Here is a 57,671-nt window from a genome sequence, read left to right as displayed (position 1 = left end):
CCAAGCTCTCATGGAGAGCCAAGACCAATTCCGAAAAACCCAGGCACAGGTTTATCACGACGACAGGAGGCGCGCTTTTGCCTGATTCATACACCACACGGCAGGGCGACATGTGGGATGCCATCGCCCTGACCCGCATGGGAAGCGAGATGCACATGGCCCGACTGATTGCGGCCAACCCGGAGCACCGGGAGACCGTGGTCTTCAGCGCCGGGATTGAGCTGGTGATCCCGGACACGGAAAAGAAAGCCGAAACCGTTTTACCCCCCTGGAAATTATGATGAGACAAGCACGACTGAACCTGACCTTTGAAGGCAAGGACATCTCGAAAGAGATCTCACCTTATTTAAAGAGCATGACCTACACCGATTTTGCATCGGGAAAGGCCGATGATCTTCAGATCACCCTGGAGGACACCGGCGGGCTTTGGTCCGGAGACTGGTTTCCGGAGAAGGGCTCCCGGGTAAAGGCGGAGATTGAGTGCTCGGCATGGGGCGACCTGGGGGATCTTTCTCTTTCCTGCGGATCCTTTCAGGTGGATGACATCACATCAAGCGGGCCTCCTGCCATCGTGACCATGAAGGCCATCAGCTCCATGACTTCCACGGCCATCAAGAACGAGTTGAAGGAACGGGTGTGGGAAGCCATCACCCTGGAGCAGCTGGCAGGGGGCATCGCGGCAGAGCACGGGCTCTCCCTTTTTTTCAGCGCCGACCAGGACGCACCGTATGAGCGGGTGACCCAGAGCAAGGAGAGTGATCTTGCTCTTTTGGCAAGGCTCTGCCGGGCGCGTGGGCTCAATCTGAAGATGGCCGAGGAGAAGCTGGTTCTCTATGAGGGGAAAACCTTTGAAGCCAAGGCTCCGGTGTTCACCTTGAAAAAGGGGGCCTCCGAGATTCTGACCTGGTCGTTCAATACCAAGTCCCACAACATCTATCGGGCATGCACGGTGCAGTTTTTTGACCCGACAAAAAAGAGGTTGGTGGAGCACACCTTCACCCCGGAGAACAGCCCGAAGACCGGTCAGACCCTGGTGGTGAACAGCCGGGTGGAGTCCATCGCCGAAGCCCAGACCCAGGCCGTGGCCGAACTCCGGAGCGCGAACAAGGAGGAGGTGAAGGCAAGCTTCTCCCTGGTGGGCAATCCCCGGGCCCTGGCCGGGCTCAATGTGCGGGTGGAGGGGTTCGGCATTTTTGACGGGATCTATTTTATCGACGAGGCCAAGCACTCCCTGGGATCCGGATACAAGACAAACGCAACCCTGAGAAAGGTGCTGGGGTACTGATGATCGAGATCGAAAAACGCTTGAAGGCCCTGGAGGAGAAGGTGAACAGCATGGTCCAGGTGGGCACGGTGACCGAAGTGGTGGGCGGATCCGTGAAGGTGGAGGTCCATGGCCACCCCACCCACAAGCTGCCGGTTCTCTTTCCAAGGACCCAGACGGATAAGTTCTTTGCCATGCCCGACGTGGGGGAAGAGGTGGCTTGTATCTTCCTTCCCATTGGCCTGGAACAGGGCTTTGTCCTGGGGGCGATCTACTCCGACGTGGACGCGCCACCTGCAGACGGATCCCACCTGACCCATGTGACCTTTGGGGATGGCTCCGTCATGGCCTACGACAGAAAAACGCACAGCCTGGACATCACGGTGAAGGGCGGGGAAGTGACGGTAAAAGCCGATAAAGTGACCCTGGATTGCGGCGGGGAGCTGGGCGGGGTGATCACGGACAAGTCCATTTGCAAGTTCGACGGCAAGCCCCATGTGGACGCATCAACAACAGTTATTGCGAGCAAATAATCATGGCAACAAGCGCAGCAGCCCTCGTGGCAGACATTATCAAGGAACTCAAAGTGGAAGGGTTCGCAACGGGCAACGAGTTTGCCCAGACAGAAAAAATGGCAGCGGCCCTGGGCCGGGCCGTCTACAAACACATGACCCTTCTGGACGACACCTCCGGAAGCCCGGCATCCAAAGGACACAGATAAATGGACGTGGGGACTTTCGGAGAGATTGTTTTTGAAACCAACCGCACGCGGATCCGCACCTTCGACGAGTTCAAGCGCTCATCCAAGGCGCGGTTTGCCGAACATGCCGTCACCGGGAAAAAGCCTGTCCTGGAGTTTCTTGGCCCGGGCCTGGACGAGGTGTCGCTTCAGATGATGTTTGCCGAAAGCCTGGGTGTCTCGCCTTCAGGTGAGATCGATGCCGTTCGCAAGGTGCTGGCCTCCGGAGAGGCAAAGAACCTGGTTGTGGGCGGGTACAACTTCGGGCGGTTTGCCACCACCTCCATGGAAGAGGATTGGCAGAAATTCGACGGCAAAGGGCGGCTCCTGGTTGCGGCGGTCTCTATCAAGCTAAAGGAGTTTGCGTAAATGGAATTGAATGTGACGGGGCAGCTGGACCGTGTGGTGATCGGAGCAACGGGCATCGATGCCATAGTGCAGCAGGTGCAGATTGTGTGCGCCACCCGGGTGGGGACTCTTCCCCTGGACAGGGCCTTCGGAGCACAGGCGGATTACCTGGACACGCCGCTTCCGGTGGCCAAGGCCAAAGCATCGGCAGCCGTGATCCAGGGGATTGAGACCTATGTTCCCGGGGTGGATGTTCTCTCCGTCTCCTGGGTGGCCGATGCCGAAAAGGCCCGGGCCGGGACACTGATCCCCGTGGTGAGGATTAAAATCAATGAGCCTTAAGAACCTTCCGGACATCCAATTTGTGGAAGCTGATGCCGAGAAAACCATCAGCAATATTTTAACCGTGCACGAGGGCATCACAGGCAAATCCCTGGCCCCTGCGGATCCGGAGCGCCTCTTCCTCATGGGCCTGGCCTCCATCATCGTGCAGCAGCGGGAGCTTATCAACCACGCGGGGAAGATGAACCTCCTGGCTTACAGCGAAGGCGATCACCTGGATCACCTGGGGGCCTTTACGGAGACGGAGCGGCTGGACTCCTCTGCCGCCGGAACCCTATGCCGGTTTTCCATTGCCGAGGCCCTGGGGTTTGTGGTGGCCATCAACAAAGGGACCCGCGTCTCTCCGGACGGCACGCTCTTTTTCAAGACGGAGAGCTATGCCGAGGTGGCCATGGGAGACACCTTTGTTGACGTGCCCGTAACCTGCATGGCCACGGGCACTGTGGGCAACGGCTACGTGCCGGGGCAGATCAACCAGGTTGTGGATCCGGTCCCCTATGTGGTGAGCGTTTCCAACACCATCACATCCACGGGCGGTGCCGACAAAGAAGGCAACGAGCCTTACAGGGAACGGATCCACAACGCCCCGGACAAGTACTCGGTTGCAGGTCCCGAAGGGGCCTACATCTACTGGGCCAAGTCGGCCCACCAGGAGATCGCCGACGTGGCCGTGGTCTCACCTGCAGACGCCACCGTCCAGGTGGTGGTGCTCCTCTCCGGAGGCAGGCTTCCGGATGAAACCATTTTGCAAACCGTGGCCGATGCCGTGACGCCGAAGAACCGAAGGCCCTTGACGGATAGGGTGTCCGTCATTGCTCCGGTGCCGGTGGGCTTCGACATCGATGCCGACTATTTTATTTCCGGAGAGAACCAGGAGGCCATTTCAGAAATTCAAAGCCGGGTGAGCAAGGCCATTGCCGACTACACAGCCTGGCAATGCGAAAAGCTGGGCCGTGACATCAACCCCGACGAACTGGTTTTCCGCTTAAAGAGTGCCGGCGCAAAACGCGTGGTGCTGCGGTCTCCCTCATTTCAAAAGCTGGCCACCACCCAGGTGGCCCAGGCAGGCACTCAAACCCTGAACTACGCGGGGGTGGAAGATGAGTAAGCGCCTGCCCGACATTACCTTTGCGGACATCCTCCCCGCGTCTATCTCCGGAGACGAAAGCATCCGGGCAGCCGCCAGCGCCATCGATGACGACCTGAAACAGATCAACCAGGCCATCGACTCCTTATATATATACAGCCGGTGGGACGAGCTGGAGGAGCCCCTCCTCACCCACCTGGCCTGGCAGTTCAAGGTGGACTTCTGGGACGACAGCCTGACCCTTGAAAAAAAGAGGGCCCTTGTCCGGAACTCCGTTGCCCGGCATCGACAAAAAGGAACCCCGGCCGCCATCGAGGGCGCCATCGCCGACGTGCTCGGCGGCGGCACCGTGGAAGAGTGGTGGACCTACGACGGCCAGCCTTACCACTTCCGGGTACGCGTGGAAGTCACCGACCAGGGCGTCACCGATCAGGCCTACGCCTGGGCAGATCAGCTCATCGAAGCCTACAAGAACGTCCGCTCCAAGCTCGATGCCGTGATCACATACCTGACAGGGCAGGGCACAATCCACATGGCCATGGCCGGACAATACGCCGAAACCGTCTCTGTCTTCCCCTGGCAACCCGAAAGCCTGGAAGAGTCCGGGCCCGTCTACTTTGGCCTGGGAACCCAGATGATCGAAACCACCTGTATCTATCCTTAAGAAAAGGAAACACCAATGGCAGAATCCTACTTCACAACCTTAACCAACACCGGCAAGGCGATGTTCGCCAACTCGCCGGTCCTGGGTACGCCCGTGAGCTTCTCCACCCTGGCCGTGGGTGATGGCAATGGATCCTATGCGGGCCTAGAGCTGGCAGCCATGCTTCAGCGGACCACGTTGATCAACGAAGTGTGGCGCGGAAGTATCAACCATATCTCTGTGGATGAAACCAACAGCAACTGGCTGGTGGTGGAGGCCTTCATTCCATCCGATGTGGGAGACTTCGACATCCGGGAGGTGGGCCTCTTCGACCCGGACGGCAACCTGATTGCCATCGGCAAGTATCCCCACACGTACAAACCCAAGATTATCCAGGGGGCGTCCAAGGATCTTTACGTGAAAATGATCCTGGAGGTTTCGGATAGTGCTGCTGTGGAGCTGAAGGTGGATCCGGCGGTGGTGCTGGCGACCAGGCAACATGTGGCGGATGAGTTGGAGGCGTATCCGGAGATGGTAAGGAAGGACGAAGATGGTAACGTCACTATTTCAGGACAGGGCTGCATGGGGTCGAAGCATATTCTTACCGAAGTTGGGGATATTGTCGTTCTTCCATTTGAAGCCACTGAGGCACAGTTGGTCGACAGAAGGCTTATGGAGTGCAACGGAGCCTCCGTTTCTCGAACGACTTACTCAAATCTTTTCGCTGCTATTGGATTGATGTATGGGACTGTCGATGATTCTCATTTTAATCTTCCGGATTTTAGGGGCGTATTTTTGAGGGGCTGGGATAATGGTGCCGGTATAGATCCCGATTCGGCGGCAAGGACTAATCGGGGAGATGGGAAGACAGGTGCTGTGCTCGGCACACAGCAAATGGACCAAAATAAAAGTCATGTGCATGGCAACAAAGGCGGCTATTCTAATGCTTCAGGGTATGCAAATTTTAATCTACTATATGTAGGTGGAGAAAACGAAAGAGGCAGTAATGATTCAACCCTCCCTGATGGTGGAAATGAAGCAAGGCCGAAAAACATTTCTGTTATGTATTGCATACGATATTAAAGGATGAATCAATGAAAATATACAGCTATAGTCCCATAACAGGAGAATACCTCAGATCCCTTGACGCTCGAAAATCACCACTTGATGATAGTTTCTTGATTCCAGCTCATACTACGATACACTCGCCGCCTGATTTCGATGAGAATGAGGTTGCCGTTTTCGGTGGGGATACATGGATATTGAAGCCAGATTATCGAAATAAGGCTTATTACGATACAGTAACACGGGCTTGTTATGAAATAACTGAGATAGGTGTAAAACCAGATGCTACTTGGACCGATAAGGACCCCGTTGCGTATTCTTCATGGAATGGCAACGAGTGGGAAGTGGATTTAAGTATTTGGCTGGATACTGTGGTAAGGGCGCAACGGGACGAAAAGCTATTAGCATGCGACTATACCATGATGCCGGATTATCCGATTGATCAAAACAAGCGGGGGGAGTGGGAAACATACAGAATGCAGTTGAGGGATCTTCCTGCGACGTTGACCGCAGTGACCGATTCGATTCCGTGGCCTCCAGCTCCTGATTAAAGTTGGGGAGGGGCGTCATTTAAGAAGTGAGTGGTGTGTAATTACAAGGTACAAGGAACGAATCCAGAAAGCCCTGTTAATCAGGGCTTTTTTAATATTTTGTTTTTAAAGTTAAATCCGTGTAGAAACAATGATAGTACTTCAAAAGTAGTCAAGGCATTCTTTGCTTGCACCGATAAGAATTGGTGTTGTTTGATTAAGGAATTATTTCTGATGATAAAAGTAGATGCATGAATTCTGATGTTTGGAGGTTTGCAGTGTTTCGAAATGTTATAGGTGTGTTGGTTCTAATCTTTTGTGCTGCTTGTGTTTCTTCGGCTCCGGCACCACTCAACTTGGCTTCATATGAAGGAGAAAAACCATTATATCCGGCAGTGCTTAAAGCCTTCTATTCGAATAAAGCTCCATTAGAGGAGATCGATGTCTATAACGACTATTTCAGGTCTGGCTATATTTATAGGTATGATTTATTGATAAAAAATCGTTTTAAACTAAAAGTTGAGTTGGTTAATAATACTGTTGATGTTCAAATCATCGGGCTTCAGTTCCTGAAGTCAGGAACAGAAAAATGGAAAGACCATACGGTAACTCTTGGGTTTGATCAGGAAGGATTTTGCAATACCATTTCACATGCAATTACAACGACGTTGAATGATCCTAATGAATACAACTCAGTTAAACGAGAGCTGTTAGAATATTTGCCATTTAACTATTGCGTACTTAAAGATCTTACTGATGCTGGAAGGGTAAAGTGGCTTAAGGAAAATATGGAAGGGCGTATTTATGATTTGGATTTTAATATGGTAAATGTCACTGACAATACCGCTCCGGAGAATATGAGATACTATACGGAGGGTGATCCAAGGTATACAGCCTATCTTGATTGGAACTCAGATAACGTTTTGTCTGGGTTTTCAATATCTATGCAAACTAATGATGAAAAATTTGCACTTATGAAAAAAGGAAGTTCCGTGAAAACGAAGGCTGTTTTGTTATCTGGACGGAATAGTCAATTTACGGATCGGATTTTGTTACGCTTGAAAGAAATTACTCCATAAAGCTTGAAAGGCACAATTTGAATTGTGGAAGTTTTTGTGGAAGTTCTTGCAAAAGGAGAGCCTATTTACAGGGCTCTCCGACGCTATGAAATGATACAGATGAAAGACGGTATTTTAAGTATGATTCTGATTTTACAGGAGGATTGGTTTAACTCGGGATCTGGGTTCGATTCCCGCCGCCTCCACCAATTTCTCTTATAAAAAAATCAAATGTTTGAAGAATTAAACTTCCGAAATTGTTGATCAGTTTCGGGGATGTTGATCAACGTTGATCAACCGGTTTCAAAGGGATCACCTTCCCCTCTTTCCCACGCTTCTCTTCGATGATTTTCGTCATCTCAAACGCCGAATTATTCTGTATCTGGCAGTAGCGATCAAAGGCTTTGCTCGTGGTATGGCCAGGGGCCTTTCGTATGCCGTGTCCCGCCGTACAGGTCAACCCCTTCCACCCCGATAGCCTCGTACGCCTTCCCCCACCACTTGGATAAATCCTCTGCCCGAATACATCTTCTGCGTTTGATAAATGCGGCCTCCGATAACCGCCAGCACTTCCCTTTCGGGCATGGTACATAGAGGGCGAACGTTAATGAGACCTGAACGAAAAGAAGGGAAACAAACCATGACCACCATATTTGCACCAGGCTGCGCACTGGCCATTGAAAATCCTTGGGCGGCGGAACGCATCGTGGCCCTGCTGGATGAGCACATGGGGCCCATCCAACGGCTTGATACCTGCTGCAGGAATTCTACGGAACTGCAGCCCGGCACCACCGTGATAAATGTCTGTGCGGGATGCGACAAACGCTACAGGGAAAATTACCCTGACTGCACCACGGTGTCTCTTTGGGAGATCCTTGATAAGGAGGAGTTCTGGGATTTCCCGGACCACAAGGGCGCATCCATGTCTGTGCTGGATCCGTGTCCCGTGCGGACCGAAAGCAGGGTGCATGATGCCGTTCGATCCCTGCTTGTGAAGATGAACATAGAGGTCAGGGAAGCAGAGAAGATCAGGAACAAAAGCATCTGCTGCGGGGACAGTGCCTGGGGCGTGTTGCCAACAGATAAGATTATCCGGAAAATGAAACAGAGGGCGGATCAGATGCCTGAAGAAGAGGTCGTGGTCTACTGTGTCTCGTGCATCAAATCCATACACAATGGCGGAAAGATACCGCGCCATTTGGTGGATTTGCTTTTCGGCAACCCCACAACCATAGGCACGTGCGATCCCGATCTGTGGCACGGTGAGCTGGAAGCCTATGTGAACGCCCACTGAGTAGGTACGTTCCCTGCATAGGACTTTTTCCAACACAACAAAGCCCATGACGCCGAGCGCCTATGGGCTTTTTGTTTTTTGATTGTCTGGCCGTTGATTGGTTGCGGTATCGGATAACGTCCAGAAAGAAGACGTCTATTGGCGGTTCACCCTGTTTGGCGTGCATGGCTTTCACAGGCGCGGAAGACGGTGGCCCGAATGCATGGCGGAGGAGTCCTGTGATCATGCCAGCATCAGCGTAGCTACCCACCGCTTGCTCATGGCTGAGGCAGGTGCGGGGTGCTTTTTTGTTTGTTTAATTTCAGTTTTGGGTGCTGGTTCGTATTAAGCCGCAGGCTCAGCTTCAGCCGCGGGCTCAGCTTCAGCGGCGGGCTCAGCGTCAGCCGCGGGCTCTGCATCAGCTGCGGGCTCTGCATCAGCTGCGGGCTCAGCATCAGCCGCAGGCTCAGCTTCAGCCGCAGGCTCTGCTTCAGCTGCAGGCGCTGCTTCAGTCGCTGGTTCCATTTTAGGTGCTGGGGCTGGTTCTGCCATGCCTGCTTCGTAGGCATCTTTGTCAACTTCGATCACCTCAGAGTTCTGTATGATGATCTCTTTTCCACTGGCCGTGTCTTTGAACTCGATGGCACCGTTGCTTTTCTTGTTGATTTTTTCAGTGTAGTAGACTTTGTCGCTTGAAGGATCTGTTACTTGGTAATAGGTGCCGCAGGCCGCCAGTGAAACCATCATAATCAAGGTCAGGATTAAAGCAGAAACGTTGATCTTCATGTTAGCTCTCCTTTTTTAGATTCGAGATTACTTCAAATTTGTAAAGGACCATGGGTTTGAGTTTCGGCCATACGGCATAACGTCTTCCCAATGTTGCCGGGACGATTTTTTTGTTCATTTTTTTGTGAATTACGAGAGCGCTTTTCATCAGAAGAGGCAGTAAGTCTCTATTTGCCCGGGATGGTCTGATTTTCATAACACGAGAAAGCCATACTGGAATTGGGAAACGATCATACCGCATTGCATTGGCATGGCTTCATACGTTCAGGCAGCGATGATCTGTCTTGAATGGTCGAAGCAGATGAAAGGCGCATGGATGGTGAAAGCTTCGGAAGAAGAGGGCGATGAGCTTAAAAATTATAACCGTTCAAGTTCACGGTGCGGCCGATCTGAAATGGATTTTTCAGGATACGCGATCTGACGTTCTAACAGGGGCTCAATCTATGGTGGTGCCAGGCGTTAAGCCCTTCGCTCGGTATTCATAATGGGAAACCCTAAAGCCCATAAAAAAGAGATGTTATCGTTAATAATCAGCCCAATTGGATGCAAAGTCAATCATTTTAATTTGTCATACGTGGCATACGAAAAATGACGAAAGGAAAAACACATTTGGTATTGAGGGCGGGCCTCAGCAACCCCGTGAGCCACCCTGACAAACGGGCCCTCTTCATCATCCAGACGCATTCCAGATAAGAATAAAGGCAACCTCTCTTTTGGTCGATGATATCAATCAAGGGCTGGCGCATGCATTGGCGGTTGCCGCCCCTTTGAAATTTAACTATTGAGTGGTCTGTTGAGATGTTGCGCCCTGAACCGGATTGATGGATGCGTTGTGGATAATATACTGGATTATTGCGCCCGGCTGCTGAGCGGTTTGATGACGCTGCTTGCTGCCCCCAATTATACCGCCATCTTCAAGGGTGGCCTCGCCGTCCTGTCTGATGCAGGGCCGTGGCAGCTCCTGGGGCTGTTTCTGCTTGCTTCCATCGTGATGGTATGGCGGCTCAATGCCTTTGAGAAGCGCGGCTTTGAGGGCACTGCCATCGGGACCATGGTGATGCCGTACTGCTCGGGGTTTTCCAACCTCGCCTTTGCCTATGTGATGGGAACCACGGGCGGAGATGCGGCCATGGTCCTTGAAAACTGCATCGTGAACAACGTCACCAACCTGACGGTGCTGTTGGGCATTCCCGCCCTGCTGTGGGGCCTGACCCTTACGGGGACAAAGGAAGACCGCTCCGCAGAAAAGCTTGATTACCTCTCCTTGCTCCTTACCCTCATTGCCATGGTGTTTTTTACGTGCGTGACCTGGGCCCTGGGCCGGGACGGGGTCCTGAACCAGGGGGACGGCCTGGTGCTCATGGGTCTGTTCCTCTTCTGGCAGGTGTTTCAGGTCTTTGATGTGATGAAGACCAACGTCCAGAAACACAGGGCCGTGAGCCTCTGGGTCGTGGTGGATATCCTGCTGGTAGGCGGGGCGGCCTGGGGCACCTATGTCAGCATCGAAGGGCTGGTGGCCTGGGTTTCGGCCGGGGGCGGGGGGATTATTTCCACAAGCCAGATCGGTATTTTAAGCGGCCTGCTCATGGTGGTCCCCAACGGGATTCTTGCCTTTTATTATGCGGCAGTGGATCGCTCCGACATCGCCTACTCGTCCCAGATCGGGGACGGCCATATCTGCATTCCCATGTGCATAGGCATTTTCGCGTTTTTCTCTCCCATCCGAATCCCCGATTCCTTTGAAACCGGGGCCTTCACCATCATGGCGGCGGGTGCCGTCCATTTCTTTTTTGTCGGGGTCATGAAGCGTCTTCCCCGGGGCGCAGGGGCCCTGCTTGCCGCAAGCTACGGCTATTTTATTTATAAGGGTATCCTGGGCTGAGTGAACACGGCATGCCTCCGGCGGGTCGCTTTTTTGAAAAAAAGCTCCGCAAAAAACTTTCCAAATGAACAAATCAAACTGTCCAAATTGATTCTGCGAAGCCCGGAAGAATTGACTTGAAACCTGTTTGTCAAACTTTTCAGTAACTATTCAGCTTATGCCTCCGGCGGCCCTGCCGCGACCTTCAAAACAACCGCAAAAGATCGACCGGAACGGAGCGCCGCACTCCGGTGCGGCTTTTTGGTCCATCGTTACCCGTGCCGCACTGGAGTGCGGCGCTCCAGGGGACAAGGGTATTCGGGGGGGGGGGGGGGGACGTAAATACGCCGATGCTCTAAACGATGATCAGGGCCGCGTTTGTTTGAAGGGCGAATGTGATTTTCCCTGAGGAATCCGCCTACGCCCATGTCAATGCGTCACCATTCGACCAACGTCAATGGGCTACGGCGCGACAAGCGAAGGGGAAAGTGCATTCGCAACCTGCTTTCAAGGTGGCACACCTTGCCGCCGGAGGCTTCTTTTTGGTTTTTCTCTGAGCCCACTTGACCCATGTGAATGCAACCCTACGCGGTTTCCACGCACGCTTCGTCCAGGGCATGACTCCAGAGGGTGGCTCTGTTTCTGCCATCGTGTTTGGAGCGATAGAGGGCACGGTCGGCCCGGCTGATCCATTCCAGGGCATCGCAGGGGGAGTCGTCCGCCCGGTTTTCTGCCACGCCGAAGGAGAGGGTGATGTGAAGGGAGTCGCCGGGGATGGGTTTTCCGGCCTGGTCCACCTTGGGGAAGGCGTGGGTTTCGATTTTTTTCCGGATGCGTTCGATCATGGAGAGGGCTTCGGGGCCCGTGGTTTCATCCAGGACCAGCAGGAACTCTTCCCCACCGTAGCGCCCTGCCACGTCAAAGTGTTTTCTCATGGAGGTGGAGAGGAGCTCGCCGACCTCCTTGATGACCATGTCTCCCTGGATGTGGCCGTGGGTGTCGTTCACGGCCTTGAAGTGGTCGATGTCGCAGAGGGCCACGGAGGCAATGGCCTTTGGCTTTCGGGCAAAGCGGTTGCGGATGCGGGTGGCTTCCTCTTTGATGCGACGGCTGTTGCAAAGGCCAGTGAGGCTGTCGTAGACGGCGAGTTTTTCAAGCTGGGCCTTGATGAGGATGGTGCTCAGGAAGTTGCACATGATCTCGCAGACGCTGGCCTCGTAATCCCTCACCCTGGACTCCTGGCCGCAGTAATCGCCGCCGAAGAGGTAGCCGCCGCCTAAGCTCTCCGGGAGGTAGACAAACCCCATCATGTCGCACCCTTCGTTGGGCACGTTGATGCAGGAGACCTTGCGGGAGGAGAAGGCCTTGATCTCGTTGATGTAGATCCCATCCGTTCGAGTCAGATCCAGGATGAGCTTTTTCCCTTCCTTCAGGTCCTCACGGTAGCCCTGGGGATCGAACACGCGTGCCACTTCCAGAATCAGCCAGTTGTCCACCACGTTGCAGACTTCGTAAAGGACACTCACGTCAAAGGACATGGCCTTTTTCATGATCGTCAGGGGCATGGTGAAGCAGGCGTCCCCTTCGGTGCCCGGGTCCATGCCGGTGAGAAAGGAGCTCAAGGAGCCCAGCTGGTTGAGAATGTGTTTGGCGTCTGTTTCGGCCTTGTCCATATCGCTGCGGGTCATTGCGCCCTCCTTTGCCCGTTGGTCAAGTATGATCAGAAGGGTCACTATCGCAAGTTTAGGCCCAACACGCCAGATTTATGTGCTGTCTGTTTCTGGTGGCATGGAAGAATGGGAGGTGCCGGTTTACCCGGGCGTTGGCATGGGCAGAGGAAAGCCGGGCCCTGGGGCCCGGCTCGGGTGAGGCCATGGCAATCGGTTAGTTGTCGTACCAGATGGTCTTGGTGGCCATGTACTGCTCAAGGGCTTCAAAGCCTTTGTCGCGGCCGCCGAAGCCGGACATTTTGTAGCCGCCGAAGGGGGTGCCGATGTCTCCTTCGGAGAAGCAGTTCACGGAGACGGTGCCCGCCTTGATACGCTGGGATACGCGGTGGGCGCGGCGAATGTCCGAGGTGTAGATGGAGGAGGCCAGGCCGTATTGGGTGGCGTTGGCCAGCTCGATGGCTTCTTCTTCGGTTTTAAAGGTGGTGACGGCAAGGACCGGGCCGAACACCTCGTCGTTAAAGAGGGACATCTCCGGGGTGACGTTGTCGAAGATGGTGGGTTCGATGCACTTGCCCGCACCGGCATCCACGGCCTTGCCGCCGTAGATGAGGGTGGCTCCCTCTTTTTTGGAGGCCTCGATGTGGGCCAGCACCTTACGGAAGTGTCCCTCTTCGATCATGGGGCCCATGAACACGGACATGTCCGCGGGGTCGCCGATTTTCCATTCGGGCAGCTTGGCGACGATGGCTTTGATCACCTCGTCTTTGATGCTCTCCTGCACCAGAAGGCGGGAGCCGCAGCTGCAGTTTTCGCCCATGTTGTAGAAGGCGGCGTCCAGGATCTGGTCCACCATCTCGTCCACGGGGTAGGTGTCTTCGAAGATCACCTGGGGGCTTTTGCCGCCGCACTCCAGGACGATCTCCTTGAGGTTGCTGTCCGCGGAGTAGTGGAGGAAGTAGCGTCCCACCTCGGTGGAGCCGGTGAAGGAGACCACGTCCACCTCGTTGTGGAGGCCCAGGGGCTTGCCCGTGGCTTCGCCGAGGCCGGTGACCAGCAGCAGGGCGCCTTCGGGGATCCCGGCCTGGTGGGCCAGCTGCACCATGCGATAGGTGCTCAGGGACGTCTGCTCAGCGGGCTTGACGATGATGGAGTTGCCTGCGGCAAGGGCCGGGGCCACTTTCCAGGCAAAGATGGTGGCAGGAAAGTTCCAGGGCAGCACCGCGCCCACAACGCCCATGGGCTCTTTAACAACCATGCCGAGGTTGTTGCCGGGGGAGGGGGATACCTTGCCGAAGACCTTGTCGGCTGCTTCGGCAAACCAGGAGATGGTGTAGCTGGTGTCGGGCAGGTCAAAGCCGATGCACTCCTTGAGGGGCTTGCCCACGTCTTTGCACTCCAGGGCGGCCAGCTCTTCGGCGTGCTCGTCGATGAGCCGCGCCCACTTCTGGATCACCAGCTTGCGGTCGTAGGGGGACATGCGGGACCAGGTGCCCTTTTCAAAGGTGTCCCGGGCCACGGTCACGGCTTCGTTGACCACTTCAGCGTCGCAGAATTCCACATGGCCGATGACGCTGTTGTCAAAGGGGTTCAAGGTGGGCGTCATGGTTCCCTGGGCGCTTTTCCTGTTGGGGATGATGGCCCTGGCTTCAAGGGTTCCGTTTTTTGCCTGTGCAAAGATATCCTCTTTGGATAACGGTTTGGCGTAGGTCATATTTTTTTCTCCGTTTAACTGCATGTGTGTCAATAGACATGATTCAAGTGCCTCCGGCGGGTCGCTTTTTGAAAACCTTCCGCCTACGCGCCAATCTGACGACTATTAAGTTTGGCTTCGCTAATCCAGCCGTCATAATCATCGGAAAGGCAAGGGCGCTACGGCGCGACAAGCCGCAAAAACTTTCCGGTTGCATTCCCTTCTGGGACCCAGAAGGGAATGGCGATTCGTTTCGTAAAAAAACTTTCATTATGGCAACGGATCGCGAATAGTTCGAAATCGCCCGGAAAACCTGTTTGTCAAACTTTTCAAAAGTTTGGCCCCCGGCAGGGCCGCCGGAGGCAGAACATGCCTTAATTATTTAAGTAAATATTACGACTGGCACGGGGGCGTGACGCCCCCTGCGCAGGACTGCTTTCCGCGATAGACCATGGCCAGGCCGCCCACCGAGGTCTCCCGGTAGAGGGCGGGCAGGTCGTGGCCCGTGAGTTTCATGACGGAGAGCACCTCGTCAAAGGAGATGAGGTGGGAGCCGTCGGACAAAATGGACATATGGGCAACGGACAGGGCCCGTGTGGCCGCGCAGGCGTTGCGCTCGATGCAGGGGATCTGCACCAGGCCGTCCACGGGGTCGCAGGTGAGCCCCAGGTGATGCTCAAGGCCCATCTCTGCTGCGTACTCGATCTGGCGCAGGGAGCCTCCCAAAAGCTGGCAGGCCGCCGCAGCCGCCATGGCACAGGCCGAGCCTACCTCGCCCTGGCAGCCAACCTCCGCGCCGGAGATGGAGGCGTTGCCCTTGATGACGTTTCCGAACACCCCGGCCGTGGCCAGGGCCTGGACCATGTCTGCATCGGAGTGTCCCTGCTTTTGCTGCAGGTAATAGAGAACACCGGGCATCACCCCGCAGGAGCCGCAGGTGGGGGCGGTGACCACGGTGCCGCCGCCTGCGTTTTCTTCTGATACGGCCAGGGCATAGGCGGTGATGAGGCCGGTCTCCTGCATGGCATCCCCGGCAGAGCGGGTGCGCTGGTACACGGTCCAGGATTTGCGGCCCAGGCCGATGGAGCCGGGCAGCACGCCCCGGGCGGTGAGCCCTTTTTCCACGGCGGCTTTCATGGCCTGCCACACCGCGGCCAGGTGATCAAAGGCGGCGGCGTCTTCGTGGCTCTGAACGTATTCCCAATAGGTGATGCCCCGCCCATGGCAATGGTCCATGATCTCCCCGAGGGTTTTGTGGGGATACACGGGCTCTTCTTTCAGCGTCATCTCGCCGGGGGTTCGGATGCTGCCCCCGCCCACACTGAAGAAGATTTGCTCACCAAGCAGCTCCTTCCCGTGGGACAAGGCTTCAAACTTCATCCCGTTGGGGTGCTGGGGCAGGCTGTGGTCCGGCTGCCAGGAGACGTCCAGGCGGTCCCGGCCGAACACCTCGTAGAGGGCCTGGTCGGTGAGGTGACCTTTGCCGGTGGCGGCCAGGCTGCCGTACAGGGTGACCCGGAAGCGGCTGGCCGAAGGATACCGGGAGGCAAACTGCTCAGCGGCAAACCTGGGGCCCATGGTGTGGCTCGACGACGGGCCGAGGCCGATGCGGTACAGTGCGCTTAAGCTCTCCATTCATCCTCACCGAAAAGACCGGGCAAAGGCCACGATGTCGTTGATCAGCACGTCGGGTTCCTCCAGGGAGGCAAAATGGCCGCCGTGGGAAAAGGCGGTCCAGCGCTGAATGTTGTAGAGGCGCTCGGCGTAGGAGCGGGGGGGCCAGGGAAAGCTCTCGGCCGGGAACATGGCCGCGGCCGTGGGAACCTCCACCCTGGGTCGCTCTTTGGTGCCCAGGATGCGTCCTCCCTCTTCCCTTCGTCCGTAGTAGATCCAGGTGGAGGTGTTGAAGGTCTTGGTCACAAGGTAGACCATGATGTTGGTGAGCATGCCGTCTTTGGTGTGTGCGCTCTCCACGTTGTCGCCGTCGATGTCCGACCAGGCGTGGAATTTTTCCACGATCCAGGCGGCCACGCCCACGGGGCTGTCCATCATGGCATAGCTCAGGGTCTGGGGCTTGGTGGCCTGCTGGGTCCGGTAGCCGTTTTGCAGGACCACCCTGGGCAGGGTCTCGCAGGATCTGGCCCAGGCTTCCTCTTCCGGGGTCTGGGGGCCGTCAATGTGCCTCATGGTGGGGAAGTTGATGTGGATGGCCCGGCAGTGATCCGCGTGATCGTAGCCCAGCCAGCTGGAGATGGCGCTGCCCCAGTCCGCGCCGTGGGCGTAGTAAGAGTCGTAGCCCAGCACATCGGTGACCAGGCTGTTGAGGACCCCGGCCATGGCGCGGGGACCAAAGGGGCGGGGAGGGCGGCCGGAAAACCCGAACCCGGGCAGGGAGGGCACGATGACGTCAAAGGCGTCTTCCACGCGTCCGCCGAACCGCTCGGGGTGGGCCAGCTTTTCAATGATGTCCAGGCTCTCCACAAAGGAGCCCGGCCATCCGTGGCTGATGAGCAGGGGCATGGGGTTGTCCCCGCTTCCCTTTTCAAAGATGTAGTGCATCTCGATGCCGTCGACCTCGGCCTTGAAGTGGTCGAAGGCGTTCATCTTCTGCTCATGGGCTCGCCAGTCGTAGCTCTCAAGCCAGTAGGCGCAAAGCTCTTTCATGTAGTCCAGGTTGGTTCCATGGTCCCACCCTTCGTCCTGGGTCATGTCCTGCCATGGAAAGTCGGCGACCCGTCGGCGAATCTGTTCAAGGGTTTGTTCCGGAATATCAATTGTAAAAGGCGTAACCATAAAACATGTCCTTTGCAGCCATGTTGGCCTTGGGAAAAAAAGACGGACCAACATGGTGTTTACTATTTATATATATTGGGTTGTGTGAGCGCGCAGGCCGACGGGTGGCCGGCCCGTCACCATGCGCAACACAAGGCGGTATGCCGAAACCAGGGCACGCCGCCTGGAACGTGCGGTAAGAAAGCTGCTACCACGCGCGTTTTTGCACAAACTTGAAGAAGAACAGGGCAATGGGCATCATCACAATGTAGGCAATGAAAATGGGCAGCATGATGGACCCTTCCGTGGGAATAAAGGGCAGGTTCAGGTACACCAGCTGGATCAGGGGCAGGATGAACACGTTCATCACGGCCAGCTCCACGGCGGCGGGGGATTTGAAATCCGGGTCCACGATGCGGAGCAGCAGGATGCCGGAGGCCACGGTTCCGGTGTAGCACCCCAGGATGGCCAGGCCCCGCTCAAATCCGTACTCGGGCATGCGGCGGGCAAACCAGAGGATGAGGATGTAGGTCACAAGGGCGGCCACGGCAACGGTGGTAAGGAACGGCACGATGATGGCCTGGATGTCGCTCATGGAGATGCCCATGAACACGGCACAGATCATGTAGTCGATGGTGCTGCTGGTGACGCCGCGGACCGTGGCGTTGTCCAGGACATGGAGGCGGTCGATCTTTTCAAGCACCTTGCGGGTGACAAGACCCGCGATCATCCCCCAGGTATACAGGAGGCCGAAGCCCAGGCCGTTCACGCCCTTGGGCATGTTGATGGACCAGGTCAGGGCAAACACGTAGCCCACGCCGTAAAGGGCCGCCATGACGGCAAGGTGGAAGGCCAGGTTGTCGATGTTGGCCGGGTGGGTGGTGGTTCGGGTGCACTCGGTGGCCTCGCCTTTGCCCATCATGCCGGTAAGAAGGCTCGCGGGAAGGGTTTTGGAGCTTTTGTCCGCAACCCATCCGTTTTTGATGCCCCGGTTGGCCAGGGGAATGCCGAGGCAGATGGCACAGAGGAATCCCATGGCACCGAAGGCAAGGCCAACGCTGCTGGCACCCTGAACCCCGTAGGTGCTCTCCCAGATGGTGCCGAAGGCCTGGGCCGCGCCCGGAGACTGGGAAAAACCGGAGCCCACCAGGTAGCCGAAGCCGGTGAAGAACTCGCCGCCGGTGATCATCCTGGCGAACTCAAAGATCGATTTGCCGGTGACGCCCTGTACGGCATAAACCAGGCAATACATAAAGGCCATCCAGAGGGCCCCGTTCTGCAGCCACGTGGACTTGCCGCGGGCCACTTTTTTGTCCTGCTGCAGCAGGCCGATTCCCACAAAGCCAAAGGCAAACAGGTGGAAGACCATTACCCCGAAGACCTTGGGTGGAATGGTCATCCAGCCTTCGGGCGTGGGCATCCCGATGAGCCCGGTGTTCAAAAGGACAAATCCGATGACGCCGCCGATAAGGGACGACGGGATCAATCGATTTTGTAAAAACGGAATGTTGTTACGTAAAAAAGCACCACCAACAAGCAGAATACTGATCCAGATAAAGGCGCCCACGTACGGGTAGAATGTCGCTGACAAAAAGACCTCCTCTCGGTCCAAAGGGATGCTTTTCTTTGACCCGATAAAAAATAAATTCCCCTGTGTTACACAAAGGTGCGTCGGTGCACGCTTCGGGTAACATTCTGCAAACCAACGCCCCGGAATAAGAGCAACAAGGATGCCAACTCGCTGGAAAATAAGGGAGGCAGGTCTAATCAGTTTAATTTACGTTGGTTATGAATCCTGATCATGGAATCTGTCGGCCCTGCCGGGCGCCCGCTTTTTGCGGTGATTTGTGCAGGATTGCCCGCATGATTTCATAAACTGATATGATTTAAAAGGGTTGGATGATTGTGCAGAATTGCACGGTGTGCAGAACTGCACAAGGCCTGGGGGGCGGGGATTTATTTTTTTCCCGAGGTGGCCCGGGATCGTTTTTATCGCTCTGTCCGAAGGCCGTGGAACCTCCCATGGGAAGCTGACGTGTGGAAGGGCAGGTGGCCAAGCCGGTATGCGTCATGTGGGGGCCGTCAGGGCCAATCCGGCTGGGTGCCTGCTGTCAATCTTCCCTTGAAGTTCTGTGACAGCTTCTATACTCATCAATGGTAACACCCTCGACATTTCAAATGCGTCGTGGTAACTCCTTTTAAATTCAGATGATTGGTGGATCGGTCTGCTTCCTGACAGGACGGCGGCAGAAAACAGCAGGCACATGAACCGGTGTGAGGGGGGGCTCTCTGTTTCAGATGGCAGGGTTCCCGGTTTCAGGCTCCGTAACCCCAAATGAAGCATGGACGGCAATGAGCGATACAACATACGAAGTTCCCTATTTTCAGGAAAAATACGGCCACCTCTTCAGTGAGATGGATGCGATTTTAAACGTGCTCCACGAAGGGGTCTGCATCAGCAATGCCGACGGGGTGATCCTCAAGATGAACCCCATGTACGAGCGGCTGTGCGGTTTGCCCCCGGAGGCTCTCCTCGGGAAAAAGGTGAGCTTTCTGAACAGCAAGGAGGGGGTGTTTGACGAGGCCGAACCCCATGCGGACCGTGTGGAGCAGAAAAAAGGGATCTTCATGGGGGCCGTGAGCCCGGTTATTTTGAAGTCCAAGCGCCCGGCAAGTTCGGTTCAGCAGACCAGCGGCGGACGGAAAAACCTCCTCCACGGCTACCCCGTCCTCAATGCCGACGGGGAGGTGGAGCTGGTGGTGACTTTTATCCGGGACATCAGCCACCTGACCCTGTTCAAGGAGCAGATCGAGTACCACAAACACATCTTCCAGACCTTCTGGAGCAACGTCCAGCATGGTGCCCGGGAGGTGACGGCACCGGACGCCGTTGTGGTGGAAAGCCCGGCCATGAAACAGGTGATGTCCCAGGCCCGCAAAGTGGCCGCCACCGATGCCACGGTGCTCATTCTCGGGGACACCGGGGTGGGCAAAGGCGAGGTGGCACGGTACATCCACGGCCAGAGCGACCGCTCCGGCAGCACCTTCTTCTGCGCGGACTGCACCAGTATCCCGGAGAACCTTATTGAGTCTGAGCTGTTCGGCTACGCCCGGGGCGCGTTTTCCGGGGCAAGGCGTGAGGGCAAGCCCGGCTACTTTGACATTGCGGCAGGCGGCACCATTTTTTTAGACGAGATCGGCGAATTGTCCCTGAACGTGCAGGCAAAGCTGCTTCGGGTTCTCCAGGATCAGGAGATCATGCAGGTGGGGAGCCTGAAACCCAAAAAGATCGACACCCGGATTATTGCGGCCACCAACGTGAATCTGGAAGAGGCCGTGGCAAAGGGCACCTTTCGCCAGGACCTCTACTACCGCCTCCAGGTGAGCGTCCTGGACATTCCGCCCCTTAAAGAGAGGCGCGAAGACATCGAGCCCCTGGCCCGGTATTTCCTTGAGCGCTATAATCTGAAGTATCGCAAGCAATTCTATTTTTCCGACGACGTGGTGCCCGTGCTGTTGCGCCATGGCTGGGCGGGCAACGTCCGGGAGCTGCAGAACATGATCCAGGGCATCGTGATCACCCTGGATAAAAATGTCATCGAGCCCGAGGATTTTCCGAGGCTCCTGCCAAAGGGTGCAGCCCATGCCTCCGAATCCTACGTGCCGGTGAAAGGGCAGGGGGGCAAGTCCCTCAAGGAGATCATGGTCGAGATTGAGTACGACATCCTTAAGAAAGCCATGGAGACCTGTCACTCCACGGAAAAGGTGGCGGAGATGTTCCGGGTGAACCGCACCACCGTGTCCCGCAAACTCAAGGCCGGAAAGAAACAGGGGCCGACGGATTCCTGACCCGGATCGTTCACGAGTCGGGTGCGCTTCTATGCAAGGCATCAGAACGCTTTTGCGGCGCTTTTTTCAAAAAGCGACCCGCCGCATACTGAATGTATGTTACCCGAGCCTCGCCCCAAAGCCCTTGTCGACACCTTACGGGCGTTCGTCCTCCATGCCGGCGTCTGCCTTGATTATCTCCCAGCCGTCATCCACCACACAGCTCGGAGCTTCCATCTAGGGCCGTTCCCCTCCGTCGGCCCGGCGCGATCGCCCCTTTCCTCCACGGCTCACACGGGTGTTCCCCCATGGCGGGCCCTTCCGTTTTATTTTGGTTATCCGTAGAATTTGAATTGAAAACGGACAGGGATTGGCGTAGGCAACCCCAAAGGGGGTGCTGAATACGCCGCCCTGTGTACCGTCGCTGAAAAAGGGGTGAAGCCCGAGCCCCAAGGAAGACCGTGTTTCCTCCGCAACTCCCCGGCCTGCGCATGGCTCCCGCCCCTTTTTGTGTTAATCCCCCAGACCTCGTGTGGAGTGATCATGGACAGTTCAAACCGACTTTACTTTATGGATAACTTAAGGAGCCTCACCATCATCCTGGTGGTGGCCCTTCATACATCCCTTTGCTACATGGCCTTTGCCCCGGAGTGGTGGTATGTGCTGGACCCCGAGCGCAGCCTTTTCTTTACCGCCGTGGTCCTCGTGCTGGATGTCTTTATCATGCCCGTCATGTTCTATATTTCGGGGTATTTTCTCTTTGCCTCCCTCAGAAAGCACGGCACCGGGCGCTTCCTTAAGGGCAAATCCATGCGCATCGCCCTGCCCTGGGTGGTGGGGGTGCTTGTCCTGGCCCCGCCCCTTGCCTACATGATCTACTTTTCGCGCCAGATTCCCGTCTCCTACCTCGACTTTTTCACCCATGATTTCTGGGGAAAAGCCTATCAGCAGGCCCACTACTGGTTTATCGGGGTGCTCATGGGGTTTGTCCTGGTGACCACGGCCCTGGCGTCGGCCTTTCCCTCCCTTGTGAAAAAGCCCGGCCAGCAGAAAGCGCCCGGCCCTCTGTTCCATGTGGGCTTTGTGGCCCTTGCTTCCCTTATTTTCCTCGGAGCTTCCCTTGCCTTCCCCCTGGACAGCTGGATTCACCCCGGGTACGTGTTCGTGTTCCAGCCCGTGCGCATCGGCGGCCTGTTTCTTTTTTTTCTCCTGGGCATCTACTGCGAGCAAAGCGGCTGGTTCACCCCGGGCGGCTATGAACCCAAGGCCCTTCCCTGGGGTGTTCTCGCACTGATCTCCGGGGCCCTGTATCTGTACATGAAGCTCATCTTTCCGGAGCCGAAGCTCACCACCCTGCTTCTCAAAGCCACCAACGCCGCACTGTTCAATATCTTCTGCTACACCTGCATCATCTGGCTCCTGGCCCTGTGCAAAACCTGTTTCAACCAGACCGGGCCCCTGCGCAAGCACTTCTCAGACAACTCCTACGGCAGCTACTATGTGCATCAGTTCTTTGTGTTCGGCGTCTCCTACGGCCTCACAAAGGTTCAGCTGCCTGTTTTCCTGAAATTCTCGCTGACCTTCACCCTGGCCGTTACCCTCTCCTGGGCAACCTCGTCCCTGATGCGCAGCAGCGCCGCCATGCGCCGGGTTTTTTAAACCCAACTGCAATGAAATATCCGGACCAGGGCCGTGCCCCGGCACCCGAGGCCCCCCACACCTCGGTGCCGGTTCATTGCCGCAGGGCCGGGGGCTCCTCCATTCGGCGGGGCCCCCGGCCTTCCGACATCTTCTCCTGTTCCTCCCTGTAAATCGCCACAATCCGATCGATCTTTTCATACTGCCGGGCCAGCAGATCCTCGGCAATGGTCCGCACGCCCCATCGCTTGAAATCCACCTGAAGCCCGTTCCCACCCGGAGCCTCGGCCCCGTCCAGCTCCACAAGAAAAGCCCCCACCGATGTCAAAAGCCGGTGAATGTCCTTGATGGCGTCACACAACTCCACAATCTCCGACCCCGAGAAAATCCCGGGGATGGGTTGGGTCTCGGATATCGTCATGATGGACTCCTTATTTTTGTGAATGGCGAATGGCAAAGGGTGAAAGGTGAATAGTGAATAGTGAATAGAAAAAACAGGTTGCCATGGTGTCCGAAGCGCCGTGGCCCGTAGGGTGCGTTCCACGCACCAGAACCGAAGCGTGGCGTTCCTCGACGGCCTGCCAAAAGCGGAAGCGTTTGGGACACGATTATCTATCCCCCTATGACCTATCACCTGCAATCGCGTCCTACGCACTGTTGTCTATTCACTTTTCACATACAGAGGATTTTTTTCAGAGCGCACCCATGCTTCAAAAAGAGCACAGGCCCGCTCTGAAAAGGGGAAAGGGAAGACGTGCCTCCGGTGAAACCGGGACGAGGAGAATGGCGTATCGCTTTATATACCAGGGCTGCTGGAGCACGCGCAGAAATCCGAAGGAGCGTCTTCCCGGTCGTTAATCAGGGACGCACGCGTGCATGGGCCATTTGGCACAGCAATAGCGTTTGTAAAGGGGGTGTAGCGTACTGGGGATTAAGGAAAAATCGTCTTGAAAAGGATCTGGGGGTGGTGTAAAAAACCGCTTAGCCATGATGACCTCTCTCGAAGGTTGTTGTGGTTAGGCCTGGCAGGATGTTGGTAGCATCCTGTCGGGTCGCATCATGTATCGATAATAACTAGTTATCAGCTCCCACCATAATTTCATCATTTTAGCCTGTCAAGATTTTTATCTGAAAAATTCAGTTGTTACTCATTTTGAAGGATGTGGAATGATGCCGTGGGGTGTGTGCCGCCAAACGGCTCAAGATGAAAAACATGTGATCGCACCACCCCAGTGGGGATGGCGACAATGGCAAGGAGGCTTTTATGAAGACATCCCTACTCTCGATGGTTTTCGCTTTCATGGCACTCCTCATGTCATCCTATGCCTTTGCATCGGAAAACCCCTTTGAAAATTACAGGTACGATCCGTTTCAATTTCCGTACAAGGAATATTATTACACTGCGGATGTGGTGCCATTAACCCCGACTTCGAAGGCATCCGGGGTTCCTTTGGATTTGTTTGGCTTGTCCGCAGCCCTTCCTGCAAAATACATGGGGGAACTCGACAGAAAATCCAACACCCAGATTCAGGTGCGCTCCGAGCATGGGCTGGTGATCTTGCGGTATGAAGAGGACGACATGATGGGCTGTAGAAATGAAAAAGCAAGGGCAGGTAACCTTGATTTTTGTTCGGCCTTTAAGTCCACGCGTGAGTTTTACCAGAAGCTCTTTACATTGACCCCAGACAATGCCGGTACCCCTGTTAAACGAGGGGATCTGTGGGTTCTGCATGAGAAGGGGGTCTTTTTTGAGCACGCCGAGAAAATACGTATTTATGAAGGCCAGGAGATCACGGGGTATGCAAAGGCGTTTACCACTCCTGAATGGAAGATCCGGCAGGAGGTTGTCATTTTTCATGATCAGATTCCCAAGAAGGGCTACATTGTCATGGCGACGACCATTGACGATGACAGCATGGTCACCGCACTTCTTTCAAGCCTGAAGCCGATGTCCGGCGAAAAGTAAACCGTTGCGAATCTTAAAAATCCGAGGTTGCCCGAGAAACCGTTAAAGCGTAGGGTGCGGCTCCCGCATCGGTTGCTCGGGTACACCTGCATCGTGGCATACCCGGCCTACCCCCCGATTCTCTTCGGGCGAATTGAGGTCTCACCCGTTTGGATGGAACAACCATCAAAAATAACAGAATCGCCTTCTGCGATTTATCTGTATGGATCTGAACTCAGCCCCCTATGCCTCCGCACCAACCCCACATCCGGCAGAAATCGTCTCGGCAACCGAATCTCCTTTCCCTCCGATTCCATCAAGAACCGATAGCCTGCATCGTCGGTTACCTCTCGGTATTCCTTCAACCTTGGAGAAACCATCACCTTAAAATCGTCAGACAGGGAAATGAGATGTCGATCAAAGGCTTTGTCGTGAAGGGCGTTGAGGCAGAGACCGTTGGATGGATTGAGCCTGTTTTTTTTGTCTTGGGCCCAGGGTACGATGTGGCTTGCCACAAGAAGGTCCGGGACAGATAGTCCGGTGATGCAGCATCGGTTGTCGTAGGTGGAGAGGATCATGTGACGGAAGAACTGTTGGTTTACCCTTGTTTTGACGAGACGAAGGGCGTCATCGCCCACGTGGTTTTCCGGATAGATGTCATTGCCGTCCGCATCGTGTAATGGCTCCTTTTTAAGGGCGGCCATTTGTGACTCGCTTTCATAGGCCATCTCTTCCCAGTTGTTGAAAAACTCTGTCCAGACGTCCCGGTCCAGCTTGCTTGTGTGGGCTGCCCCTTTTCGATCAAGGGTCGGGTCGATGCTGGCAAAGTTGGCGAGTTTGTAACTGACGGAGCCCGGCGTTCGGCCCAAGAGAGTTGCCAACTCGATGAGTTTTGGGTTTCGGATGTGGATGGTCCCGAAGGGGATTTTGCAATAAAGGTTGATGGCCAGGATGAGTTCATTCCGTGTCCAGGGTTGAGATTTCCGATGGGATGACGAGACAGTTGTCATTGCCCTTCCTTTTCCATGGTGACTTGCAAAAATTTTTATGGGCTGGCTGGCTTGCTCGTTTGATTTGCTGGCAAGACGGCTATGGTCGAAATAAATATTTGTATCCTGATATTGGAGAGAATTACAAAAGAAAATAGTGGCGAGAAAAGATTGGCCTTTTCTTTGAATAGAAAAAGCCCTCAGAAGAAAAATAGCGCTGACACTTTGACAACGACAATGGTTCAAGTAAAGTAAACCAGACGACACATGGATTTACCCATCACGTCCGATACATCGGAGGCAAACCGCTTTGTAGGTGGCTCACCTTGCCATCGGAAGCCTTGCTTTTTTATTGTGCATAACATCCCTGGTGCCCATGCTCTCTTACTGGAAACATAAACTCACCAAACTCCGCACCGACAAAAACCCCAAACGTTGGGACGCCCTCACGACCCATCAGGCTCCCCACAAGCCTATCCTCCTTCTTGCCATCATGGACCTCATGGAAGCCGGGCGTATTACGGAGAATCGCATCGAGCCTTCCCTGGAGCTGGTTGATGCCTTTACCGGTTACTGGCGCAAGCTGTTTCCTGTCGGGAAAACATCGACCATGGCGTATCCCTTTCCACGTCTTCAAACGGACGGGGTTTTGGCTCTAATCCCTCTGCAGGGGATTACCCAGCCCATTCCGCCTGGTAAAATTCATTCCCTTCATAAGCTGCAGAGTTGCTACAGCCACGCCTGCCTTGATGATAACCTCTATGTGCTGATGCAGGGCGCGGAGAGCCGTGAAATTCTGAGAACGGATCTGATTTCCCATTACTTTGCCGAGGTTATCCGGGCGGAGATCCAAGGGGAGTCAAGGGTTAACAGGCTTTCTGCACAATACACACATTACCTGTTAGACAAAGGGACCCTTACCCCGGATGAGATCAAAGAGGTGACCGTTACGCGCATCGTGAGGGACCGTGGGTTTCGGGGGGCCCTTCTCCCCGAGTACGACCACCGGTGCGCCATCTGCAAGGTGAGGGTTCGGACGCCGGAAGAGCACCACGTGGTGGATGCGGCCCACATCGTTCCCTTTGCCGAGACACGCAACAACAACCTCACAAATGGACTTTCCCTGTGCAAGCTTTGCCACTGGGCCTTTGACGAGGGAATGCTGGGGATTGACAAGAACCACAAAATTCTTGTTTCCAGCCACATGAGGGCGGCGGGAAATTCCGCGGCTCATCTTATCGGCCTTGAGCATCGCCCCATTGTGGAGCCGGTGCATGCGTTGTACACGCCTGGGGGAGAGAATTTGGCGTGGCATCGGAGAGAGGTGTTTGTGAGGTGAGACAGGTAAGGCAGGTAAATAGGCAATAGGGGATAGGTAATAGAAGACGGTGGGGTGATGGGAATGGAGAGTTGCTTTTGGGATTTTGGGGCCGTTCCGGCGTATGAATGCCGCACGGGAGTGCGGCGCTCCATGGGGGCTCTTTGTGCCGGGCTGTGGGCGCGGGCAAGGAAGCCAACCGGAAGCCTTTGAGCTCACAGAAAAAAACAGGGTATGCAAACAGACCCTGCCGGTGTACGCCCGCCCTTAGCCCTTAGCCCTTAGCCCTTAGCCCTTAGCCTTCCCCCTTAATTTATATTCAACGCCGCCCGCAATTTGGCGTAGGCCTCTTCGCGAACCGACCTGTTGCTTGAAAACCCGACGCTGATTCTGGGGAAGTCGAAGTCTTTGGTGTTGAGGTGGATGAGGTACTTCATGTGGTTTCCCGTGGAAAAGTCTTCCCATTCGATGCTTGAGACGTCGTGGAAATCAAGGACTTTGCCTTTGCCGATTCTTCCGGCGAAGACTTTGCTGTTGGTTTTGTCGATGGCAATGCCGTTCTCGCCGTAGCTTGCCACGTATTCGGGGATGATGTTCATTGAGATGGCGTGCTTTCTGAAACAGTCCTTTTCCCGTTTGCCGTCCCAGATCAGGTAGGCAAGGGAGGCGATGACGGAGACGAGGATGGGAATCCACCAGTTCTGGCTTGCTGAGTAGGATACCTGGGCGAGGATCATGGCTGTGGCCTTGAAGCTTGCCACGGCAACAAGGGGCAGGATGACAAACACTTTAAACAGAGTTTTGAGGAGGAACATATTTTTCCTTACGTTGGTTATGAATGAGCCCCGCCACGCGAGGGAAACAACAGCATGTCCGGGGGTGGAAGGCCCCTGGAAGGGAACAGATACCCGTGAAAGGGAAGCTGTGTCAAGGCAGTTGTTGCCCTGCCGGAAAAGAAGCGCTGTCAAGGCCTGTGGCGTGTGAAATACCGCACAACTTCGAGGGTTTTTTTGAAAAAAGGCAGGGCGGCTTGAGAAGGAAAAACACCTGGGCAAGGCCCGGGCAATGTCGTGAAAAAAGAGAGAAATGTACGGACGGTTCCCGGATGCGTCCGTGTGGGTGCGTTTGACTTTTCAGGAAAAAGGAGTAGGGATAGAGTCGGGCCCTTGGGGTCAGGGGCCGTGACAGCCATCTCAAATCAAGGAGTTCGCCTTATGCCAAATGATTCAGTCGAAACAACGATGCCGTCCAGCACCCCGGGTGTGGATTTGTTTGTGGCCATCAACCGGATTGACGCCCCCAGGGCCGTGGTGGTCATTGTCCACGGGCTTGCAGAGCACCTGGGCCGGTACGACATGGTCGCCCGGGAGCTCAACGAGGCGGAATGCACGGTCTACCGTTTCGACAACCAGGGGCACGGGCGTTCCGGGGGTGAGCGGGGCTACCTGGACGATTTCCAGTCGTTTATCGACGACGCGGACATTCTCGTTGAAAAAGCGAGAGATGAAAACCCGGGGCTTCCCGTGTTTATGCTGGGGCACAGCATGGGCGGATTTATCACGGCGGGTTATGGGGTGAAGTACCCGGGCAAGCTGAAAGGCCAAGTGCTCTCCGGCGCGGCGGTGACCCTGCTGCCCTTGTTTGAGGCCTTCAAGGAGATCGATTTTGATCAGGAGCCCCGTGTGAAGGTCCCCAACGCCCTGTCGGATCTTATCTGCCGGGACAAGGCCGTGGTGCAGGCCTACGACGACGACCCCCTGGTCCTCAAGGAGACCTGTCAGAAATTGTTGGGGGAGGTGTTTATCAACGGGGCCAACTGGCTGGTGGGAAGGCTCTCCGAGTATGCGTACCCCTGCCTGATTCTGCACGGTGAAGGCGATCAGATTGTCACCCCCGAGGCCTCAAGCTACATGGCTGAGCACATCGCCTCAACGGACAAGGCCCTTAAAATGTACCCTGGATTTTACCATGAGATTTTAAACGAGACCGGCCGTGACGAGGTGATGGCGGACATCACGGGATGGCTCTGGGCCCGCCTCGGGTAAGGCCCGGGGACGCAGGCATGTCGCATGGGGCTCCGCCGGGTCCGTCCGATTGATAAAACAGGACGCCCCCTGCAGCGATAGAGCGTACCAAAGGCCCACGGGATACATATCCGGCGGGCCTTTTTTATGGACAATGGGGAAATATCGGGCAGGTTCGTGCCGGGACGGCACAGGTGACAAGGTGAGGGCGGGTTACAGGTTTTTTACATAGCCCACATCCAACTCCAGATTTTTGCCGTTTCTGGCGGTGGTGTTGGCAAGGGCGTCGCAGCGCTCGTTTTCCGGGTGGCCGGCGTGGCCCTTTACCCACTGGAAGCGGACGGCAAGGGGGGCGCAGAGGTCGAGGAGTTTGGCCCAGAGGTCGGTGTTGACGGCGGGTTTGCCGTCGGATTTTTTCCATCCGCGCTGGCGCCATCCTTCGGCCCAGCCTTTGGAGATGCCGTTGACCACATAGGAAGAGTCGGTGGTGACGATCAGCGGGCGCTTGGTGGCCCCGACATGCTCCAGGGCTTTGATGCAGCCCATGAGCTCCATGCGGTTGTTGGTGGTGTACCCGTAGCCGCCTTTGAGTTCGGTGCGGTTTTTGCCGTCGACGATCACCACGCCGTAGCCGCCCGGTCCGGGGTTGCCGATGGCGCCGCCGTCACTGAAGATGTGCAGGGTTTTTCCGTCGCCTTTGGGTTTGGGGGGCGCCGTCTTTTTTACAGGCGCATCCTTGGGCTTGCACCGCTTGCGCACCACGGTGTTGTAGGAGGGTTTTTTGCACCAGCTTTCGGCCTCTTCCCGGGTTGTGAAGCTTTTATACATGGCCCCTTCAAATCCCGAAACCTGGGACTGAGCGTCAGGCCAGTTGGTGTAAATGCCGGGCACACGGCCTACTGCGACGGCATAAAATTTCATTGATGCCACGTGATCATCCTTTCGTCGCAACGAATCAGGCGACGGTGGGTTTTTTTAGAATTCATTGGCCGGTACGGCCTGTGTCTGGCAGGGATTTCTGCCGAGGAAGAAGGTTGCTCCGAGAAGAGCGCCCCTCCCTTTTATCCCCCTTGGACTCAGATGTCCAGAAAATGGTGCGTGTTTTTCAGGCGCAACGCGGAATCAGAAAAAGGGTTCCCTGAGGGCTGTGTTTTGTGCCCTCCGCACAACGGGTTTTGCCCGGTGATGGAATTCTACTTGACGGCTTTACCGGTTTTCGCCTATTTTGGGCCCGTCGAGCCAATGTAGCTCAGTTGGCAGAGCAGCTCACTCGTAATGAGCAGGCCCGCAGTTCGAATCTGCGCATTGGCTCCACAACACAGCATCTTCAAAGCCCGCTGGTCCCGAGAACGGATCATCGGGCTTTTTTTATGGTGGCAACGCGAAGATTCAGGGTTTTCAGCTCTTGGATCGCAGGGACCGGAAGAGGCACAGGGACAGCAGGGAAACGACAGACCAGGGGGGCCGTGGCCGGAGCGTTTGGACGCGGACGGCTCGGGCCCCGGCGCAGCGCGCTGCACCGGCGGTGATGCCGCGTCCCGTGCGGGATTGGCTGCATCGGTTGACAGGGCAAGTTTTGAACGATATCACATTGTAAGCTTTTTCTGCCGGTTTGGGAAAACAAATCATGGCGGCCTGTTGTACGCCGGATGCGGTGAGGTCCTGCCGATGCCATGATCCCAGGGCTCTTGTGCCCTGCCGGTGCGATATTCCTGTTCACCTTCGCTGTTGCCCGGAGGCACCCCATGCTCATCGTTCCCTTGACCGGAAAGCTGAACCTCAAGAACCTGCCGGTGGTTACCATCTCCCTGATCGTGGTGAACTGTGCGATCTTTTTTCTCTCCAACGACGCCGAACAGAAAACCTATCTGGCGGCCATGGACTACTATGTGGAGTCGGGCCTCTATGAGACCGAGGTGACGGCCTACCGGGACTACCTGGGCTCCTATGAAGGGGAGCGTATCGTGTGCAGAAACGCCGTGGACCCGGATTCCCAGGCTTTTCTCTCCTGCTACCACCTCATGCACGATGACGACAGGTTCCAGAAGGAGCTCACCGCCAACCGGATCATCACCCCGGGGATGGACGGCTACACGCAGTGGCGCCTGGACCGGGACCTCTTTGAAGCGGACCGGGACAAGATGATCTCCCGAAGGTGGGGCCTGATCCCGGACAAGCCCAGGGTGCTCCCGTTTGTGACCTATATGTTTCTCCACGGAAGCCTCTCCCACCTTGTGGGCAACATGATCTTTCTCTGGCTGGTGGGGTGCGCCCTGGAACTGGGCATCGGCAGGCTGGCCTACGGGGTTGGCTACGGCATCACCGGGGTGTGTTCGGCGCTTCTCTACGTTCTGGTGTACAGCTCAAGCAACTCCCAGCTGGTGGGGGCCTCCGGGGCCATCGCCGGGCTCATGGGGGCGTTTTCCCTTCTCTTTGCCGGGCGCAGGATCCGGGTCTTCTATTCCCTGGGGTTCTATTTCAACACGGTGCGCGCCCATGCCTGGCTTCTGTTCCCCGTGTGGGTGGCCAGCGAGGTGGGGCAGCTGGTTTTCGGAGAGGTGGATCATGTGGCCTACATGGCCCACATCGGAGGGCTCCTGTCCGGCGGGCTCTGTGGTCTTTTCTTCACCCGGGTGCTGAAACAGCAGGTGCAGGATGTGTTTGACGTGCCGCCGGAGGAGGATCGCGTTACCCTGCTGATGGACGAGGCCCTGGCCTGCATGGACCGGCTGGACGTGGCCGGGGCGAAACAGGCCCTTGAAACCGTGCTCTCTTTGGAACCCGGGCATCCCAAGGCCCTGGACCAGCTCTACACCCTTGCCCGGAACACCCCCAACGCCCCCTCCTACCACCGGGATACGGTGACGGTGCTCACCGCCATGCTCCGCCACGGCGGCCAGCCCGACTCCGTGCTCGCCACCTATGACGACTACGTCAAACGGGCCCCTTCGGTGAAGCTTCCCCCCTCCCTTTACCTCGCCCTTGCCGGGTTTTTCCCCGACCATGGCCGGGAGGCTGAAGCCGACCGGTTCCTCATGATGCTCACCCGAAAAGTCCCCACCCTTGCGGGCCTTCCCGAGGCCCTTCTCCGCCACGCCACCTACTTTAAACGAGTAGGAAACGACGCAGGCTGCAGGCGGATCCTTGCGGTGCTCAGGTCGCATTTCCCCGATTCTCCCGAAGCCGCTCTGGTTCAGCGGACCATGGGGGACCTGGCTACGTAGTAGAAGTGCATATGGAGCGCCGCACTCCGGTGCGGCTTTTTTTTGTGCATTTTAACCGTAGAAATTGGTTTTTTACATCACCGAAAGGTAGTTCCGGACCTGGGGGGCGATCTCGTGCTCCGGGAATTTTTTGAGGATGCCGTGAAGAAGTTTGAACGCCTTGTCGTGCTGGTGGAGGCGGTCATTTAAGATGCGGGCGGCCCGGAACCAGATGGCGGGGATCAGGGGGTCATCCGGGTGGTTGCGGATGGCCTTTTGAAGGATGGCGATGGCCTGTTCCGGGGAGACCCTGTCGCTGGTCCACATGCCGATGTGGTAGAGGATGTGGGCGGACGGGGCAAAGGCAGGATCGCTCTCCATGCAGTCGGCATAGGCAGTGAGGGCTTCCCCTTTTTTCCCTTGGGCGATGAGTTCTGCCAGATGGGTGTGGCCGTGGGCCGCCATATCCTCCGTGTGGCCCAGCATCTTGAGCAGGGCAAAGTACTTTTCCGAAAGCTCCGGCGTGGGCAGCTTCCCCTCCTTTTGTTTGAGATCCCCAAGGTATGCAAGGGCGTCTTCCAGCTGGCCTTCCCGCAGGAGGAAGGTGACCTTTTTGAGGTGCGGGTCCTCTGCGGGTTCCGCCTTGCCGGGTTTGACCGGTTTCGGGGCCGCCGTGAAATTCTCCTGCTCCACGTGGTACCCGATGGCTTCGTGGTACTGGAGGGTGACGTAGCCCATGAGGTGGTAGGAGACCAGGGTGTAGTACCCGCTGATGACGCAGGTGAGAAAGCCCAAGGTGTTGGGGGAGACATGGGGGACCAGGTGGCTGACGAGAAGGGCCGGGGCGCCCCATAGTATGGCCAGGAGCCCGAACATGCCCAGGTAGCCTTTGCCGATTCGGGTCGCCAACCGGATAAAGGCGTTGGGGTTGACGGCATGGAACACCCGGTTGGAGGTGACCAGCAGGATGATGATGGCCGGAGCGCAGAGGATGAGCAGAAAAAGCAGGGCGTAGGCGATGGTTTGTCCCAGGGTGGCGAGGACCAGCGCGAAGGGAAAAGCCAGGACAAAGACCACCAGGGTTTGTTTCATGACGATGATGATGCTGCCGCCTAAGGGAATGTCACCCATGGGGGGCGGTGACAGGTCTCCCCGGCTCGTGGTGACCAGGGTGAGGTAGGCGTACCGGAGGATCAGGGCGTAGCTCACCAGGCTGACCAGACCCCCTGGGATGCTGTCCCCGGGAAAAAAGAGGTGAAGGCAGCCCAGGATACCCAGGAAGAAAAGGATCTGCGGGGTCAAAGGGTAGAGAAAAAAGTGGGGCAGCCTCTCCCAATAGGGCACGATGGCGTTTTGGGCACCCACCCAGTCCATCTCCCGGTTGCATCTCGGGCAGAGGTGGCTCTGGTGGTCCACGGTGTAGGTGCGATAGGTGCTGGTCTTTACACAGGCGTTGCAGAAGTCGCCGTTGCAAAATGGGCAGCTCCAGTGGGCGGGTTCCTGGGGGTGGTGGAGGCAATAGGTGGTCATGGGCCCTTGCTCGGATGTCGGTTGATGGTCCGGTTTGCGATCGGTTCTTTTGGATTGCGTCAACTGATATTGGTCATAGCACAGGTGTTTGTGGCGGGTAAACACTGCTCGAAATCAAGGGGAAGGGGAGGGGGTAGAGGGGACAGGAAGAAAGGGGCGCTGCCGGGAGGAGGGACAGCGCCCCTTTTATCGCTTATCTACGGACGGTGCTGATGGTGCAAGCCTTGGACGAAAGGCTCGGATCAGGCGACATTCCTGGATTCGACGGTTCGTCTGTAATGGACAATGTCTTCCACGGTGAGAACCGGGAACCCGTGTTTTTTTCCGAAGTCCACCAGGTCGGGCAGACGGGCCATGGTGCCGTCTTCCTTGGTCAGCTCACACAGGACCCCCGTGGGCTTGAGACCGGCCAGGCGGCAGAGGTCCACGGTGGCTTCGGTGTGGCCCCCGCGCTCCAGGACGCCCCCTTTTCTGGCCTTCAGGGGGAAGACGTGGCCCGGTCGGTTCAAATCATCGGGATGGGCGCCGTCAGCGATGGCCGCTTTGATGGTGGTGACGCGGTCTTTGGCGGAAACGCCGGTGGTGACCCCTACGGCGGCTTCGATGGTGAGGGTAAAGGCGGTGCCGTACTGGGAGCTGTTGGCCGGGACCATCTGGGGCAGGTCCAGCTGGTAGGTCATCTCCGGGGTAAGGCAGAGACAGACAATGCCTGAGCACTCCCGGATCATCAACGCCATCTGGGCATCGGTGATGGTTTCGGCGGAAAAGATCAGGTCGCCTTCGTTCTCGCGGTCTTCGTCATCCGCTACCAGGATGCCGTTGCCGTTTCGAAGGGCCTCAAGGGCCTTTTCCACACGCTCAATGGGGTTGCCGAATTGTTCGAGAAGATTCTGATTCATGGAAAAACCTCCAAATGATGTTTAACCCGACTCCTAAGGGCACACATGCGATCAGACACAGAAGCCACGCATTAGGGTCGAGGATTTCCAGAATCAGGGCTAACGGAAGGGGTGTGGGCGAAAGGACCATCCTTTGCCGCACGCGTTGAGAGGCATCACGAAACAGGGGATGCATCGCGAAAAAGGCGCGCATGCATGCCCCGTATGGGACAACCTATCCTCTTCCATCCGGACTTTAACCGTCGGCTCCGGAATCACACCGGATCTGCTGACCTCATTTTCGGTTATTTACCGAAAAGAGCGCTCGCGGGCTTGCCGTAGAGGCTTACCGCCGGTGGGGAATTTCACCCCGCCCTGAGAATAAGGTGAGGCTATTAAACGCCTCATCGCCCCCTTTGTCAATGGGTATTCTGATGCGCAGGTTGCCAAATCCGTTGAAAAAATATATACTTGTTACGTATATCCCATTGAAAAAAGAATCCTTTTCCATCTGCCGGGGCGGTGTGCCGCCTTGCTCTCCGTTCCCTCCGACACCTGCGTCCAGCCCTTTCGGGCGATGCTCCTGCGATCCATGCGTGTGACACGTCTCTTCTTCCCCCTTACATGCCCATCCCGGGCCTTGTGCCCGCTTTGAACCTGATGCGTTTGGCAGACGTCCGGACCCGATGCGCCACGGGTCCGTCCCAGACTTTCGGGGCCATGACCCCGGACCCTTATCCGAACTTACCTTACGATCCCCTTGGACGGGATGAATTGGAGGACAACCATGAACCACGACATGCAGGAGACCTTGAGCAAACTTATCGGTGGAAAGGCCGAAAGCCTTGTGCACCATGCCGATGCCTTTCTGGACTTCTGGTCCGTCCTTGAAAAAGAAGACCAGCAGGAGGCCTTGAAGGATCTCATGACCCGGTATCGGCTTCCCGCCTACAAGACCGGCGATCCCATCAATGGAGGCGGACTGTCCCAGGAGCGGATCAAGGAGCTCACCGACAAGGTGGGGACCATGGTGGACGCCACCTTGACCTGCATCATCTCCAACCGCATGGAGCCCGACATGGCCGCCGAAGAGGTCCGGAGGCTGCTGGAGGGCCGTGAGGACAAGGACGAGCAGGTCTTCTGCCTGGCCGGGATCCTCTCCTCCAACGTGATCCCCTACGCCGTGGTGCCGGAGTTCAAAACCCAGCTCTCCAATGAGCTGTACCAGGAGCTGTTGAAAGAACTCTCCGAAGGGGTGTCCAGGATCCGCATCGCCTCCGGGGTCTCCAAGAACGCCGCGGAAATGGCGGACCTGGTGCTTTCGGTGGTGGATCAGGAGATGGAGTGGGAGAAGAAGGTGGCACTTTTGGCGTACTTTATCGTGCTTCGGGAGCGCACGGTGATGGCGGGCAAGGGAAGCCGCTCGGGGAATTCGAAAAAAGAGACCATGATGTAAGGGGAACAGCCGCCCCGGGGACACAACCCTGCCTTGGATCACGCCTTTGGCCCGGGGCGGCCTGCCTGTTTTTGCCTTCTTTAATGATGCCTCCGGCGGCCCTGCCGGGGGCCAAACTTTTGAAAAGTTTGACAAACAGGTTTTGCTCAATTTAACAGAAACCTTCGCGGAAGCCCTCACCCTGAGGAACGAAGGGGGAGGGCTTTCGCAACCTGGGGTCCAGGGGATCATCCTCTGGCCGCCGGAGGCGGTTCTCCCTGCCCACTTTAACCATAGAAGGCATGCTTTTGGGTTTTTCTCTTACCACACCCAGGACCAGAGGACGGAGATGCTTCCGTCCTTGAAGCTGCCGGTGTCCTCGGGGGATTCGTTCCAGGGGTACCGGTTGCCCGAGTAGTTGTTGTACTGGATGGAGACGGTGCCGGGGTGCCAGTCAAAGTAGCCGAACCCGTAGGTGTAATCGGGGTCCCAGGGTTGCTGCTGGTCGGGGCGGGGGTAGTAATAGCAGGTGATGGTGGCGTACCACCACTTGTAGATGGTGTATTTGAGGGTAAGGGAGAGGCTCTGTTTCCAGCTTTTCTCTTCGCCGGAGGCCAGATCCGAGTAGGTGGGGGTGAGGTTGTAGTTGATGCCGCCCCCGAGCCCGCCGGTGGGGTGGACGATAAAGAGCTCTTCGATGCTGCGGGGGACGGGGAATTTCCAGCCAAGGGAGTAGGTGCCGCTTGAAAAGTCGGTGACCTTCTCCCCTTTTTCTTTGTCCGGGTTGATGCGGTTGCCGCCGTAGTTGGCGTAGGTGAGGCTGAAGGTGTAGGGGTGCCAGTCGTCGTAGCCGAAGGCGTATGAAAAATCCGGGTCCCAGGGGGCGCGGCAGTCCGGGCACCAGGGGTTGCTTTCGTCAAAATTCAGGTACCCGTTGAAGGTGACCGAGGCAAACCAGTAGCTGATGGGGTTGTACTTGAAGGTGGCCGACACCGTGGCCTTTCGAAATCCTGTTTCGGTCTGGGTGCCGTCCGGGCCCCGGGACTCCTCCACGGTGTCCGCCAGGGGGTAATTGAAGGCGAGGCTGCCGCTGAACCCGGAAAAGAGGTTGTTCCACTCCGAATCGTGCTCTTTTTCCATGAGGTCGCTTAAGGGCATGGAAAAGGAACTCAAGGCAGCGTGGTAGATCTCCTGGGCCGTTTCTCCCCGGCAGGGGGCGTGGGTCAGCAGGAGACTGAGAAGGACCATGGCCCCCATTGCCCATCGGGAAAACAGGCTACACAAACTCAACTCCCAGCATGGTGACGTCGTCGCCCAACGGCTCATCCTCCCCGAAGTTCATCATGTCTTCGTGGGTCCGGGTGAGCAGCTCATCGATGGGAAGGTCTTTGTGGGCGTCCAGGGTCTGCTGAAGGCGCAGGTCCCCGTAGAATTCTCCCAGGAGGTTTCGGGATTCGGTCATGCCGTCGGTGTAGAGGATGAGCTTGTTGCCGGGGCGGATCCTGATGGTCTCCTCTTCAAAGGGGATGATACCCCCCATGCCCACGATGGTCCCCCCTTCGGTGAGAAGGGTCGGAGGGCCGTCCGGGTGGAGCAGGATGGGGGCCGGATGGGCGGCGTTGCTGTAGGTCACGTGGCCCGTCTTGAAGTTGATGATGAGGTAGACCGCCGTGAAGTACTTGTCGAAGCGCTCCATGGGGTACTCTTCGTCCAGGGCCTGGAGGACCTCGGAGGGGGAGGTGAGGCTGTAGCGGGGCGGATCGTCCTGCTTTTTCTTGACCAGCATCCCGCTCTGGGCGTTGAGACGCTGGGACACGGAGACGGTCACCAGGGCCGAAGGGACCCCGTGCCCGCTGACGTCCAGGATGTAGAGCCCCATGTGGTCCTCGTCCAGACGAAAGATGTTGAAGATGTCTCCGCCGATGCTCTGGCAGGGGAAAAACTTCCAGGAAAATTTGAGCTCCTTGACGTTGGGTGCGGACTGGGGGAGGAGGCTTTCCTGGATTCCGGCCGCTGCCTTCAGGTCATTTTCCAGCTCGTGCTGGGAGGCCAGGAGCTTCCGGTTGAGGGCGGCGAGCTGTCGCTGGGACTGGGAGAAGTGCAGAATGATGGTTTTAAGTACCCGGTTGTTCAGGTCGTGGTCCTTTTTCTCCGTACGGTAGCGCACGGCCGCCTTGTAAACGTTGTAGGCCATGTCACGTTTCAGCTTAAATCCTTTGAGTTCCGGAAAGCCCAGCTCTTCAATATTCATCTGGCGTCTCCTTCGTCTGTGATGATCCTGTCGATCCCCACCCCTTTCAGATCCATAAGCCTGGCTCCGATGGCCCGGAAATCCTGTTCCACGGGGATGACGCTGCCGTGCTGGGGGGCCACCATGCCTGCCGGTGTCTTCAGGATCTGCTGTATGGCGTGGCGCAGGGCCTTGCCCGAGGGCATGATCATCTGGTGGAAGGTGAGGATGTCCACGATGGGGCAGTAGGTCCTGCTCTGGGGGCACGCATCAAGTTTTTCACAGGTCCTGCAGGCGTCATCGATGCCGATGAAGAGGTCCCATTGCCGCCCGTAACTGCCGAAGAGATCGCTGGTGAAGGCCACGCCGCTCAATTCGTCGAAGGTGATGAAGCTGCCGGCGCTGTGGGCATAAGGGGTGCGGATGAATTCCAGGACGCGCCCGGATTTGAAGGTGAATCGGTCGTTGAACTCCGCGATGTCCACAAGGCTTGCCGAGGGCCCGTAGTGGCGGATGAAGAAGTTGTTCTCCAGGGCGGACATGATGCGCAGGTCATCCCGTTCGATGATGTCCTCGTAATCGGAGACGCTGCCGCAGAGATCCGGGTCGTAGTGGTGGTAGATGAGCCCCCGGATGGACGAGGGGTCGGTGCCGGTTTTAAGGATCTTTGTCATGACCGTGGGAAAATCGGGGCGACTTCCCCCGTCGATGACCACGGCTTCGTCACCGTCCACGATGAGGTAGGGGTTGCAGTGGAGCCCGGTCTCCTCATCGTAAAAACCCACCCAGTAAATATCTTCGGCAATCTTGATGGGGTCGTCGTAGTTGAGGTTGAGGTTGAGGGTGTTGATCATGGTAAGACTCCTTCGGTTAAAAATGGGGTGGCTCCTCGCTTCAGGTAGAGCATCGCCTCCAAAATGACGGCGTTGGTGTTGATATTTCGGGAGGTGTTGATGGTTCCGTCGGGGTAGACCCCTGCATAGAAACCGTAACGGGGGTGTTTCAAGCCGATGACGGCCTGGCGAAGGGCTGTTGCGTAGGCGTCGTCGAACAGGGCGCTCCAGCCAAGCGCCGCCTTGGTGGAGAGGGAGAAGAAGGCGTCTGCCGGGGTGCCGTCGTGGGTGACGCAGGCCCAGGGGGTGCCCTCGTAATAGAGGTTGGTGTAGACAAACCAGGGATCCTTGCTCACGGCGTCTTCGTTCACCGCCGTCACCTCTTCGCTCTTCAGCCATCGCCTTCGCTGGATGTCGTAGACGTCGCGGGTGAGGTCCGTGAAGGTGCCGTTGATGTGGCCCAGCTCCATGGCGGTCATGACAAAGGGGTCGCTGGTGAAAAAAGCATTGTTCCGGGTGTCGAAGAGAACCTCCCGCTGCAAAATGGTGACCGAGTCCGTCTCCTTGTAATCCAGGGCCTGGCGCACATCCTGGCCGAAGAGGGCAACCCCGGAGGCCGCGTACTGCTCGTAACCCAGGCGACCTTCCTGCCTGAGCCACTCTTTTTCTCCGTTAAAAAGAACGCCGTTGAGCTCCCGGTACTGAACCAGTCGGTCAAAGGTCCAGCGATCCACCACCTTGTCCACCAGGGGGGCAAAATCCGGGTACCAGGCAGCGGTGATTTTGAGCCAGATGAGGAGCCGCCCGATGTCCAGGGCCGACCACCCGCTGCCGACGCTGCTGGGCCTGCTGCTGAGGTCCGTCATCTCCCCGGTCTTTGTGAGGTACTCCCGGTTGGGGAGTTCGTGGTTGTAGAGCTCCATCACCTGGAGGGTCTCCAGGAACCGGGTGATCTTCTTTTTCCCCTCGGTGGGGGAGATGAGGTTGAGCTTCATGGCGCAGGCGTAAGCGGCCAGGTTGCTCCCAAGGTCCCAGAGGGTGGCGTAGGGGTAGTTGTGGACCGAGTTCACCAGGCCGGTGTTGGTCTGGTAATTTTCTACGAAATAGCGCCAGGCCGTGCGTGATATTTCCACGTCTTCGGCGGTGAACGTACCGGTTTCCCGGATGTTGCCCCGGGTGGTGAGGGGCATGGGCGCGGCCGTGGGCACGGCGGTTTTTGCGGTGGCCCCGGGGATGTCACCGGCGGTGGGGGCGGCAAGGGGCTCCTCCATGACGGGGGGAGGGGGAGGCGGCGGAGGGCTTGCCTGAACCGGTTTTACCTGGAGGGTGGGAACCATTCCCTTGCCGGGAAGGCCGGCATTCTGGGGGGCCGCCTCAACGTCGGCGGGCAGCCCGCTGTGCCGGGCCCCTTTTCTCTGGGCCGGAGCCTGGGCCTCCTGAACGGCCAGTGACGGGGGCCTGGGAAAGTAGTTTCGGGTGACGTGGATCTCCGGCTCTTCATCCACGACCTCCCGTACCCGGAGTCCCCCCGGCGGGCCGTTGTAGGTCAAAAGGCCCAGGGTCTCCACCATCTCAAGGAGGCGCTGCTGGGGATCGTTTCCGGACAGGGGGAGGCTGCCCGTGAGGCCTGCCTTCAGCCGGGTGTCGATGGTATGGGCCTCCAGGCGCAGGGCTTCCTGCTCGGCCTCCCAGGAGGTGTTGCCCTCCAGGAAATAGCGCACCGCAGCGGACCAGGTAACGTAGGCCCTGGCGTTGTCGGCCCGTTCAAAGGCGATGGTGGCGCACAGGTTGAAACAGGCGGCTTTGCGAAGGGACCCTTCTCCTCTGGATTGCTTGAGGATCGTCTCTCCGTCTGCCACCCAGGTCTGGGCGGCCCGCTCCCAGGCACCCTCTTTGGCATGGCGGAACCCGTCTTCATACGGGGCCGGATCGGACAGGGGGCCGGAGGAGGCATGCCCGGCCCACAGGAGCAGACACAGCGCAAGGGCCCACGGGCGCAGGTATCTCCTGTCGGATTTTCTATTCCGACGGGGCGCTCCGTGGGGGCTGGGGCTGTTTACGGGACGCATGCTTTTCGCTCCAGGGGCAGGCATTTGCCCTCCTCGTTGAAGGGGTTTTCCACGTTCAGGTCATAATAGGGCCTTGGAAACTCGGTGTTGGGATCGACGCAGGCCGAGAGCTTGCCCTCGGCCTTGTAGTGCAGGGTCTCCAGCACCGCGGCGTTGGTGCCGGAGGTGATGAGTTTCATGTGGCTCCCCGTGTTTTCCATGCGGCCTTCGTACCAGCCTTTCTCCGGGTTGTTGAGGCAGTGGAGCAGCTCCATGAGCCGGTCGGTGTAAGGTGTCTCCCAGAGGCCCCACATGGCGAAGGCGGCCCGGGTGGAGACCAGGGCCTGGTCTTTGTGGTAGGTGCCGCTGTCCGAGATGACGTTCCACGGGTACCCGGCAGCATAGATGGCGTCGTAGACAAAATAGGGGGGCCCTGCCACCTGGTGGTCGGTTCGTGCGGTGAAGACATGGTCGTTTTCGAACCGTGCCTCCTGGACCCGGTAGATGGCGTCGGCAATGTCCGCCATCTCGGAGTCGCTGTGGACGCTGTCCCATCCCTGCCTCTGGTCCGTGCGGTCCCAGTTGAACTCCAGGCCGTCCAGGAGGTACCCCATGCTCAGCACCGGGGCGTAGGTCCCGGTTTCCCGGACGTCCCGGCTGTCGTAGGGGAACTCGATGCCGTACAGGGTGGCCTTTTCATAAGGCTCGATGCGGGAGGCCTGGTCCGTGGAGAACCCCCAGAGCTGATAGCCCCTGGCAGCATACTCTTCGTAGCCCAGGCGTCCTTCCTGAAAGGTTTCGATGGCGTTGTGCACCTTGAGCCCCCCGAAAAGGGTCCCGCAGTTGTCCACCACCCGGCAGAAGGTCCAGCGGAGCACCGCTTTGTCGATGTACTCCGAGTAGATGGGGTAGCGGCATTTGACGATGTAGAGCCAGGAGAGGAGCCTTCCCAGGTCCATGGCCGACCACCCGATCTCCCCCGGTTGGTTGGTGTAGTCCACCATGGCCCCGGTCTGGGTGTTGTACACCTTGTTGGGGAGCTCCCCGAAGCTGAGGGGCATGGTGTTGAAAAAGTGAACGAGGCGGCTGAGCCGTTCGTCGAACTCACACGGTGTGATGATGTCAAGCTCCCGGGCCGACACCATGGCCCCCAGGTAGTCCGCTGTGTGCCACATGGTGGTGGCGGGGTAGCGGTCCACGGAGTTGACGAGTCCTGTTTTGGGGTTGTGGTTGTTTTCAAAGTACCGCCAGGCGATCTCTGCCCAGGTCTTCTCCTGCTCTGTGAGCTCTCCGTGGCGTCCCTGGTGGAACAAGGGCGAATTTGACGTTGCCGTCACTCCCTTGTCCACCCCCCGGACGATGACCCCGCAGCCCGTCATGGCACCCGGTGCGAGCAGGAGCACAAGGAGGCTGAAAAGGAGCGGTCCGGTCAGGGGCTTTGGAGCCATGGGGTCTCCGGTCATGGGTCAGGGCGTTTTGTCTTTGACAAAGGGGCCGCAGCTTTCCCGGTGGCCGGGGTAACACTTGTCGGACCCTGAAAATTCGTTAGCGATGGATTTCTCCCATTTGCTCGGGTGGTCCCCGAATTTTAAGAGCTTGCCCTGATCCTTGTGGAGCAGGGTCTCCAGGATGATGCCGTTGTTGTTGGCGGTGAAGGTGTTGATGAGGCCGCCGGTGACTTCGTAGCGCCCTTCGTAAAAGCCTTTTTCCGGATCGTAGAGCCCGGAGACGGCGTCATAGAGCAGGTCGGTGTAGGGGGTCTCCCAGAGGCTCCAGAGGCCGAAGGCCCCTTTGAGGGCGATGGCGGAAAACTGGGGCACGTAGGCCCCGTCCTCGGTGATGGTGTTCCAGGTGTAGCCGTCGGTGTAGATGGTGTCGTAGACAAAGTACGGGGGGCCGTCGAGCTGATGCTCGGTGCGGGCCGTAAGGATACCTTTCATGCGGTATCGGGCCTCCTGGACCTGGTAGATCCGCTGGGCAAAATCTTCGGAGACGGCATCGGAGTGGGAGCGGTCGTTTGTGTCCCTGTCGGAGACAAGGTCCCAGTTGAGTTCGATGCCGTCTAAGACATAGCTCTCGCAGACCACGTAGTTGTGGGCCACCAGCTCCCGGGGGTCCCGGGTGTCGTAGGGGACGTTGACATCGAACATGAGGATGTAGGCAAAGGGCTCGGCCTTGGACGCCCGCGTGGTGTCAAACCCCCAGAGCTGGAACCCCTTGGCCGCGTACTCTTCATAGCCCAGGCGCCCTTCCTGGAGGTACTGGGGCTGCCCGTCCTTGAGGATCGCTCCGTACATGGTGCCGCAGCGGTCCAGGACCCGGCAGAAGTTCCAGCGCAGGATAAAGCTGTCGATGGCGTTGCCGTGTTCGGGGTAGCGCTCCTTGATGATGCGCAGCCAGATGAGCAGGCGGCCGAGGTCCAGGGCCGAATACCCGATCTCCCCGGGCTGGTTGGCGTAGTTCACCATCTGGGCTGTTTGGGTGTTGTACGCCTTGTTGGGAAGCTCTCCCCGGAAAAAAGCCATCTCGTTGAAGGTCTTCAAGATGGCGGTAAGCCGCATGTTGAGTTCGTTCTTATCGATGAGGCCCAGCTCATGGGCGGCCACAAGGCCCCCTAAGTAGGAGCCGGTGTCCCACATGGTGGTGGAGGGGTAGGCGTTGACGGCGTTTACCAGGCCGGTCCCCGGGTTGTAGTTGTTTTCAAAGTATGTCCAGGCCACCTTGGCCAGGGCCATCTCCTCCTCGGTGAGGGGGCCGTTGCGCCCTACATGCCGCGGGCTGTTTTTGGGGGGCGCGGGTTTTTTGTCGATGGCGATGGCCTCGATGCGGTCCTCCTCCTGGTCGTCGTAGGAGGGGATGAACCGGTACCCGTCCGGGGAGCACGCACCGAGGGTGAGGCCAAGGATAAGAAGGAGCAGCCAGATCGCCGCGCCGGGGGACGCCAGGCGTCGGGCGGGGGTCGGTGTTGTCATGGGGTCTCTCCTTCGGGGTGGAGGCGGACGGTGCGGTGCGGCCCGGGCTTTCCGGCGTCCACCGGGCCATGGATGGCCACAAGCTGTCCCGCGTGTTTTCGGCAGAGGCTCTCAAGGACAATGGCGTTGGTGTTGCAGGTGATGGCTCGGTTGGGGACTCCTTGCTTCTCATACAACCCGGAGAACCATCCTTTTTCCGGGTTGTTGAGACCTTCCACGGCGGCCATGAGCAGGCGGGTGTAGTCGGTGTCGTAGATGCAGTGCCAGCCGAAGGCCGCCTTGGTGCTGAGGCTTTTGAAGGCAGAGGCGTCTTTGCCGTCTTCGGTGATGCAGTTCCAGATTTCGCCGTCGGTGAAGACCGTGTTGTAGACGAACCAGGGGGCGGTGTCGATGTTGTCCTCACTCACCGCCGTCAAGGTGCCCGTTTCAAGGTACCTGCGCTCCTGGGCCTTGAAGACCCGGTAGGCGAATTCCCGGGAGGTTTCGTCCCAGCCGTACTCCAGGGCATCCAGGATAAAGGGCTCGCTGACCACGTAGTTGTGGGCATGGTAGATCTCGGGATCCCGGCTGTCGTGGGGCACCTGAATCCCAAAGACATCCACAAAGGACAGAAACTCCGTGTAGGAGAGGGCCCGGCTCACATCCAGGCCCATGAGGGCCAGGGATTTGGCCGCGTACTGCTCGTAGCCCACGCGTCCCTCCTGGAGGAAGATGGTTTGGTCGTTGTCGTCTAAGGCCGCCCCGTAGAGGCTCCCCTTCCGGATAAGGGCCTGGAAGTCCCAGGCCGAAAGGATGGCGGCCACGCGCGGGGTGTGCCGCGGGTAGTTCCAGATCAGGATGTTCATGGGGGTGAGCAGGCGCCCAATGTCGATGGCCGACCAGCCGATGCCCCGCTGGGTGGGCTGGTTGTCGTAATCCACCATGGCGCCGGTGACGGTGTTGTACGACTTGTTGGGGAGCGTTCCTTCAAACAGGGGCAGCTTTTCCATGGTCTCAAGGAGGGTGCCCATGCGGTCGTGGAAGGGGGCTTCCCCTAAAATACCCAGTCGGTGGGCCGAGATGAGGGCCATCATGTAGGAGGCGGTGTCCCAGAGGGTGGTGGCGGTGTAGCCGTCCACGGAGTTGACGAGGCCGTTTTCCTGGAGGTTGTTTTCAAAGTAGGTCCAGGCGATGCGGGCCCAGGCCATTTCCGTCTCGGACAGGGGAGAGGGCTGGCCCATGGCCAGGTCCGCGGTCTCTTCGATGACGATGGCCGGGACCGGGGTTTGCTTGAATTCCGCCCGTTCCAGGGCGATGACCGTGCCGAAGGCGGCAACGAGTCCCAGGAGAAAGACGATGTGGCTTCGTGCCCTGAGCAGGCCTTGGGTAAAGGTCATGACGTCTCTCCTTCATCCGTAGGGTCGGGTTTCCAGAAGGCGGCGGCCACGATGCCCCACATGGCCAGGATGTTGTTGGCGGCCCAGAAGGCGTTGGTCAGAAGGCCGTTGACGTTGGTGAACCGGCCCATCCAGGCCATGACGGCCGCGTAGGCCAGCCCTGAGGCGGTGAGGACCATCACCAGGATCTGGGGGATCACGAGGTGGGCGAAGTTGCCCTCCTGCCGGGTTTTGGGGGTCACGGGAAAGGAGATCTTTTTCCCTCGGAGGACGGTGACCAGGGCCCGGAAGTTGATGGGGAAAAACGAGAGATAGAACGATTGCCCGGACCAGGCCGCCACCCCCCAGGTCCCCACCATGGTGGCCAGGGTGTTTAAAAAGAGGAAGGGGAGCACGTGCTTGTAGAAGTCCATGGAGTAGGCCGCCACCGGGGCGATGCCCGTGAAGAGATAGATGATGGGGGCCGCAAGGAAGACCACGTTCCAGATGCATCCCAAATAGGACCAGAAGGTGGAGGCGTACATGAGCCTCTGGGGAAAGCTCATGCCCTTTTTGAACAGGGGGTTGTCGTTTAAGGCGACGTCGATGGTACCCCCGGCGTACTTGAAGCGCTGGACAGCCCAGCTCACAAGGTCCTGGGTGGAGAGCATCTTGGACTCCACCGGGGGGTGGAACACCGATTTCCACTCCCGGTCCGGGTCCGAGTGGAGGACAATGGAGGTGTACATGTCTTCGGAGACGTGGAACTTGTACGGCGTGAGTTCGGTCTCAAGGGCCAGCTCCCGCTGCATGGCCTCGGTGAGGTCCGATTTCAGGGAGAGATCCTTGATGTCCCGGGTGATTTTTCCGATGAAACGGTCCATGGCCGAGGAGTAAGACTTCAGCGCCGCCTCCATGACGGCTTCCCGCCGGTGGATGGAGCCCGCCCCGCAGCAGAAGGAGGCGTTGGCCCAGTTCCTTCGCCGCTGGATGACATCGTAAAACATCTGGGGGCTGTTGCAAAAAGGGTCTTCCCCCATCCGCACCGGGCCGACGAGTTTTTCGATGCCCCGGCCAAGGAGATGGCCCGGGGTGCCCAGCCGTTTCTTCAGCACCTGGGGAAGGGGGGTACCGGGGGGCAGCTCAAAAAACCACTGGGGGGTCTGGACCCAGGCCACGTCGGGGTCCCGGAAGTAGCCCAGGGTGCGTTTGAGCAGGGTGGGAAAAGGCCGGGTGTCCGCGTCGCAGATGACGATAAAGTCCCCGAAGGTCTGCTCCATGGCGTTTCGCATGTTGCCCGCCTTGAACCCGACGTTGGAGTCCCGGGTGATGTAGTTGACCCCTTCTTCCCGGGCCACCTCGGCCATGGCTTCGCGCTTGCCGTCGTCCAGCACGTGGATGGTCAGGTCAATGGGGTGGGGGTAGCCCATGGCCTTGGCATCTAAAATGCTCAGCCTGACCAGCTCCGGCTCCTCGTCGTAGGTGGGAAAGAAGACGTCCACCTGAAGGGGCCGGTCTTCAAAGGCCTCCGGGTCGGAGACGCACTGCCGGATGGAGGAGGGGGCAGGCTGCATGGGGATGTCCCGCACCGCCCAGAGGTTGATGACAAACAGGATAAGGCCGATGTAGGCCAGGGTCTCGGCCGCCACCAGGGGGATGGCAAACCAGAGGGCCTCCGGGTTCAAGGAGGCGGTCCACCGCCAGGCAATGTACCAGAGACCCACCCCCAGGCTCATGGTGGCCAGGAACTGCCAGAGGAGTTCCCGGGGGATGGAGTGGGGGATGGGCTCCGGGGGAAGGACCGATTCGTATTTTTCAAAATAGGCGGTCATAAGGTTTTCTCCAGGGCCGTCAGGTGGACCATGAGGCCGATGATGGCTGCGTTGTAATCGATGGCGTATTCGTTGGTGGCGTATGATTTTTCACTGTCGATGTAGCTTCTCACCCCCTTGTCCTTTGGGGCGATGCCGTCTTCGGCGTTGGCGTTGGGGCCTCCCACCAGAAGACCCGGGATGTTGATGCCCACGGCCCGTCCAAAGAGATGGTTGACTCGGTTCACCGAGGTCTCTCCCAGGCCGGTGACGTAGCTAAGGCCGAAGGGGTTGACCCCCAGGAGGTAGTTGAGCTGGGCTGTGGCCGCCGAAAGGTAAGATGGATTGGCCGTGTGGGCCGCTGCCAGGGCCAGGGTGATCCCCTCTTCGGCGGTCATTTTGTTGGAGCCCCAGACCATGCGGGTGTTGGCCGTCATCCAGGGGCTCTTTCGAACGTTGGCCACCAGGGTGTCGGCCCTGCGGAACAGTTTGTCGTTGAGGGCCTCGGTGACCCTGCCCGGGGTGTTGCTGTGGCGCAGGAGATTTGCCATGCCCAGGGAAGACGGGTTTTTCCATTCAAAGAGCCCCCAGGGGAGCAGGGGCAGGATGCGTTCCACCTCGGCCAGGAACGGGGCCTCCCCCGTGGTGATGAAGAGCTCGGCCGCGGCCCAGAACCGGTCGTCCAGGTCGGTGGTGAGGGTGGCCTCCGTGTCGATGGGACCGGCGAGGTAGGGTCCGGAGCCCGTGTCGTCCCCTTTGTGGACGTCCACCCGCATTCCGGGGGTGTCCATGAGAAACTGCCATCCGAGCCGGGCGGCCTTGAGACAGCGGTCGGCAAAGGCGGGGTCCCCCTTTTTGTAAATCCGTGCCGCCATGGCAAGGGCGGCGGCGGCCTTGGCGGTCTCCGGTGTGGAGATGCCGTAGAGGTATCGGATCTGGAGGTCGGCGTCCGGGGGGACGGCACCGGGCCAGGAGGCGCCGGAGAGTTTTCTGTAAAAGGCCCCGTCGCGCCGCTGCATGCGCAGCATCCAGTCAAGGCCGACCCTGATCTCGGTGAGGGTGTCGCACACGGGGCCTTTGTCCGTCTCGGGAAAAGAGAGGTCCAGGCCCTCAAAAAGGGTCGGAGTCTCGTCCCGGCAGGCGAGGAGCCTTCCCACGGTGACGGCAGTGGTGGCCACGTATTTGCCGAAGTCTCCGGCATCGTGCCATCCGCCCCGGGCCTCGACGGGGGTGCCCGTGGCGGCAAAGGCGTCCTCGTGGGCCACCACCCCGTCCCGTGTGTGGCAGGGGCCGTGGCGCAGGCCGGTAAGGGGGTCATTCAACGCCACGCCGCAGCGTTGCAGGGTATACGAGCGCATCAGAAGGGTCAGGGCCTCGGTGAAGATATCCGGGCCGATGGCAAACTCAGCGGAGCGCTCCCCCTGCCAGGTGATGCGGTACCGGCCGGTTTTTTTGAGCCCGGAAAAATCAAGGACCCTCAGGGCCGGGCCGTTGGGTTCCTCTCTGTAAGGGGTTCCGGGGGAGACCTCAAAGGCTGTTGCGCCGGTAGCCGCTGATACAACGCTGGCAAGGGACTCTCCGGCCCCCACAGGGTCCCCGGTGAGCAGGGCAAGCTTGGGAAGGTGGGGGAGGTATCCCACCTGGTTGACCAGGATGCGACAGGGCTCGGGCCCCGGGTGCAACGCGTTGCACCGGCCTGGATCCGGAAACGTTGCAAGCAGAAGGCCAAGGGCCAGAACACGGATCACGGCGTCTCTCCTTTTTCCACTCGGAACTCAAGGCGATTGGAGGCCAGAACCTTGCCGTCGGGGCCGAGGATGGCCGCCTCGATGTGGTAGGCCCCCTGGGGCAGCCCGGCCCGGGAGATGCCGGTGGCCTGTCGGGCGTTGTCCGCCTCGATGGCAAAGGTTTCCCTGGCTTTGGCCAGCTGCCGGTCCCCTTTCATGAGGGCCAGGGTCAGGGTAGCCTCGGGGATCTCTTCGGGCAGGTCGTTGATGACCCAGAGGCGCGCGGTGACGGTCTCGCCCTCGGCCCAGGTCTCTTTGGCCATTTCAATGCTCGGCAGCAAGGGCTGATAGGCCTGTTGAAGGGCCATGTAGCCCGGCTTGGGGTGCCTGAGGTAATCGACGATTCCCCAGTTCATGGAGGGCCATCCCTCCACGAACATAAACTGAAAGATCCCGGCCACCGGGGCGAAGCGCTGGCGCCTGTAGGACTCCACCGCAAGCTGGGTGAGCCGGGCCTGGTAGCCCTGGGTGGCCCGGATCAGCTCATCGATGGACTCGCCCCGGGGAATGCCGGCGATCTCGAAGCTCTCCTTCTCCTGGAAGTTGTGGTAGGCCCAGAGGTCCCATGCCTCACGGGTCTGGGGCCAGATAGCCTCAGGAGGCAGAAAGGTCTCCAGGGTGCTTTGCTTCGGCAGGGCCTGGGCGCCGAACTCCGTGATGAGGGAGCGGTCCGTGGGGCGGGCGTAATCCCGCCAATTCCCCGAGTACCACCCCAGCCAGGGATGATCCGCGGTGGGGGAGTTTTCCTGGGCAGGCCGACTGGCATCGGCTTTTACCAGGGCCTGCATCACGACCCTGTCCAGCTCCTGGTTCTGGCCTGGGACATAGCCGGGGTACTTCCACTTCATCCATGTGGCATCCCAGGGGGGCTCGTTGTGGCCGCACCAGGTGAAGATGCCGGGGTGGTTGTATAGAGAGTCCACCATCTCTTTGGCCTGCCTGACGGCTTCGTCGGAAAAGTCTTTGTCGTCGGCGTAGCCCCATTGCAGGGGAAAATCCTGCCACACCAGAAGGCCCATTTCGTCGCAGAGACGGTAGAAATCCTTGGGCTCCACGTGGGCATGGACGCGGATGGCGTTGATGTGGGCCTGCTTCATGAGGTCAAGGTCTGCGGCGAGCCGCGTGCGGTCCATCTCCGAGAGCCACTGGGAGGCGATGTAGTTGGTCCCCCGGAGGAAGATCCGCTTGCCGTTTATCAGCCAGGTGCCGGTGGCCGGGTCCCGTTTGATCTCCCGAAATCCGAAGAGATCTGCGTGGGTGTCTAAAACGGTGTCGCCCTGGCGGACGGTGGCCTCCACGCGATAGAGGGCCGGGGTGCCCAGCTCCCAGGGCCACCAGAGCCTGGCTCCGGGGACCTGGAGGGTGAGGTGGCCGGAGAGGGTCTCGCCCAGGCAGGGGAATTCAGCCTGGGTGGTGACGGCCTGTGCCGGTGTGCCGTCCCCTTTTTGGGGCGTGACCCTGAGGGTGACCTGCACCGTTTCTCCTGCCATGTCCGGGGTGGCAAGGGCCAGGGCCACATGGGCCTCGGCCCCGTCTTCTGTCAGTTCAGGGGTGACGGCAAGGCCGGTGATGGCGGCTTTCCGGGTGATGCGCAGGGTGACCGGTGCCCAGATCCCGCCGCTGTTTTTCTCCTGGCCCCGGGGGGACCAGGCCCCCCCCGGCCGTGTATCGTGGTGGTTCAGGACGCCCTTGATCAGGCGCTTGTGAAGGCTCCACTGCCTGCCGTACTCCTCGTTGGGGCTGTTGACCCGCACGGCAATGAGGTTGTCTCCTGCCTGAAGCTGTGCGGTGACCGGAAAGGCAAAGGGGGCGAAATACCCCTGGTGGTGCCCCACCCAGGTGCCGTTGACCCAGACATCACAGGCATAGTCCACCCCGCTGAAGTGAAGGCGGGCCAGGGCCCCTTCCGGCAGGGTCAGGGGCACGGTTTTCCGAAACCACATCACCCCGGCGTGGTCGACCCCCCGGAGATACCAGTTGGCCGGAAGGGTCATCTGGGGCCAGTGGGCATGGGAGAGGGCCGGGTCGGCCAGGTTTTCAGGGCCCAGGCCCCCTTTCTGGTACCGCCAGGTGCCCGCAAGGGAGAGTTCCTGTACGGCCTCGTGCCCGGACGCCCCGGTGGGGGGCGCCTGGGGGGTGATGCAGGCCGAGAGCCCCAGAAGGGCCCCGACGATGACGGGGAGACAGGCTCCCATGCGTCGTTTCAGGTTCATTTTGGGGCCTCTTTGCCCGCCGGGGCTGCACCCACCGGCAGGTCCCAGAAGTGGCCCGGGTCCCGGAAGGCGAGGTGCGCACGGTGTTCGTCACGCAGGAGGTCCAGCACCGTTTTCACCGGTGCGAAGGTTTCAGGGGGAACCTCCACGAACACCGTGTTCCAGTGTGCCATGCCGCCGTTCCAGAGCCCGGGGTGTTCCAGGGCCTTGAGATCTCGGCCCCCCTTGGTTTTGCTGGAGATAAAGACCGCCTCCGGGTCCGTGAACCGACGGAGGTCAAAGGGGTGTCCCTGGAAGTCCCGGAGCCCCAGGACCAGGTCCACGGGGTTGAAGTGGGTGGCGGACCTGAGGTGTTTCTGCTGCCGGGAGGAGGAGGGGTCCACCGCCGATCCCTCCACGATCTGAAGGGAGGGGGGCTGGTCACCGTGCCGCACCCAGAAAGGACCTCCCCCGGCCTCTCCGTTGTTTTCCACCACGCCGCAGACGCGCAAGGGGCGATGGAGCCGGTCGATGATCCAACTGCGGCGGTGGGGGGGCGAGGCCTGGCGGATGGCTTCCGGGATCTTGAGGTTCAGGCAGCTCTGGCCGAATTCCAGGGCCTCGTCGATCATGGCCGGGGCTCCGGGGACGCTTAAGAGCTTGAGCCATCTGAAGGTGTCGGCCTGGAGAGTGAGCAGAAGCCCGGCCAGTGCTTTTTTAAATCGGGTGGTGGGGGGCTTCAGGTGGTCGGGAACCACGTTGTCGATGTTTTTGACAAAGATGATGTCCCCGTTCAGGCGGTTCAGGTTGTCCAGCAGGGCCCCGTGGCCCCCGGGGCGGAAGAGAAGGGAGCCGTCGTCCTGGCGGAAGGGGTCTCCGTCCGGGGTAAGGGCGAGGGTGTCGGTGCTGCTTCTCTGGGTGGAGAAGTGCAGGTCGAAGCGGACGCCGAGACGGGATTCATAGCCTTGCCGGACATGGTTGAAGAGGGCCTCGAACCGGGGCTGGTGTTCTGAAGAGACCGTGAAGTGAAGTCGGCAGACATCCCCCCTTCCCTTTGCATACTGAGCCGCTTCCACCAGGTGCTCTTCAAAGGCGGTGCGGGGGCCCTCGGGGGCATGGTGGAAGAGGACCAGGCCCTTTGGCCGCCGGGCGTAATCCAGGCCCACGGGGTTGAGCAGGTAACGCAGGATTCGAAGGTGATGGCTGCGATCCCGAAGCCTTGACAGGGGAATCCCTTCGTGGGCGGACAACACCGAGAGCGCCTCGTAAAAGGCGAACTTGTCAAGGTTGGCCATGAAGGTGACCAGGGCCTGGCAGGACGGGTCCCCTTCATCGGCTTTTTTCTGGATCCAGCCCGGTTCCACAAAGGCGTCGGCCTTTTCCATGCGGATCAGGTCCTGAAACATGCGTGTGGCAGCCCCGGAGGCCGGGGTGAATTTTGTGATGTGGCGCCGGGGCGCTTCCCGTTCGTAACGGTCGATGCACTCCCCGATGGTGTCCGGGGAGAGGCGCATGATGCCGTCGCTTATGGTGCACGGCCTGTCCAGGGTGAGGTAGGGCACCCCCTCCTGCAGGGTCCTGAGCTGGTCTTCGGCCTCCGCCTCTGAGAGTCCCCGTGCGCTCAGGGCCTCCTGGTCGGCCTGTGTAAAGGAAGGTGTCTTCATGGCTCTCCTGTTCCCCTTACGTCGGGTGCGGGCCCGTGGGTGTGCTTGCCTGGTGACCGTCCATGATGGGCTGGGCCCCGAAGGTTTTGGTCATCTCCAGGATGTTTTTTCCTTTGTCCGTGCGGTAGGCCACCTGGTCCATGACCTGGTGGATGATAAACAGGCCCATGCCGCCTTCGGGAAGTTTGTCCAGGTCATCGGGATCGAAGTCCAGGGAAGGGGTGATGGCGGGGTCCATGCTCTGGCCGGTATCGCAGACCTTAAAGGCGATGCGGTCGAGGTAGAGGTCGACATCCACCTCCACACGGTTGCCGGTGGTGTGCTTGTAGGCATGCTCGATGGTGTTGTTGATGGCTTCCACCACACACGCCTCGATCTGGTAGACCTCCACGTCGGTGAGGGGAATCTGGGAGCAGATTTTGTTGATGGACAGGCCGATGAGGGAGACGTCCCTCAGGTTGCTGTCGATGGCAAAGGTGATTTTTTTTGAGTCCATCGGAGGCTCCTCCTAAGGGGTTAGATTGAAATGGCCCGGACCGCTTCGTGTTCCGTATCGAACATCTGGAAGACCCGGTCCATGCGCGTGAGTTTGAACATACTCAGGACTGTTTCATCAGCTTCGGCAATGACGAAGGCGCCGTCTCTGCCCACCTGCTTGAGGCAGGAGACAATGGCCCCCAAGCCGCTGCTGTCGATGAAGTTCAGGCCCCCCACGTTGAGGACGATGCGGGTGTTGCCGTCGTCGATGTACCGGGCCATGTCGGAGCGGAAGTCTACGGCCACCTTGGCGTCCATTCTGTTTTCAAGGGAGCGCACGATGAAGACCTCCCCTTCCTTTCTTGTCTCTAACCGCATGTGTTGCCTCCTTGCATGGAGATTATGCCTGTGGGGTTCACCCCTTGGGCGTTGCGTTCCAAATGTCCTTTGCGTACTCCAGGATGGTTCTGTCACTTGAAAATTTGCCCATGCGGGCTACGTTCAGGATGGTCTTTTCCATCCAGAGGCGTGGCGTGTCGTAACAGGCTTCCACCTGCTCCTGGGCCTTGATATAGGCCGAGAGGTCGGCCAGGTGGAGGTAGGGGTCGTACTGGCTGAGAAGGCTCTCGCAGACGGGGATGAACCGTCCCGGAGCATCCGGGCTGAACCGGCCGGTGCCCAGGGCGTCCAGGATCCGTTTGATGACGGGCTCGGATTCGGCGATGGCCCAGGGGCGGTAGGCGTGGCCCGCGCGGATGGCCTGGACCTCTCCGGCGGTGAGGCCGAAGATGAAGATGTTCTCTTCGCCCACCTCTTCCATGATTTCGATGTTGGCCCCGTCCAGGGTGCCGATGGTCAGGGCGCCGTTCATGGCAAACTTCATGTTGCCGGTGCCCGAGGCCTCTTTCCCGGCGGTGGAGATCTGCACGCTCAGGTCCGCGGCCGGGATGATACGCTCGGCAAGGGAGACCCGGTAGTCCGGGATAAAGGCCACCTTGATGGCATCGTTTACGCGGGGGTCGTTGTTGACAGTGGCCGCCACGCTGTTGATGAGCTTGATGATGCGTTTGGCCGCTTCGTAGCCCGGGGCGGCTTTGCCCGCAAAGATGTAGGTGCGGGGAAAATTGGGTATTTTACCGTCTTCCACGATCTCCAGGTACTGATGGATGATGTGGAGCAGGCAGAGGAGCTGCCGCTTGTATTCGTGGATCCGCTTGGCGTGGATGGCGAACAGGGAATCCGGAGAAACCTTCAGGCGGCACGTGTCCCAGATGGTTTTGGCCAGCACCTCCTTGTTGGCCCGTTTGATCGTGCCGAAGGCGTCCTGAAAGGCCGGCTCCCGGCTCAGGGGCTCAAGGCCGGTGAGTCGGTCCATGTCCGTGACCCACCCGTCTCCGATGTGGCGGGTGATCAGGGCGGTCAGGCCCGGGTTGGCCTTGAAGAGCCATCGCCGGGGCGTTACCCCGTTGGTTTTGTTGTTGAACCGCTTCGGGTAGAGGGCATAAAAATCGGGGAGGAGCTCTGTCTTCACCAGTTCGGAGTGCAGGGCCGCCACCCCGTTGACCGAATGGCTCCCGACGATGGCCAGGTGGGCCATGCGCACCTGCCTGGGGTGGGACTCTTCGATGATGCTCATGGCGGCAAGGCGGGCGTTGTCCCCGGGCCACTTTGCTTTGACCTCGTCTAAGAACCGGTGATTGATCTCAAAGATGATCTGCATGTGGCGGGGAAGGACATGCTCCATGAGGGCCACGGGCCATTTTTCCAGGGCCTCGGGCAGGAGGGTGTGGTTGGTGTAGGCAAAGGTGGCGCAGGTAATGGCCCAGGCGCGTTTCCAGGTCAGGGCGTGTTCGTCCACAAGGAGGCGCATGAGCTCGGCAACGGCAAGGGCCGGGTGGGTGTCGTTGAGCTGGATGGCCACGCGGTCCGGGAAGGTGTTGAAGGTCTTGTAGGAGCTTAAGTGGCGATCCACGATGTCCCGGATGGCGCAGGCCACGAAGAAATACTCCTGGACCAGCCGGAGTTCCCGTCCGGACTCCATGGCATCGGAGGGGTAGAGGACCTTGGAGACGGTCTCGGAGGTCATCTTCTGTTCCACGGCCTTAAGGTAATCCCCGGTGTTGAAGATGTCCATGTCGAAATCATCGGAGGATTTGGCCGCGTACAGGCGCAGGGTGTTCACCGTTTTGCCGCCGTACCCAGCGATGGGCATGTCGTGGGGGATCCCGATGAGGGTTTTCCAGTCCATCCACATGGGGTTGTAGTTGCCCTCACGGTCTTCGGCATGGACGATGCGCCCGTAGACGGGGACGATGCATTGCTTTTCCGGGTGCTTGAGCTGCCAGGGCGTCCCGTTTCCCAGCCAGTTGTCCGGCTTCTCTTTCTGGTAGCCGTTGTCGATCTCCTGTTTAAACAGGCCGAACTCATAGTTGATGCCGTAGCCGTACCCGGCAAGGCCCAGGGTGGCCATGGAGTCCAGAAAACAGGCGGCCAGGCGGCCCAGACCGCCGTTGCCAAGGGCCGCGTCGTGTTCCTGGGCCCGGATTTCGTCGATGTCGGCCCCCATGTCGGCCAGGCTTTCGGAAAAGGCCTCGAACAACCCCAGGTTGTACAGGTTGTTTCCAAGGGAGCGCCCCATGAGAAATTCAAGGGACAGATAGTAAACACGTTTTGCCTTTTTTTTCTCATACCGGGCTTCGGTTTCCATCATTTTGTCGATGAGATGGTCACGGACGGCAAGGGCGGTTGCCTCATAGAGACTCGGAAGGGGGGCTTTGGTTTCCGGGGTTCCCAAAGAGTACCTCAGGTGCCGGGTGATGGATTGGCGATGGGGCGCTGATGGCGTGACAGCTTTGACTTTGGCTTTCATTCCGTCCTCCAGGATGGGGTGTGGGCCTCGGCGAAATGTATCGCGGGCGTATGCGATAAAGGGCCGTGCTGGCGTTGACACGTACCGGTACGGGGCATTACGGGTCGGGTGTCACCGGGTCGTACCTGTGCTGTATGTCCCGCTCCCCGGGACGAAAGACAAAGGGAGGGGGCTGGACCTGGCCACGAATGGGGCGTGAATGGTCTGACGGTGGCCGCAGGCTGCATGGGTCCTGAATCCGAGGCTGACGCATCGGCTCTCGGTGGTGCATTGGGTTGGCGGCGGTGGGGTGTCTCTCTGGTGCGGGGGCCATGGATGATGACGGGGTATTACTGGTATTTGGCTATAATTACTAATTAATCTCATGGTTTGGTTGCCTGTGTCAAGGGGGAAGTCGGCCACGGGCGGGCAATGGCGGAGGCATTCCCGTCCATCGGTGGGGGCAGGGCACGTTAAACAGCCGAAGGGATCTGCCAGGCCTGGGTTTCTAAAAATAACCGCCGGTCACTATTCATATTGACAGCCCCGGCATTGATCTGTAATCTTTTAGGTATTCCAATGACTAAGTGTACTGTATCGACATGGGCCGAATGTTGGGAAAGGCCGTCACGCAGGATAACCAGGTCTGATGGTACCGGCTAAATGGAAAAAGCCCGGATGACGTATCCCGGGTATCGAAGTTTGTCTGCGTTCGCCATGGGGTAAATTTCGATGATGACATTGAACCAATGGCGATGAGGAAAAGTGCAGATGAACATATATGTTGGCAATATTGCCTACAATATGTCCGACGATGAGCTGAGGGTAGTCTTTGAAAACTTTGGTGATGTGGACTCAGCACGTATCATCACCGACCGTGACACCGGCAGATCCAAGGGGTTTGGCTTTGTGGAGATGCCCGATTCCGATCAGGCGGCAGCCGCTCTGGAAGCACTCAACGGTTCTGAGATCATGGGTCGCACCCTGACCGTCAACGAAGCACGCCCCAAAAAGCCCCGCAACGAATACGGCGGAGGTGGTGGCCGTCGTGGCGGAGGGTACAACGGCGGCGGGGACGGTGGAGGCTACGACCGTTATTAAGGGACGCGCCGCTGGAGCCATCCGGCAGACCGGCGGCCCCTGATTTTTCCCCATCGCCAGTGGCGATTTGCCCGTACATAAGAAAAAGCTCCGTGCATCTTGCTGCACGGGGCTTTTTTTATGGGGTGAACCAGTGGCGGGTCCGGGTGCAGACCCTGACCAGCATGAGCATCACGGGCACCTCGATGAGGACGCCCACCACCGTGGCCAGGGCCGCCCCCGAGGAGAGGCCGAAGAGCATGGTGGCGGTGGCGATGGCCACCTCAAAGTGGTTGGAGGCACCGATCATGGCCGCCGGGGCGGCGTCTTCGTAGGAGAGCTTAAAGATCCGGGCCGCCCCGTATCCGAGGACGAAGATGAGGATGGTCTGGAGAAACAGGGGCACGGCGATCCAGAGGATGGTCAGGGGGTTGGCCAGGATCACCTCGCCTTTGAAG

Annotated in this window: 49 protein-coding genes, 1 tRNA gene and 1 riboswitch (2 of these 51 only partly in view); of the genes, 23 read left to right on the top strand and 27 right to left on the bottom strand. The window is 58.4% G+C overall.

Annotated features, from left to right (window positions below):
- The 13 genes from BLQ12_RS27650 to BLQ12_RS03030 form a co-directional block, all read left to right on the top strand.
- On the top strand, positions 1–85 hold the final stretch of the coding sequence (locus tag BLQ12_RS27650) for a phage tail tape measure protein (RefSeq protein WP_092208083.1). It extends 2,585 nt beyond the left edge of the window; the window shows 85 of its 2,670 coding nt (coding positions 2,586–2,670); the start codon falls outside the window, past its left edge; it ends in the stop codon at positions 83–85.
- Positions 78–281: a tail protein X gene (locus BLQ12_RS27645; RefSeq protein ID WP_217640224.1), complete on the top strand. Its 204-nt coding sequence runs from the start codon at positions 78–80 to the stop codon at positions 279–281. The genes BLQ12_RS27650 and BLQ12_RS27645 overlap by 8 nt, the downstream gene beginning before the upstream one ends.
- Positions 278–1,285, top strand: a complete 1,008-nt coding sequence (locus BLQ12_RS03080) for a phage late control D family protein (RefSeq protein WP_092208079.1) — start codon at positions 278–280, stop codon at positions 1,283–1,285. Before BLQ12_RS27645 ends, BLQ12_RS03080 begins: the two co-directional genes overlap by 4 nt.
- Complete coding sequence (locus tag BLQ12_RS03075; RefSeq protein WP_092208077.1) at positions 1,285–1,797, top strand: phage baseplate assembly protein V; 513 nt, start codon at positions 1,285–1,287, stop codon at positions 1,795–1,797. The genes BLQ12_RS03080 and BLQ12_RS03075 overlap by 1 nt, the downstream gene beginning before the upstream one ends.
- 2 nt (positions 1,798–1,799) lie before the next feature.
- On the top strand, positions 1,800–1,985 hold the full coding sequence (locus tag BLQ12_RS03070; RefSeq protein WP_092208075.1) for a hypothetical protein: 186 nt from the start codon (positions 1,800–1,802) through the stop codon (positions 1,983–1,985).
- On the top strand, positions 1,986–2,372 hold the full coding sequence (locus BLQ12_RS03065; protein WP_092208073.1) for a phage tail protein: 387 nt from the start codon (positions 1,986–1,988) through the stop codon (positions 2,370–2,372).
- The gene (locus tag BLQ12_RS03060) at positions 2,373–2,693 is read left to right on the top strand and encodes a hypothetical protein (RefSeq protein WP_092208071.1); all 321 of its coding nucleotides are present in this window, start codon (positions 2,373–2,375) and stop codon (positions 2,691–2,693) included.
- On the top strand, positions 2,683–3,801 hold the full coding sequence (locus BLQ12_RS03055) for a baseplate assembly protein (RefSeq protein WP_092208069.1): 1,119 nt from the start codon (positions 2,683–2,685) through the stop codon (positions 3,799–3,801). The genes BLQ12_RS03060 and BLQ12_RS03055 overlap by 11 nt, the downstream gene beginning before the upstream one ends.
- Positions 3,794–4,444, top strand: coding sequence for a phage tail protein I (locus BLQ12_RS03050; protein WP_092208067.1), 651 nt, complete (start codon positions 3,794–3,796; stop codon positions 4,442–4,444). Before BLQ12_RS03055 ends, BLQ12_RS03050 begins: the two co-directional genes overlap by 8 nt.
- 15 nt (positions 4,445–4,459) lie before the next feature.
- Positions 4,460–5,506, top strand: a complete 1,047-nt coding sequence (locus tag BLQ12_RS03045) for a phage tail-collar fiber domain-containing protein (RefSeq protein ID WP_092208065.1) — start codon at positions 4,460–4,462, stop codon at positions 5,504–5,506.
- Positions 5,507–5,517: 11 nt separating this feature from the next.
- Positions 5,518–6,039 carry a tail fiber assembly protein gene (locus BLQ12_RS03040; RefSeq protein WP_092208063.1) on the top strand — a complete coding sequence of 174 codons (522 nt, stop codon included), beginning with the start codon at positions 5,518–5,520 and terminating at the stop codon, positions 6,037–6,039.
- A 230-nt stretch (positions 6,040–6,269) separates the two neighbouring features.
- Complete coding sequence (locus BLQ12_RS03035; RefSeq protein WP_139163809.1) at positions 6,270–7,097, top strand: hypothetical protein; 828 nt, start codon at positions 6,270–6,272, stop codon at positions 7,095–7,097.
- Between the two features lie 619 nt (positions 7,098–7,716).
- A complete protein-coding gene (locus tag BLQ12_RS03030) occupies positions 7,717–8,370 on the top strand; it encodes a (Fe-S)-binding protein (protein ID WP_092208059.1) in 654 nt (217 codons plus the stop codon).
- Positions 8,371–8,694: 324 nt separating this feature from the next.
- Here the strand turns inward: BLQ12_RS03030 and BLQ12_RS27265 are convergent, their stop codons facing one another.
- On the bottom strand, positions 8,695–9,135 hold the full coding sequence (locus BLQ12_RS27265; protein WP_175469459.1) for a hypothetical protein: 441 nt from the start codon (positions 9,133–9,135) through the stop codon (positions 8,695–8,697).
- Between the two features lie 832 nt (positions 9,136–9,967).
- On the opposite strand from BLQ12_RS27265, the gene BLQ12_RS03020 reads away from it, so the two are divergent.
- Positions 9,968–11,017 carry a calcium:cation antiporter family protein gene (locus BLQ12_RS03020; RefSeq protein ID WP_217640223.1) on the top strand — a complete coding sequence of 350 codons (1,050 nt, stop codon included), beginning with the start codon at positions 9,968–9,970 and terminating at the stop codon, positions 11,015–11,017.
- A 563-nt stretch (positions 11,018–11,580) separates the two neighbouring features.
- Here BLQ12_RS03020 and BLQ12_RS03015 read toward each other — a convergent pair.
- From BLQ12_RS03015 to BLQ12_RS02990, 5 genes are all read right to left on the bottom strand, one after another.
- Positions 11,581–12,684 carry a GGDEF domain-containing protein gene (locus BLQ12_RS03015; RefSeq protein WP_092208055.1) on the bottom strand — a complete coding sequence of 368 codons (1,104 nt, stop codon included), beginning with the start codon at positions 12,682–12,684 and terminating at the stop codon, positions 11,581–11,583.
- A 196-nt stretch (positions 12,685–12,880) separates the two neighbouring features.
- Positions 12,881–14,377 carry an aldehyde dehydrogenase gene (locus BLQ12_RS03010; RefSeq protein ID WP_092208171.1) on the bottom strand — a complete coding sequence of 499 codons (1,497 nt, stop codon included), beginning with the start codon at positions 14,375–14,377 and terminating at the stop codon, positions 12,881–12,883.
- Positions 14,378–14,749: 372 nt separating this feature from the next.
- Complete coding sequence (locus tag BLQ12_RS03000) at positions 14,750–15,991, bottom strand: L-serine ammonia-lyase (protein ID WP_092208051.1); 1,242 nt, start codon at positions 15,989–15,991, stop codon at positions 14,750–14,752.
- Between the two features lie 6 nt (positions 15,992–15,997).
- The gene (locus tag BLQ12_RS02995; protein WP_092208049.1) at positions 15,998–17,149 is read right to left on the bottom strand and encodes an epoxide hydrolase family protein; all 1,152 of its coding nucleotides are present in this window, start codon (positions 17,147–17,149) and stop codon (positions 15,998–16,000) included.
- 187 nt (positions 17,150–17,336) lie between these two features.
- Positions 17,337–18,719, bottom strand: coding sequence for a sodium/glutamate symporter (locus tag BLQ12_RS02990; RefSeq protein WP_092208047.1), 1,383 nt, complete (start codon positions 18,717–18,719; stop codon positions 17,337–17,339).
- Between the two features lie 761 nt (positions 18,720–19,480).
- Between BLQ12_RS02990 and BLQ12_RS02985 the strand changes: the two genes are divergently transcribed.
- Both BLQ12_RS02985 and BLQ12_RS02980 read left to right on the top strand, forming a co-directional pair.
- Positions 19,481–20,977, top strand: coding sequence for a sigma-54 interaction domain-containing protein (locus tag BLQ12_RS02985; RefSeq protein ID WP_175469458.1), 1,497 nt, complete (start codon positions 19,481–19,483; stop codon positions 20,975–20,977).
- Positions 20,978–21,499: 522 nt separating this feature from the next.
- A complete protein-coding gene (locus tag BLQ12_RS02980) occupies positions 21,500–22,615 on the top strand; it encodes an acyltransferase family protein (protein WP_092208043.1) in 1,116 nt (371 codons plus the stop codon).
- Positions 22,616–22,688: 73 nt separating this feature from the next.
- On the opposite strand, the gene BLQ12_RS02975 is transcribed toward BLQ12_RS02980, so the two are convergent.
- Positions 22,689–23,015, bottom strand: coding sequence for a hypothetical protein (locus BLQ12_RS02975; protein WP_092208041.1), 327 nt, complete (start codon positions 23,013–23,015; stop codon positions 22,689–22,691).
- 843 nt (positions 23,016–23,858) lie between these two features.
- Between BLQ12_RS02975 and BLQ12_RS02970 the strand changes: the two genes are divergently transcribed.
- A complete protein-coding gene (locus BLQ12_RS02970; RefSeq protein ID WP_092208039.1) occupies positions 23,859–24,560 on the top strand; it encodes a hypothetical protein in 702 nt (233 codons plus the stop codon).
- A gap of 194 nt (positions 24,561–24,754) precedes the next feature.
- On the opposite strand, the gene BLQ12_RS02965 is transcribed toward BLQ12_RS02970, so the two are convergent.
- A complete protein-coding gene (locus BLQ12_RS02965) occupies positions 24,755–25,549 on the bottom strand; it encodes an HNH endonuclease (protein WP_092208037.1) in 795 nt (264 codons plus the stop codon).
- 355 nt (positions 25,550–25,904) lie between these two features.
- Here BLQ12_RS02965 and BLQ12_RS02960 point away from each other — a divergent pair, with 355 nt between their 5' ends.
- A complete protein-coding gene (locus BLQ12_RS02960; RefSeq protein ID WP_139163807.1) occupies positions 25,905–26,867 on the top strand; it encodes an HNH endonuclease in 963 nt (320 codons plus the stop codon).
- Between the two features lie 287 nt (positions 26,868–27,154).
- Here the strand turns inward: BLQ12_RS02960 and BLQ12_RS02955 are convergent, their stop codons facing one another.
- The gene (locus tag BLQ12_RS02955; protein WP_092208033.1) at positions 27,155–27,661 is read right to left on the bottom strand and encodes a hypothetical protein; all 507 of its coding nucleotides are present in this window, start codon (positions 27,659–27,661) and stop codon (positions 27,155–27,157) included.
- 399 nt (positions 27,662–28,060) lie between these two features.
- On the opposite strand from BLQ12_RS02955, the gene BLQ12_RS02950 reads away from it, so the two are divergent.
- Positions 28,061–28,891, top strand: a complete 831-nt coding sequence (locus BLQ12_RS02950) for an alpha/beta hydrolase (protein WP_217640222.1) — start codon at positions 28,061–28,063, stop codon at positions 28,889–28,891.
- A gap of 192 nt (positions 28,892–29,083) precedes the next feature.
- On the opposite strand, the gene rnhA is transcribed toward BLQ12_RS02950, so the two are convergent.
- The gene (gene rnhA, locus BLQ12_RS02945; RefSeq protein WP_092208031.1) at positions 29,084–29,791 is read right to left on the bottom strand and encodes a ribonuclease HI; all 708 of its coding nucleotides are present in this window, start codon (positions 29,789–29,791) and stop codon (positions 29,084–29,086) included.
- 317 nt (positions 29,792–30,108) lie between these two features.
- Between rnhA and BLQ12_RS02940 the strand changes: the two genes are divergently transcribed.
- Both BLQ12_RS02940 and BLQ12_RS02935 read left to right on the top strand, forming a co-directional pair.
- Positions 30,109–30,184, top strand: a tRNA-Thr gene (locus BLQ12_RS02940).
- Between the two features lie 431 nt (positions 30,185–30,615).
- Positions 30,616–32,094: a rhomboid family intramembrane serine protease gene (locus tag BLQ12_RS02935; RefSeq protein WP_175469457.1), complete on the top strand. Its 1,479-nt coding sequence runs from the start codon at positions 30,616–30,618 to the stop codon at positions 32,092–32,094.
- 72 nt (positions 32,095–32,166) lie between these two features.
- On the opposite strand, the gene BLQ12_RS02930 is transcribed toward BLQ12_RS02935, so the two are convergent.
- Both BLQ12_RS02930 and ribB read right to left on the bottom strand, forming a co-directional pair.
- A complete protein-coding gene (locus tag BLQ12_RS02930) occupies positions 32,167–33,603 on the bottom strand; it encodes a tetratricopeptide repeat protein (RefSeq protein WP_092208027.1) in 1,437 nt (478 codons plus the stop codon).
- Positions 33,604–33,845: 242 nt separating this feature from the next.
- The gene (gene ribB / locus BLQ12_RS02925; protein ID WP_092208025.1) at positions 33,846–34,502 is read right to left on the bottom strand and encodes a 3,4-dihydroxy-2-butanone-4-phosphate synthase; all 657 of its coding nucleotides are present in this window, start codon (positions 34,500–34,502) and stop codon (positions 33,846–33,848) included.
- Positions 34,503–34,714: 212 nt separating this feature from the next.
- Positions 34,715–34,868: riboswitch (FMN riboswitch) on the bottom strand.
- 400 nt (positions 34,869–35,268) lie between these two features.
- Here ribB and BLQ12_RS02920 point away from each other — a divergent pair.
- A complete protein-coding gene (locus BLQ12_RS02920; protein WP_092208023.1) occupies positions 35,269–35,937 on the top strand; it encodes a hypothetical protein in 669 nt (222 codons plus the stop codon).
- A gap of 300 nt (positions 35,938–36,237) precedes the next feature.
- Here the strand turns inward: BLQ12_RS02920 and BLQ12_RS02915 are convergent, their stop codons facing one another.
- The 14 genes from BLQ12_RS02915 to BLQ12_RS02850 are packed head-to-tail and all read right to left on the bottom strand — an operon-like array spanning position 36,238 to position 56,154.
- Positions 36,238–37,200, bottom strand: coding sequence for a hypothetical protein (locus BLQ12_RS02915; protein WP_139163806.1), 963 nt, complete (start codon positions 37,198–37,200; stop codon positions 36,238–36,240).
- Positions 37,193–38,167, bottom strand: a complete 975-nt coding sequence (locus tag BLQ12_RS02910) for a PP2C family protein-serine/threonine phosphatase (protein WP_092208019.1) — start codon at positions 38,165–38,167, stop codon at positions 37,193–37,195. The genes BLQ12_RS02915 and BLQ12_RS02910 overlap by 8 nt, the downstream gene beginning before the upstream one ends.
- A complete protein-coding gene (locus tag BLQ12_RS02905; protein ID WP_092208017.1) occupies positions 38,164–39,000 on the bottom strand; it encodes an oxygen-binding di-iron domain-containing protein in 837 nt (278 codons plus the stop codon). Before BLQ12_RS02905 ends, BLQ12_RS02910 begins: the two co-directional genes overlap by 4 nt.
- The gene (locus tag BLQ12_RS28145) at positions 38,997–41,072 is read right to left on the bottom strand and encodes a DUF3131 domain-containing protein (RefSeq protein ID WP_302846760.1); all 2,076 of its coding nucleotides are present in this window, start codon (positions 41,070–41,072) and stop codon (positions 38,997–38,999) included. The genes BLQ12_RS02905 and BLQ12_RS28145 overlap by 4 nt, the downstream gene beginning before the upstream one ends.
- Positions 41,036–42,475 carry a DUF3131 domain-containing protein gene (locus tag BLQ12_RS02895; RefSeq protein ID WP_092208013.1) on the bottom strand — a complete coding sequence of 480 codons (1,440 nt, stop codon included), beginning with the start codon at positions 42,473–42,475 and terminating at the stop codon, positions 41,036–41,038. The genes BLQ12_RS28145 and BLQ12_RS02895 overlap by 37 nt, the downstream gene beginning before the upstream one ends.
- An 18-nt stretch (positions 42,476–42,493) precedes the next feature.
- Positions 42,494–43,999: a DUF3131 domain-containing protein gene (locus BLQ12_RS02890; RefSeq protein ID WP_092208011.1), complete on the bottom strand. Its 1,506-nt coding sequence runs from the start codon at positions 43,997–43,999 to the stop codon at positions 42,494–42,496.
- Positions 43,996–45,375 (bottom strand): DUF3131 domain-containing protein, encoded by a 1,380-nt coding sequence (locus tag BLQ12_RS02885; RefSeq protein WP_092208009.1) that lies wholly within the window; start codon positions 45,373–45,375, stop codon positions 43,996–43,998. Before BLQ12_RS02885 ends, BLQ12_RS02890 begins: the two co-directional genes overlap by 4 nt.
- Positions 45,372–47,186, bottom strand: a complete 1,815-nt coding sequence (locus BLQ12_RS02880) for a glycosyltransferase family 2 protein (RefSeq protein WP_092208007.1) — start codon at positions 47,184–47,186, stop codon at positions 45,372–45,374. The genes BLQ12_RS02885 and BLQ12_RS02880 overlap by 4 nt, the downstream gene beginning before the upstream one ends.
- The gene (locus BLQ12_RS02875) at positions 47,183–48,913 is read right to left on the bottom strand and encodes a glycoside hydrolase family 9 protein (protein ID WP_217640221.1); all 1,731 of its coding nucleotides are present in this window, start codon (positions 48,911–48,913) and stop codon (positions 47,183–47,185) included. The genes BLQ12_RS02880 and BLQ12_RS02875 overlap by 4 nt, the downstream gene beginning before the upstream one ends.
- Positions 48,910–51,165, bottom strand: a complete 2,256-nt coding sequence (locus BLQ12_RS02870; protein WP_092208005.1) for a glycoside hydrolase family 2 protein — start codon at positions 51,163–51,165, stop codon at positions 48,910–48,912. Before BLQ12_RS02870 ends, BLQ12_RS02875 begins: the two co-directional genes overlap by 4 nt.
- On the bottom strand, positions 51,162–52,808 hold the full coding sequence (locus BLQ12_RS02865; protein ID WP_092208003.1) for a DUF4301 family protein: 1,647 nt from the start codon (positions 52,806–52,808) through the stop codon (positions 51,162–51,164). The genes BLQ12_RS02870 and BLQ12_RS02865 overlap by 4 nt, the downstream gene beginning before the upstream one ends.
- Before the next feature lie 16 nt (positions 52,809–52,824).
- Positions 52,825–53,304: an ATP-binding protein gene (locus BLQ12_RS02860; RefSeq protein WP_092208001.1), complete on the bottom strand. Its 480-nt coding sequence runs from the start codon at positions 53,302–53,304 to the stop codon at positions 52,825–52,827.
- A gap of 20 nt (positions 53,305–53,324) precedes the next feature.
- Complete coding sequence (locus BLQ12_RS02855) at positions 53,325–53,663, bottom strand: STAS domain-containing protein (RefSeq protein WP_092207999.1); 339 nt, start codon at positions 53,661–53,663, stop codon at positions 53,325–53,327.
- 37 nt (positions 53,664–53,700) lie between these two features.
- Positions 53,701–56,154, bottom strand: coding sequence for a glycogen/starch/alpha-glucan phosphorylase (locus BLQ12_RS02850; RefSeq protein WP_092207997.1), 2,454 nt, complete (start codon positions 56,152–56,154; stop codon positions 53,701–53,703).
- Between the two features lie 750 nt (positions 56,155–56,904).
- Here BLQ12_RS02850 and rbp point away from each other — a divergent pair.
- A complete protein-coding gene (gene rbp / locus BLQ12_RS02845) occupies positions 56,905–57,234 on the top strand; it encodes an RNA-binding regulator (RefSeq protein WP_092207995.1) in 330 nt (109 codons plus the stop codon).
- 118 nt (positions 57,235–57,352) lie between these two features.
- On the opposite strand, the gene arsB is transcribed toward rbp, so the two are convergent.
- Positions 57,353–57,671, bottom strand: partial view of an ACR3 family arsenite efflux transporter gene (gene arsB / locus BLQ12_RS02840; RefSeq protein WP_092207993.1) — the end only. Its footprint extends 866 nt past the window's final position; only the last 319 of its 1,185 coding nucleotides appear in the window; its start codon lies beyond the right edge, outside the window; it ends in the stop codon at positions 57,353–57,355.

The sequence above is a fragment of the Desulfoluna spongiiphila genome (assembly GCF_900101345.1).
Lineage (GTDB): Bacteria > Desulfobacterota > Desulfobacteria > Desulfobacterales > Desulfolunaceae > Desulfoluna > Desulfoluna spongiiphila.
This window is presented reverse-complemented; position numbering and strand designations above follow the sequence as displayed.

Bases quoted from the DNA above. Each gene is read 5' to 3' on its own strand.
- BLQ12_RS02995 (WP_092208049.1), bottom strand. From the start codon at position 17,149: ATGGTTACGCCTTTTACAATTGATATTCCGGAACAAACCCTTGAACAG.
- BLQ12_RS02950 (WP_217640222.1), top strand. From the start codon at position 28,061: ATGCCAAATGATTCAGTCGAAACAACGATGCCGTCCAGCACCCCGGGT.
- BLQ12_RS03050 (WP_092208067.1), top strand. From the start codon at position 3,794: ATGAGTAAGCGCCTGCCCGACATTACCTTTGCGGACATCCTCCCCGCG.
- BLQ12_RS03015 (WP_092208055.1), bottom strand. From the start codon at position 12,684: ATGACCCGCAGCGATATGGACAAGGCCGAAACAGACGCCAAACACATT.
- rbp (WP_092207995.1), top strand. From the start codon at position 56,905: ATGAACATATATGTTGGCAATATTGCCTACAATATGTCCGACGATGAG.
- BLQ12_RS02890 (WP_092208011.1), bottom strand. From the start codon at position 43,999: ATGACAACACCGACCCCCGCCCGACGCCTGGCGTCCCCCGGCGCGGCG.
- BLQ12_RS03000 (WP_092208051.1), bottom strand. From the start codon at position 15,991: ATGGAGAGCTTAAGCGCACTGTACCGCATCGGCCTCGGCCCGTCGTCG.
- BLQ12_RS03045 (WP_092208065.1), top strand. From the start codon at position 4,460: ATGGCAGAATCCTACTTCACAACCTTAACCAACACCGGCAAGGCGATG.
- BLQ12_RS02860 (WP_092208001.1), bottom strand. From the start codon at position 53,304: ATGGACTCAAAAAAAATCACCTTTGCCATCGACAGCAACCTGAGGGAC.
- rnhA (WP_092208031.1), bottom strand. From the start codon at position 29,791: ATGAAATTTTATGCCGTCGCAGTAGGCCGTGTGCCCGGCATTTACACC.
- BLQ12_RS28145 (WP_302846760.1), bottom strand. From the start codon at position 41,072: ATGCCTGCCCCTGGAGCGAAAAGCATGCGTCCCGTAAACAGCCCCAGC.
- BLQ12_RS02970 (WP_092208039.1), top strand. From the start codon at position 23,859: ATGAAGACATCCCTACTCTCGATGGTTTTCGCTTTCATGGCACTCCTC.
- BLQ12_RS02855 (WP_092207999.1), bottom strand. From the start codon at position 53,663: ATGCGGTTAGAGACAAGAAAGGAAGGGGAGGTCTTCATCGTGCGCTCC.
- BLQ12_RS02980 (WP_092208043.1), top strand. From the start codon at position 21,500: ATGGACAGTTCAAACCGACTTTACTTTATGGATAACTTAAGGAGCCTC.
- BLQ12_RS03010 (WP_092208171.1), bottom strand. From the start codon at position 14,377: ATGACCTACGCCAAACCGTTATCCAAAGAGGATATCTTTGCACAGGCA.
- BLQ12_RS03060 (WP_092208071.1), top strand. From the start codon at position 2,373: ATGGAATTGAATGTGACGGGGCAGCTGGACCGTGTGGTGATCGGAGCA.
- BLQ12_RS03070 (WP_092208075.1), top strand. From the start codon at position 1,800: ATGGCAACAAGCGCAGCAGCCCTCGTGGCAGACATTATCAAGGAACTC.
- BLQ12_RS03075 (WP_092208077.1), top strand. From the start codon at position 1,285: ATGATCGAGATCGAAAAACGCTTGAAGGCCCTGGAGGAGAAGGTGAAC.
- BLQ12_RS02905 (WP_092208017.1), bottom strand. From the start codon at position 39,000: ATGATCAACACCCTCAACCTCAACCTCAACTACGACGACCCCATCAAG.
- BLQ12_RS03065 (WP_092208073.1), top strand. From the start codon at position 1,986: ATGGACGTGGGGACTTTCGGAGAGATTGTTTTTGAAACCAACCGCACG.
- BLQ12_RS02935 (WP_175469457.1), top strand. From the start codon at position 30,616: ATGCTCATCGTTCCCTTGACCGGAAAGCTGAACCTCAAGAACCTGCCG.
- BLQ12_RS02955 (WP_092208033.1), bottom strand. From the start codon at position 27,661: ATGTTCCTCCTCAAAACTCTGTTTAAAGTGTTTGTCATCCTGCCCCTT.
- BLQ12_RS02880 (WP_092208007.1), bottom strand. From the start codon at position 47,186: ATGACCGCCTATTTTGAAAAATACGAATCGGTCCTTCCCCCGGAGCCC.
- BLQ12_RS02870 (WP_092208005.1), bottom strand. From the start codon at position 51,165: ATGAACCTGAAACGACGCATGGGAGCCTGTCTCCCCGTCATCGTCGGG.
- BLQ12_RS03080 (WP_092208079.1), top strand. From the start codon at position 278: ATGATGAGACAAGCACGACTGAACCTGACCTTTGAAGGCAAGGACATC.
- BLQ12_RS03035 (WP_139163809.1), top strand. From the start codon at position 6,270: ATGAATTCTGATGTTTGGAGGTTTGCAGTGTTTCGAAATGTTATAGGT.
- BLQ12_RS02885 (WP_092208009.1), bottom strand. From the start codon at position 45,375: ATGACCTTTACCCAAGGCCTGCTCAGGGCACGAAGCCACATCGTCTTT.
- ribB (WP_092208025.1), bottom strand. From the start codon at position 34,502: ATGAATCAGAATCTTCTCGAACAATTCGGCAACCCCATTGAGCGTGTG.
- BLQ12_RS02985 (WP_175469458.1), top strand. From the start codon at position 19,481: ATGAGCGATACAACATACGAAGTTCCCTATTTTCAGGAAAAATACGGC.
- BLQ12_RS02920 (WP_092208023.1), top strand. From the start codon at position 35,269: ATGAACCACGACATGCAGGAGACCTTGAGCAAACTTATCGGTGGAAAG.
- BLQ12_RS02975 (WP_092208041.1), bottom strand. From the start codon at position 23,015: ATGACGATATCCGAGACCCAACCCATCCCCGGGATTTTCTCGGGGTCG.
- BLQ12_RS02960 (WP_139163807.1), top strand. From the start codon at position 25,905: ATGCTCTCTTACTGGAAACATAAACTCACCAAACTCCGCACCGACAAA.
- BLQ12_RS03040 (WP_092208063.1), top strand. From the start codon at position 5,518: ATGAAAATATACAGCTATAGTCCCATAACAGGAGAATACCTCAGATCC.
- BLQ12_RS27265 (WP_175469459.1), bottom strand. From the start codon at position 9,135: ATGAAGATCAACGTTTCTGCTTTAATCCTGACCTTGATTATGATGGTT.
- BLQ12_RS03030 (WP_092208059.1), top strand. From the start codon at position 7,717: ATGACCACCATATTTGCACCAGGCTGCGCACTGGCCATTGAAAATCCT.
- BLQ12_RS02930 (WP_092208027.1), bottom strand. From the start codon at position 33,603: ATGACCACCTATTGCCTCCACCACCCCCAGGAACCCGCCCACTGGAGC.
- BLQ12_RS02965 (WP_092208037.1), bottom strand. From the start codon at position 25,549: ATGACAACTGTCTCGTCATCCCATCGGAAATCTCAACCCTGGACACGG.
- BLQ12_RS02895 (WP_092208013.1), bottom strand. From the start codon at position 42,475: ATGGCTCCAAAGCCCCTGACCGGACCGCTCCTTTTCAGCCTCCTTGTG.
- BLQ12_RS03055 (WP_092208069.1), top strand. From the start codon at position 2,683: ATGAGCCTTAAGAACCTTCCGGACATCCAATTTGTGGAAGCTGATGCC.
- BLQ12_RS02910 (WP_092208019.1), bottom strand. From the start codon at position 38,167: ATGAATATTGAAGAGCTGGGCTTTCCGGAACTCAAAGGATTTAAGCTG.
- BLQ12_RS02850 (WP_092207997.1), bottom strand. From the start codon at position 56,154: ATGAAAGCCAAAGTCAAAGCTGTCACGCCATCAGCGCCCCATCGCCAA.
- BLQ12_RS02865 (WP_092208003.1), bottom strand. From the start codon at position 52,808: ATGAAGACACCTTCCTTTACACAGGCCGACCAGGAGGCCCTGAGCGCA.